General features: G+C 68.3%; 57 protein-coding genes (1 of these 57 running past the window's edge). 25 read left to right on the plus strand and 32 right to left on the minus strand.

Features of this window, described 5'->3' with window-relative positions:
• Window positions 1-302: 302 nt before the first annotated feature.
• Window positions 303-1,382 carry a hypothetical protein gene (locus NF4_RS38355; RefSeq protein ID WP_157120767.1) on the plus strand — a complete coding sequence of 360 codons (1,080 nt, stop codon included), beginning with the start codon at window positions 303-305 and terminating at the stop codon, window positions 1,380-1,382.
• Window positions 1,383-1,513: 131 nt separating this feature from the next.
• Window positions 1,514-1,717 (plus strand): hypothetical protein, encoded by a 204-nt coding sequence (locus NF4_RS38360; RefSeq protein ID WP_157120768.1) that lies wholly within the window; start codon window positions 1,514-1,516, stop codon window positions 1,715-1,717.
• Window positions 1,718-1,731: 14 nt separating this feature from the next.
• Here the strand turns inward: NF4_RS38360 and NF4_RS34920 are convergent, their stop codons facing one another.
• The 4 genes from NF4_RS34920 to NF4_RS38365 form a co-directional block, all read right to left on the minus strand.
• Window positions 1,732-2,061: a hypothetical protein gene (locus tag NF4_RS34920; RefSeq protein WP_063131671.1), complete on the minus strand. Its 330-nt coding sequence runs from the start codon at window positions 2,059-2,061 to the stop codon at window positions 1,732-1,734.
• The gene (locus tag NF4_RS34925) at window positions 2,058-2,312 is read right to left on the minus strand and encodes a hypothetical protein (protein WP_063131672.1); all 255 of its coding nucleotides are present in this window, start codon (window positions 2,310-2,312) and stop codon (window positions 2,058-2,060) included. Before NF4_RS34925 ends, NF4_RS34920 begins: the two co-directional genes overlap by 4 nt.
• Before the next feature lie 18 nt (window positions 2,313-2,330).
• Window positions 2,331-3,362, minus strand: coding sequence for a magnesium/cobalt transporter CorA (gene corA, locus NF4_RS34930; RefSeq protein ID WP_063131673.1), 1,032 nt, complete (start codon window positions 3,360-3,362; stop codon window positions 2,331-2,333).
• Between the two features lie 140 nt (window positions 3,363-3,502).
• Window positions 3,503-3,706, minus strand: a complete 204-nt coding sequence (locus tag NF4_RS38365; protein WP_157120769.1) for a hypothetical protein — start codon at window positions 3,704-3,706, stop codon at window positions 3,503-3,505.
• A gap of 255 nt (window positions 3,707-3,961) precedes the next feature.
• Here NF4_RS38365 and NF4_RS34935 point away from each other — a divergent pair, with 255 nt between their 5' ends.
• From NF4_RS34935 to NF4_RS34945, 3 genes are all read left to right on the plus strand, one after another.
• Window positions 3,962-5,899 carry a potassium transporter Kup gene (locus NF4_RS34935; RefSeq protein WP_063131674.1) on the plus strand — a complete coding sequence of 646 codons (1,938 nt, stop codon included), beginning with the start codon at window positions 3,962-3,964 and terminating at the stop codon, window positions 5,897-5,899.
• Window positions 5,900-5,972: 73 nt separating this feature from the next.
• Window positions 5,973-6,302, plus strand: a complete 330-nt coding sequence (locus NF4_RS40360) for a hypothetical protein (RefSeq protein ID WP_198165594.1) — start codon at window positions 5,973-5,975, stop codon at window positions 6,300-6,302.
• Window positions 6,303-6,503: 201 nt separating this feature from the next.
• Window positions 6,504-6,809, plus strand: coding sequence for a hypothetical protein (locus tag NF4_RS34945; protein WP_063131709.1), 306 nt, complete (start codon window positions 6,504-6,506; stop codon window positions 6,807-6,809).
• 122 nt (window positions 6,810-6,931) lie between these two features.
• Here the strand turns inward: NF4_RS34945 and NF4_RS34950 are convergent, their stop codons facing one another.
• Window positions 6,932-8,572, minus strand: a complete 1,641-nt coding sequence (locus NF4_RS34950; RefSeq protein ID WP_063131676.1) for an MDR family MFS transporter — start codon at window positions 8,570-8,572, stop codon at window positions 6,932-6,934.
• Window positions 8,565-9,122, minus strand: a complete 558-nt coding sequence (locus NF4_RS34955) for a MarR family winged helix-turn-helix transcriptional regulator (RefSeq protein ID WP_063814805.1) — start codon at window positions 9,120-9,122, stop codon at window positions 8,565-8,567. The genes NF4_RS34950 and NF4_RS34955 overlap by 8 nt, the downstream gene beginning before the upstream one ends.
• Window positions 9,123-9,491: 369 nt before the next feature.
• Here NF4_RS34955 and NF4_RS34960 point away from each other — a divergent pair, with 369 nt between their 5' ends.
• Entirely contained in the window at window positions 9,492-9,716 is a 225-nt protein-coding gene (locus NF4_RS34960) for a hypothetical protein (protein WP_063131677.1), read from the plus strand.
• Between the two features lie 17 nt (window positions 9,717-9,733).
• Here NF4_RS34960 and nuoN read toward each other — a convergent pair whose 3' ends face one another.
• From nuoN to NF4_RS35030, 14 genes are all read right to left on the minus strand, one after another.
• Window positions 9,734-11,356 carry an NADH-quinone oxidoreductase subunit NuoN gene (gene nuoN, locus NF4_RS34965; protein WP_063131710.1) on the minus strand — a complete coding sequence of 541 codons (1,623 nt, stop codon included), beginning with the start codon at window positions 11,354-11,356 and terminating at the stop codon, window positions 9,734-9,736.
• Window positions 11,346-12,968, minus strand: a complete 1,623-nt coding sequence (locus NF4_RS34970) for an NADH-quinone oxidoreductase subunit M (RefSeq protein WP_063131678.1) — start codon at window positions 12,966-12,968, stop codon at window positions 11,346-11,348. The genes nuoN and NF4_RS34970 overlap by 11 nt, the downstream gene beginning before the upstream one ends.
• Window positions 12,965-14,851 carry an NADH-quinone oxidoreductase subunit L gene (nuoL, locus tag NF4_RS34975; RefSeq protein ID WP_063131679.1) on the minus strand — a complete coding sequence of 629 codons (1,887 nt, stop codon included), beginning with the start codon at window positions 14,849-14,851 and terminating at the stop codon, window positions 12,965-12,967. The genes NF4_RS34970 and nuoL overlap by 4 nt, the downstream gene beginning before the upstream one ends.
• A gap of 1 nt (window position 14,852) precedes the next feature.
• The gene (gene nuoK / locus NF4_RS34980; protein ID WP_030519458.1) at window positions 14,853-15,152 is read right to left on the minus strand and encodes an NADH-quinone oxidoreductase subunit NuoK; all 300 of its coding nucleotides are present in this window, start codon (window positions 15,150-15,152) and stop codon (window positions 14,853-14,855) included.
• A complete protein-coding gene (locus tag NF4_RS34985; RefSeq protein ID WP_063131680.1) occupies window positions 15,149-16,000 on the minus strand; it encodes an NADH-quinone oxidoreductase subunit J in 852 nt (283 codons plus the stop codon). The genes nuoK and NF4_RS34985 overlap by 4 nt, the downstream gene beginning before the upstream one ends.
• A complete protein-coding gene (nuoH, locus tag NF4_RS34990; protein WP_063131681.1) occupies window positions 15,997-17,814 on the minus strand; it encodes an NADH-quinone oxidoreductase subunit NuoH in 1,818 nt (605 codons plus the stop codon). The genes NF4_RS34985 and nuoH overlap by 4 nt, the downstream gene beginning before the upstream one ends.
• A complete protein-coding gene (locus NF4_RS34995) occupies window positions 17,807-20,263 on the minus strand; it encodes an NADH-quinone oxidoreductase subunit G (protein ID WP_063131682.1) in 2,457 nt (818 codons plus the stop codon). Before NF4_RS34995 ends, nuoH begins: the two co-directional genes overlap by 8 nt.
• Window positions 20,260-21,588, minus strand: a complete 1,329-nt coding sequence (gene nuoF, locus NF4_RS35000) for an NADH-quinone oxidoreductase subunit NuoF (RefSeq protein ID WP_063131683.1) — start codon at window positions 21,586-21,588, stop codon at window positions 20,260-20,262. The genes NF4_RS34995 and nuoF overlap by 4 nt, the downstream gene beginning before the upstream one ends.
• Window positions 21,585-22,298 (minus strand): NADH-quinone oxidoreductase subunit NuoE, encoded by a 714-nt coding sequence (nuoE, locus tag NF4_RS35005; protein WP_063131684.1) that lies wholly within the window; start codon window positions 22,296-22,298, stop codon window positions 21,585-21,587. The genes nuoF and nuoE overlap by 4 nt, the downstream gene beginning before the upstream one ends.
• 64 nt (window positions 22,299-22,362) lie before the next feature.
• Window positions 22,363-23,748: an NADH-quinone oxidoreductase subunit D gene (locus NF4_RS35010; protein WP_084533819.1), complete on the minus strand. Its 1,386-nt coding sequence runs from the start codon at window positions 23,746-23,748 to the stop codon at window positions 22,363-22,365.
• Window positions 23,748-24,473: an NADH-quinone oxidoreductase subunit C gene (locus NF4_RS35015; RefSeq protein WP_063131685.1), complete on the minus strand. Its 726-nt coding sequence runs from the start codon at window positions 24,471-24,473 to the stop codon at window positions 23,748-23,750. The genes NF4_RS35010 and NF4_RS35015 overlap by 1 nt, the downstream gene beginning before the upstream one ends.
• The gene (locus NF4_RS35020; protein WP_030519466.1) at window positions 24,470-25,024 is read right to left on the minus strand and encodes a NuoB/complex I 20 kDa subunit family protein; all 555 of its coding nucleotides are present in this window, start codon (window positions 25,022-25,024) and stop codon (window positions 24,470-24,472) included. The genes NF4_RS35015 and NF4_RS35020 overlap by 4 nt, the downstream gene beginning before the upstream one ends.
• Before the next feature lie 64 nt (window positions 25,025-25,088).
• Window positions 25,089-25,469: an NADH-quinone oxidoreductase subunit A gene (locus NF4_RS35025; protein ID WP_063131686.1), complete on the minus strand. Its 381-nt coding sequence runs from the start codon at window positions 25,467-25,469 to the stop codon at window positions 25,089-25,091.
• A gap of 282 nt (window positions 25,470-25,751) precedes the next feature.
• Window positions 25,752-26,162: an Rv3143 family two-component system response regulator gene (locus tag NF4_RS35030; protein WP_063131687.1), complete on the minus strand. Its 411-nt coding sequence runs from the start codon at window positions 26,160-26,162 to the stop codon at window positions 25,752-25,754.
• Window positions 26,163-26,452: 290 nt separating this feature from the next.
• On the opposite strand from NF4_RS35030, the gene NF4_RS35035 reads away from it, so the two are divergent.
• The gene (locus NF4_RS35035; RefSeq protein WP_084533820.1) at window positions 26,453-26,860 is read left to right on the plus strand and encodes an NUDIX hydrolase; all 408 of its coding nucleotides are present in this window, start codon (window positions 26,453-26,455) and stop codon (window positions 26,858-26,860) included.
• A 39-nt stretch (window positions 26,861-26,899) separates the two neighbouring features.
• On the opposite strand, the gene NF4_RS35040 is transcribed toward NF4_RS35035, so the two are convergent.
• Genes NF4_RS35040 through NF4_RS35055 form a run of 4 tightly spaced genes read right to left on the minus strand, consistent with a single transcriptional unit; the run spans window position 26,900 to window position 30,732 of the window.
• Window positions 26,900-27,484: a GTP-binding protein gene (locus tag NF4_RS35040; protein ID WP_036512093.1), complete on the minus strand. Its 585-nt coding sequence runs from the start codon at window positions 27,482-27,484 to the stop codon at window positions 26,900-26,902.
• 10 nt (window positions 27,485-27,494) lie between these two features.
• Complete coding sequence (locus NF4_RS35045; protein ID WP_063131688.1) at window positions 27,495-27,869, minus strand: DUF742 domain-containing protein; 375 nt, start codon at window positions 27,867-27,869, stop codon at window positions 27,495-27,497.
• Window positions 27,870-27,909: 40 nt separating this feature from the next.
• Window positions 27,910-28,323 carry a roadblock/LC7 domain-containing protein gene (locus NF4_RS35050; protein ID WP_063131689.1) on the minus strand — a complete coding sequence of 138 codons (414 nt, stop codon included), beginning with the start codon at window positions 28,321-28,323 and terminating at the stop codon, window positions 27,910-27,912.
• Window positions 28,324-30,732: a sensor histidine kinase gene (locus tag NF4_RS35055; protein WP_063131713.1), complete on the minus strand. Its 2,409-nt coding sequence runs from the start codon at window positions 30,730-30,732 to the stop codon at window positions 28,324-28,326. It abuts the gene before it with no gap.
• A gap of 166 nt (window positions 30,733-30,898) precedes the next feature.
• On the opposite strand from NF4_RS35055, the gene NF4_RS35060 reads away from it, so the two are divergent.
• A complete protein-coding gene (locus tag NF4_RS35060) occupies window positions 30,899-32,452 on the plus strand; it encodes a succinic semialdehyde dehydrogenase (RefSeq protein ID WP_063131690.1) in 1,554 nt (517 codons plus the stop codon).
• Between the two features lie 11 nt (window positions 32,453-32,463).
• On the opposite strand, the gene NF4_RS35065 is transcribed toward NF4_RS35060, so the two are convergent.
• The 3 genes from NF4_RS35065 to NF4_RS35075 all read right to left on the minus strand — a co-directional run bounded on the left by NF4_RS35065 (window position 32,464) and on the right by NF4_RS35075 (window position 34,246).
• Window positions 32,464-32,880 (minus strand): DUF779 domain-containing protein, encoded by a 417-nt coding sequence (locus tag NF4_RS35065; RefSeq protein WP_063814807.1) that lies wholly within the window; start codon window positions 32,878-32,880, stop codon window positions 32,464-32,466.
• Window positions 32,881-33,204: 324 nt separating this feature from the next.
• Window positions 33,205-33,513: a hypothetical protein gene (locus tag NF4_RS35070; protein ID WP_063131692.1), complete on the minus strand. Its 309-nt coding sequence runs from the start codon at window positions 33,511-33,513 to the stop codon at window positions 33,205-33,207.
• A gap of 91 nt (window positions 33,514-33,604) precedes the next feature.
• Complete coding sequence (locus NF4_RS35075; RefSeq protein WP_084533822.1) at window positions 33,605-34,246, minus strand: TetR/AcrR family transcriptional regulator; 642 nt, start codon at window positions 34,244-34,246, stop codon at window positions 33,605-33,607.
• Between the two features lie 116 nt (window positions 34,247-34,362).
• Here NF4_RS35075 and NF4_RS35080 point away from each other — a divergent pair, with 116 nt between their 5' ends.
• From NF4_RS35080 to thpD, 12 genes are all read left to right on the plus strand, one after another.
• On the plus strand, window positions 34,363-35,442 hold the full coding sequence (locus tag NF4_RS35080; RefSeq protein WP_063131714.1) for an NAD-dependent epimerase/dehydratase family protein: 1,080 nt from the start codon (window positions 34,363-34,365) through the stop codon (window positions 35,440-35,442).
• 10 nt (window positions 35,443-35,452) lie between these two features.
• On the plus strand, window positions 35,453-35,644 hold the full coding sequence (locus NF4_RS35085) for a hypothetical protein (protein WP_157120770.1): 192 nt from the start codon (window positions 35,453-35,455) through the stop codon (window positions 35,642-35,644).
• Window positions 35,645-35,987: 343 nt separating this feature from the next.
• Window positions 35,988-37,529, plus strand: a complete 1,542-nt coding sequence (locus NF4_RS35090) for a flavin-containing monooxygenase (RefSeq protein WP_063131694.1) — start codon at window positions 35,988-35,990, stop codon at window positions 37,527-37,529.
• 134 nt (window positions 37,530-37,663) lie between these two features.
• Window positions 37,664-39,037: an FAD-dependent oxidoreductase gene (locus NF4_RS35095; protein WP_063131695.1), complete on the plus strand. Its 1,374-nt coding sequence runs from the start codon at window positions 37,664-37,666 to the stop codon at window positions 39,035-39,037.
• 142 nt (window positions 39,038-39,179) lie between these two features.
• Window positions 39,180-40,289 (plus strand): PP2C family protein-serine/threonine phosphatase, encoded by a 1,110-nt coding sequence (locus NF4_RS35100; protein WP_063131696.1) that lies wholly within the window; start codon window positions 39,180-39,182, stop codon window positions 40,287-40,289.
• Between the two features lie 213 nt (window positions 40,290-40,502).
• Complete coding sequence (locus NF4_RS35105) at window positions 40,503-40,808, plus strand: hypothetical protein (protein ID WP_084533823.1); 306 nt, start codon at window positions 40,503-40,505, stop codon at window positions 40,806-40,808.
• Window positions 40,809-40,968: 160 nt separating this feature from the next.
• Entirely contained in the window at window positions 40,969-41,226 is a 258-nt protein-coding gene (locus NF4_RS38935) for a response regulator transcription factor (RefSeq protein WP_198165595.1), read from the plus strand.
• 3 nt (window positions 41,227-41,229) lie between these two features.
• On the plus strand, window positions 41,230-41,697 hold the full coding sequence (locus NF4_RS35115; protein WP_063131699.1) for a hypothetical protein: 468 nt from the start codon (window positions 41,230-41,232) through the stop codon (window positions 41,695-41,697).
• A gap of 93 nt (window positions 41,698-41,790) precedes the next feature.
• Window positions 41,791-42,405 (plus strand): diaminobutyrate acetyltransferase, encoded by a 615-nt coding sequence (gene ectA, locus NF4_RS35120; protein ID WP_063131700.1) that lies wholly within the window; start codon window positions 41,791-41,793, stop codon window positions 42,403-42,405.
• On the plus strand, window positions 42,402-43,661 hold the full coding sequence (gene ectB, locus NF4_RS35125) for a diaminobutyrate--2-oxoglutarate transaminase (protein WP_063131701.1): 1,260 nt from the start codon (window positions 42,402-42,404) through the stop codon (window positions 43,659-43,661). Before ectA ends, ectB begins: the two co-directional genes overlap by 4 nt.
• 17 nt (window positions 43,662-43,678) lie before the next feature.
• Window positions 43,679-44,074, plus strand: coding sequence for an ectoine synthase (locus tag NF4_RS35130; RefSeq protein WP_063058599.1), 396 nt, complete (start codon window positions 43,679-43,681; stop codon window positions 44,072-44,074).
• Window positions 44,075-44,092: 18 nt separating this feature from the next.
• Window positions 44,093-44,962, plus strand: coding sequence for an ectoine hydroxylase (thpD, locus tag NF4_RS35135; RefSeq protein ID WP_063131702.1), 870 nt, complete (start codon window positions 44,093-44,095; stop codon window positions 44,960-44,962).
• A 67-nt stretch (window positions 44,963-45,029) separates the two neighbouring features.
• Here thpD and erm read toward each other — a convergent pair whose 3' ends face one another.
• The 3 genes from erm to NF4_RS35150 form a co-directional block, all read right to left on the minus strand.
• Window positions 45,030-45,860, minus strand: a complete 831-nt coding sequence (gene erm, locus NF4_RS35140; RefSeq protein ID WP_063131703.1) for a 23S ribosomal RNA methyltransferase Erm — start codon at window positions 45,858-45,860, stop codon at window positions 45,030-45,032.
• Window positions 45,861-46,219: 359 nt separating this feature from the next.
• Window positions 46,220-47,191 (minus strand): MFS transporter, encoded by a 972-nt coding sequence (locus NF4_RS35145; protein ID WP_269749678.1) that lies wholly within the window; start codon window positions 47,189-47,191, stop codon window positions 46,220-46,222.
• A gap of 124 nt (window positions 47,192-47,315) precedes the next feature.
• Window positions 47,316-48,977, minus strand: coding sequence for a tetratricopeptide repeat protein (locus NF4_RS35150; RefSeq protein WP_157120771.1), 1,662 nt, complete (start codon window positions 48,975-48,977; stop codon window positions 47,316-47,318).
• Between the two features lie 541 nt (window positions 48,978-49,518).
• On the opposite strand from NF4_RS35150, the gene NF4_RS35155 reads away from it, so the two are divergent.
• Entirely contained in the window at window positions 49,519-51,120 is a 1,602-nt protein-coding gene (locus NF4_RS35155; protein ID WP_063814806.1) for an alkaline phosphatase D family protein, read from the plus strand.
• 15 nt (window positions 51,121-51,135) lie between these two features.
• Here the strand turns inward: NF4_RS35155 and NF4_RS35160 are convergent, their stop codons facing one another.
• Both NF4_RS35160 and NF4_RS35165 read right to left on the minus strand, forming a co-directional pair.
• Window positions 51,136-52,392, minus strand: a complete 1,257-nt coding sequence (locus tag NF4_RS35160; RefSeq protein WP_063131705.1) for a cytochrome P450 family protein — start codon at window positions 52,390-52,392, stop codon at window positions 51,136-51,138.
• A gap of 237 nt (window positions 52,393-52,629) precedes the next feature.
• Window positions 52,630-53,949 carry a PucR family transcriptional regulator gene (locus NF4_RS35165; RefSeq protein WP_063131706.1) on the minus strand — a complete coding sequence of 440 codons (1,320 nt, stop codon included), beginning with the start codon at window positions 53,947-53,949 and terminating at the stop codon, window positions 52,630-52,632.
• 230 nt (window positions 53,950-54,179) lie between these two features.
• Between NF4_RS35165 and NF4_RS35170 the strand changes: the two genes are divergently transcribed.
• The 4 genes from NF4_RS35170 to NF4_RS35185 form a co-directional block, all read left to right on the plus strand.
• Complete coding sequence (locus NF4_RS35170; RefSeq protein ID WP_084533824.1) at window positions 54,180-54,938, plus strand: ABC transporter ATP-binding protein; 759 nt, start codon at window positions 54,180-54,182, stop codon at window positions 54,936-54,938.
• Window positions 54,935-55,666 carry an ABC transporter ATP-binding protein gene (locus NF4_RS35175; RefSeq protein ID WP_063131708.1) on the plus strand — a complete coding sequence of 244 codons (732 nt, stop codon included), beginning with the start codon at window positions 54,935-54,937 and terminating at the stop codon, window positions 55,664-55,666. Before NF4_RS35170 ends, NF4_RS35175 begins: the two co-directional genes overlap by 4 nt.
• Window positions 55,663-56,544, plus strand: coding sequence for a branched-chain amino acid ABC transporter permease (locus tag NF4_RS35180; protein WP_084533825.1), 882 nt, complete (start codon window positions 55,663-55,665; stop codon window positions 56,542-56,544). Before NF4_RS35175 ends, NF4_RS35180 begins: the two co-directional genes overlap by 4 nt.
• The coding region annotated (locus NF4_RS35185) for a branched-chain amino acid ABC transporter permease (RefSeq protein WP_232330798.1) crosses the window boundary (this coding region is incomplete at its 3' end): on the plus strand, window positions 56,541-56,594 show 54 of its 1,110 nt. Its footprint extends 1,056 nt past the window's final position. The genes NF4_RS35180 and NF4_RS35185, both read left to right, overlap by 4 nt.

The following is a 56,594-nucleotide window of genomic DNA, read 5'->3' on the forward strand; positions in this document are numbered from 1 at the left end:
GTGCGGTTCGGCGCCCAGGGTCGGACCGGGCCCGTGGCTTCGGGGTCCTGTCCTACTCCTCACACTCTGGACACCGATGGCCACCACGGACACACCTACGCCGCGGCCGTGTGCGCGGAGGGCCGTGGGCGCAAGCACGACCGCCCACGCGACCCGTGAGGCGAAGGGCGCGAGTAGCCCTGGCCGCCTCGGTTCGGCGACAACGAGCTACCGCAGTGTCGGGCCCGAAATGCGGTGACATGGCACACCGGCCGTGTGACACCCGGGGTCGCCAGAAACCTCCGAACGGTTCAATCGTCGATATGGAACAGGGCAACCCCGACTCGCACCGCACCAGTGCCGTCCTCGGCGCGGGCGCCTACCTGCTACGAGTACTGGCCGTCTCGACAGGGGTCGCTCTTGCGCTCTACACCGCGGTCTACTGGACGCTGATCATGACCGACTCGGTCTCGGACTATCTGGCGATATCTCGCGGCGGGGCAGGGCCAGCGGACACCGCGGATGCCGCGGTCGGGGCGCAAACCGCGCTGACCACGACCATCGTCACAATTCTGATTCAAAGCCTCGCCCTCGCCGGGATCGCTCTCGCGATCACACGGGTACACGGCGCCAGCCCCCTGCACCGTTTGCCGAACCCACCGGAATCCCATCCGCGGCGCTGGCTCTACGCGGCGGGAATCTTCGCCGCGGCGGCGCTGATCGCTGCCCTGGCTTTCAATGGACCCGGCGCGGCGGCACGCGCCGGAGAACCCGACTCCGATCCTGGCCGCTTGGCCGGAATCCGGATCTTGCTCGCCGGCGCCCTTGAGGAGCCGTTCTTCGCCGCGCTGCCGGTCCTGGTACTTTCCGCGCTGCCGGTGCGCTGGACCACCAACACCCGGGGCGCGGTGGCGCTAGCGCTCGCCATCACCATCTCCGCGGCCGGCCGCGGAGCGATTCACCTCTATCAGGCATCTGGCCGGCCGCAGGCGCGCTGTTCTGGGGAGCGACGGCCGTCTACGTCTACTACCGCTACCGCGCCCTCCTGGCCCTCATCGCCGTGCACACCCTGTGGAATCTGGGCGCGATCATCCAGTACGGCGGCGGTTCCGGGGCGCATCGGCTCGTTCTCATCACGCTCGCGGTCCTCGCGGGCGCCGCAATCGCTACGCTGTCCTGGCCTGGTCTACGACTACCGGTTCCCTCCTGGAGACTGCCCCAGCCCGCATCAGTCCCGCAGGCCGAATACTCGAAAACCACCCTCAACAGGCAACGAGCGCCGTAGAATCGACGGCACGGCAGCGCCCTCACGGATAACCTGCCCGACTCCCGCCGCCAGCCCGGTTGCCACCACAACACAACGGGCTGGCGGCATTCTGTTAAGGGACGGCTGCACGGCATGAGGGAAGCGCCGAGGGCTATCGCGCTCTCCGCCAGTTGCCTGAGCCCCTATAGAGGTGATGTATCGCGGCTGCGGGCCGCAGTGTTCGTCACCGGGCATCGACCGGTCGACGATAATCCACCAGGAGCATGCGTGGCTAACGCACACCGGTACAACGAGCACGACAGACAGAAGGAACCCGCCTGCGCAGCCACCGAGGCAGTGACCGAATACCCTGCCGGGCTCGGGTCCAGACTCGTCGCGGCCGCCCGCGAGTTCGGCCTCACACCAAAAGATGTCGAGGCGTTCACCGACCTACGGGAGCGAACGCCACCCCGTGAAGTCGACCTGAGCTGATGCTCACCCATACCTCACCGGTCGAGCTCCAACGGCTGGCCGAACAGGGACGGGAGCCAGTGGTGCTCATCGAATGCCGTTTCTTCGGCTCCTGCGGCGAATCCTGAAATCCCGGCCCGTAGAAATCCGGTCCCCGACATCTGCCTCGGCCCTACAGTGGCGTTGTGGCCGAAGAACATGAGGTCTGCGAACGCTCGTACGAGCCCATAACCGATGAGCACCTGGATAGGCTCGCCGAGTTCGCGCGGCGCGATCGAGAGGACATGTTCACCCGGATCCCGCGCCTGCGGATCTTCTGTGATCGGATTCTGTTGACCGCCCTCTGCCAAGGAGCCGCGCTTCACCGGATCGACGGCACCACCGGGGTCAAGGGCGGGACCGCAGCGGCTGGTCCGGTTCGGTGAGTACCGCGCGGGGGCGCGGCATCGGGATTGCGGCGCCGTTTGATCACATCGATCCCGAGTGTGACCAGTAGCGCGATACCGGCGCCGGCGGCGAGCACGGCCAGGTGACCGGCCAGCCCGTTACCACCGAAGAAGAGGATCGAATGCAGCGCTTCGCCTGTGGCCGGTGCGGGCAAGAAACCGTGCAGCACAGGGTACAGCGGGATTTACTAGAGCCAGCCGTTGCGGCGGAACATCACGACCAATCCGCTGCAGGTCAGTACCATCACCGCCAGTACGGTGGGGTAGCCCCAGACCTGTTTGAGTTCGGGCATGTGCTCGAAGTTCATGCCGTAGATCCCGGCGATCATGGTGGGGACAGCGGCGAGGGCGACCAGCGCGGAGATTTTTCGCATATCGGTGTTCTGCCGCACCGCGATACGGGCCAGGGTTGCGCTGATCAGCGCGGAGAGTGCGTCGTCGAAGTCGTGGACGCGTTCGGCGGCGGTGGTGTGGTGGTCGGTGACATCTCGCAGGTAGCGGCGTATCTCTTTGTTCAGGCCGGATTCGGGCCGGGTGAGCATCTGCAGTGGCAGGGCCAGCGGTATCACCGAGCGGCGCAGTTCCACGATTTCGCGTTTGAGCTGATAGATCGATTCGATGGTGAGGCGGGAGCGTGGGGTGAACACTTCCTGCTCCATCTCCTCGACATCGGTTTCGATTTCCTGAACGACATCGAGGTAGGTGTCGACGACGTGGTCGGCGATGGCGTGCAATACCGCGCCGGGGCCGAGCCGCAGTCGTTCGGGGTCGGATTCCAGGTCCGCTCGGACGGCCCGCAAACCGGAATGCTCGCCGTGGCGGACGGCGACGACGAAGTCGGTGCCGAGGAAGATCAGTATTTCTCCGGTGAGCACGATCTCGCTGGAGGTGTGCATATCGTGCTCGACGTAGGCCACGGTCCGCATTCCGAACACCAGGGTGTCGTCGTAGCGTTCCAGCTTCGGGCGTTGCCGCCCGGCCACGGCATCTTCCACAGCCAGTGGGTGGAGCCCGAAGACGGCGGCGACCTCACTCATCTGGTCGATATCGGGTTCGTGCAGGCCCAGCCACACGAACCCGTCTTCGCCGCTGTCGTTGTCGCGGACCTGTGCCAGGGCCTCGGCGAAACCGAACCGGCCTGCCAGCCGTTGCCCGTCACGGTAGATGCCGCAGTCCACGACCGCCCGTGCCGCCGGCACGGGGATCCGCTTCAGCGACATCTTCGACCGGCTACTGCCACTATTCGGGTCAACCAACACTCTGCGAGCCTAGAAGCAGCCCGTGGGCAGCGCACAGTCGGCGGTTGTGCGGCCGGATAGGCCGCCGGGCAACCCCGTCGCGGGGCGCGGGTGTCGGAGAGTCAGGGGTGTAGCCATAGGTCCCAGCCCAGGCACACCACGGCTGCGGCGAATGCGCCCAGAGCGAGTGGTGCCGCGATCGCCCAGCCACCACCGGCTTCCCCGACACCGGCGAGGAAGGCGGCCACCGCGAACACGAGGGTCAGTAGTGGTCCGCTGTAGCGGTACCTGGCCAGAAAAGGTCGTAACACCTGTCGTGGCGGCATGGTGATGCCTCCCAGAGTCCGAATGGATGATGGGTTCACTGTGCTCTCCGCTCGGCCCCGGGACCGGAATCCTTACGGAATCCGAACGCCGGGCTGCTGGTGTTGCGGGGCACTGTCTGGCTGAATGAGGCGACCGCCGTGTCCGCAGGGCCATGGGGACACCCGCCCGGCGTGCGTGCGGGGGATCGCCGGCGCAGGCTTGCGGTTCACCAGGGCACGATATTGCGCGTGCCCTGTCGAGGAGGAGCAGGACAGATGGTGACCGAGACACAGTCCGGTACGTCGGCGCACACCGCGGGTCGCGACCCGGTGCGTGCCGCGGTGGTGGTGGGTGCGCTGGGTGTGGTGTTCGGTGATATCGGCACCAGTCCGATCTATACCTTGCAGACGGTGTTCAATCCGGAGGATCCGCATCCGGTGCCGGTCGGCACGGCGAATGTCTACGGGGTGGTGTCGCTGATCTTCTGGTCGGTGATGGTCATAGTCACCCTTACCTACATCTCGTTGGTGATGCGCGCCGACAACGATGGTGAAGGCGGGATCATGGCATTGATCACGCTGCTGCGGCGTCTCGGCGGAACGCGGGACCGCCGTGCAGCCGCGGTGCTGGCCGGGGTCGGAATCTTCGGTGCCGCTCTGTTCTTCGGCGACAGCATGATCACGCCCGCCATCTCGGTGCTTTCCGCGGTGGAGGGACTGAAGATCGTCGAACCCGACCTGGAGAACCTGATCATCCCGATCACGGTGGTGATCATCATCGCCCTGTTCGCTGTGCAGCGCCGCGGCACCGCCGCGGTGGGGCGATTGTTCGGGCCGGTGATGATCCTGTGGTTCCTGGCAATCGGCGCCCTCGGCGTCGCGGAGATCATCCATCATCCAGAAATCCTGAAAGCTCTGTCGCCGACCTATGCGCTGGGTTTCGCCATCGGGCATTTCCACATCGCGTTCTTCGCCCTCGCTGCCATCGTCCTCGCGGTCACCGGCGCCGAGGCACTGTACGCCGATATGGGCCATTTCGGACGCAAGGCCATCACCCGGGGATGGCTGGGGCTGGTGTTGCCCGCCTGCACCCTGAGCTATTTCGGGCAAGGCGCATTGATATTGGGCGACCCTGCCACAGTCAGTGGCCCGTTCTTCCTGCTCGCACCCGGCTGGGCGCGGCTACCGCTGGTATTGCTGGCCACCGCCGCGACGGTGATCGCCTCCCAGGCGGTGATCACCGGTGCCTTCTCGGTGGCCTCCCAAGCAGTGCAGCTGGGATATCTGCCCCGGCTGCGCATCGCCCACACCTCCGAATCGACCATCGGTCAGATCTACGTTCCCTGGATCAACTGGCTGCTCATGGTGTCGGTGTTGACGCTGGTCTTCGCCTTCCAGTCGTCGGCGGCACTGGCCTACGCATTCGGTATGGCGGTGACCGCCACCATCACCATCACGACACTGCTGTTCTTCTACGTGGCCCATACGAAATGGCGCACCCCGCTGTGGCTGGTGTTGCTCGGCGCGATCCCACTGCTGGCCATCGACGCACTGTTCCTGGCGGCGAATCTGACCAAGCTGGTGCACGGTGCATGGCTACCGCTGCTGATCGGACTCACTGCGTTCACTGTGATGATCACCTGGGCCCGTGGCCGTGTCGTCGTCACCGCCGCACGGGAAAAAGCCGAGGGGCCGCTGCGTGACTTCGTCGATCGACTCCGAGATGGTGAATCACCATTGACCCGGGCCCCCGGCACCGCCGTGTTCCTCAACCGCGGCAGCCGGACCACGCCCTTGGCGATGCGCGCCAACGTCGAGCACAACCACGTACTACACGAACACGTCGTGATCCTATCGCTGGACACTCGTCCGGTTCCCCGTGTCGCCGAACCCGACCGCGTTCACATCGACGCGCTCGGATACACCGAGGACGGCATCATCCACGTCACCATCTATCACGGCTACATGGAAACCCCTCAGGTGCCGCACATCTTGCGTGGGCTGGATCCGGCCCACACGGAAGGCCCGATCTCGGTGGACGACGCCTCCTACTTCCTATCCAAGATCGAACTGAAGAAAGGCGATGCTGCCACCATGGCGGCCTGGCGTAAACGCCTGTTCATCGCCACTTCCTTCATCACCTCCGACGCCGCCGATTACTTCGGTCTGCCGCGTGAGCGGACCGTGATCATGGGCTCGCAGGTCGAGGTCTGACGCGGTAGCCACGACCCGCCGGCCGGGATCGCCGGCAGTCGCCGATGCGCGCGCCGTGCCCGACCACCCGGCGATGCGGATCTCCCACGAAGCGATCTATCCGGCACTGTTCGACCCGCGGCGCACGGCGATCGACCGCACCCCGACACAGCGGCTGCGCACCGGAGGTCCGATGCGACACCCGAAGCGGGCCCGAAGGCCTGACGGGCGCGGCGTGATCCGAGAACTCGTGCCCATCAGTGAGCGTCCGGTCGAGGTCGAAACCCGGCAGATCGCCGGCCACTGGGAAGGCGATCTGGTGACGGGCTCCCGCCCGTCGGCGATCGCCACACTGGTGGAGCGGACCAGCCGGTTCACTGTCCTGCTGGCACTGCGTCGGTTGAGGCGGCCAGGGCTTCGGTGACCCCCGGGAGTCCGGCGGATGTGTCTGTGGCGGTGACGTTGTTGCCGGGCGTCCTGCGTGACCTGCGTAGGCGCGGGCGACCGCTTCGCCGCACCGCATCGGTGCCAAAATGCCCTACAAACACCGTATTTGGCAGGATCTTGCAACGTGAACGTGTCAGAAATCGTCTACAACGTCGTGGTCGTCACCCATCTGCTCGGTATGGCAGCGGTGGTCGGCGGATATGCCGCCGGTCGGCCCACCGTGAACGAGGTGATGGTCTGGGGCGCCCGGGCGCAGATCATCACCGGGGTGGTGCTGGTCGGCATGGCGGAGTCACTGACCTCCCTGGACAAAGACCTGAACATGGTGAAGATCGGGATCAAGCTAGTGATCTCCGTGCTGGTCGCCGCCTTCGCCGAAATGGGCCGGGCCGACGCCAAGCGTGGGAAGGATCCCGCATGGATGCCGGACGCGGCGGGTGGGCTGGCGATCGTGAATGTGCTGATCGCCGTGCTCTGGAGCTGATCGGGACGGCCGCGCCCGGTGCCCGGCATCGGCCACCGGGTATCCGGCCGCCCGCGGCCGGATACCTACGGAAGACCCCGGGTATCGCAGTGATACCCGGGTCCTACGGGAGCGGTACTCGCTCAGTTCTGCAGCGCGGGTTCCCGGCGGGCGAATTCGCCGGACTCCGCCCCGCCCGTCCGGTCCGGCTCGTCATCGGAGCCCATCGGATCGAGTTCGGGGTCGATATCGATCGTGCGGCGCAGCGGGCGGTTCGGCAACAGCGTGGTCGCCAGGAGCGCGACCACCGCCGCGAACGCGGCGATCAGGAAGATCCGGCCGGTCGCGTCGCCGTAGGAGGCGCGCACGATGGTGGCGATCGGTGCGGGCAGGCTGTCCAGGTCGAGATTGCTGCCGCCACCCGAGGCGGTCTGGATACCCAGCCGGGCGAACCCCTGGGCCGACAGCTCGCCGACGCGGGTCGCCAGCACCGAACCCAGCACCGAGACCCCGATGGCGCCGCCGAAGGTGCGGAAGAAGGCGACATTGCTGGAGGCCGCGCCGATATCGCGCACACTCACCGTGTTCTGCACGGCCAGCACCAGGTTCTGCATCATCATGCCGACGCCCAGGCCCACCACCGCGATGTACGCGCTGACCAGCCACAGGTTGGTTTCGTGGTCGAGTGCGGAGAGCAGCGCGAAACCGACCACCAGCAGGGTGGCGCCACCGACGACGAATCCCTTCCACTTGCCGAACCGGGTGATCAGCTGGCCGGAGACCACCGAGGCGACGAGCATGCCCGCGACCATCGGAATGGTCAGGACGCCGGCGATCGTCGGTGAATAGCCGCGCGAGGTCTGGAAGTACTGGCCGAGGAAGGTGGTGGCGCCGAACATCCCGATACCCACCGCGACGGAGGCGATGATCGCCAGGCCGGTGGTGCGCTCGGTGACGATCCGCAGTGGCATGATCGGCGACTTCGCGCGGGCCTCCACCCATACGGTCGCCGCGAGCAGCGCCAGGCCCGCCGGCACGTACAGCAGCGATTCCCGGGAGAACCACTCGTAGTAGCCGGTCTTCCCCGCGAAGGAGACCCAGATCAGCAGAATCGAGACACCGGCGGTCATCAGGACGGCACCGAGCCAGTCGATGGACACGTCGTCCTTGCGTTCGGTGGGCAGCCGCAGCGTGCGCTGCAGTAGGAACAACGCGATCAGTGCGAGTGGTACGCAGACGAAGAAGCACCAGCGCCAGCCGAGCGGGCTGTCCACGATGACACCGCCGAGAATGGGTCCGCCCGACATGGAGACCGCCATCACCGCGCCCATATAGCCGGAGTACCGGCCCCGTTCCCGCGGCGCGACGATACTGCCGATGATGGCGACGACGAGGGCGGTCAGACCGCCCATACCGATGCCCTGGACGACGCGGGCGGTCAGCAGCAGTGTCACATCGTGGGCGAAACCGGCGAGGACCGAGCCCGCCACGAAGATGACGATGGCCGTCTGGACCAGGACCTTCTTGTTGAAGAGGTCGGCGAGTTTGCCCCAGATGGGGGTGGATGCCGCATTGGCCAGCAGCGCGGTGGTGATGACCCATGCGTAGGCGGTCTGCGAGGCCTGTAGATCGCCGATGATCGTGGGCAGCGCGGTCGCCACGATCGTGGTACTGAGCAGCGCGGTGAACAGAGCGGCCAGTAGCCCGGTGAGCGATTCGAGAACCTCACGGTGGCTCATCGCGTAAGGGTCTTGCCGCGTCACCGCCTCGACTGGACTAGACATCTATTTCCTGACTCTCTTTCGATTCCGGCTCGTGTTCTTCGGTGACGCTGCGCTGCGTGTCCGCGGACTGTGAGCTGTGCGGATGTTTCTGGTTGTCGGTCGCGGCGTGGCGACTGTCCCGGGCGATGAGTCGGCTCCGGAGTATGTGCAGGATCTGGTGGGCGTGTTCGGCGTCGTCCACGGTCCAGTCGGCCAGCACCTCCTGCAGGCCCCGGACCCGTGATTCCCGGATCCGGGCGAGTAGTTCGTGGCCGGCGGGGGAGACCTCGACGCGGATGGCGCGCCCGTCGCTGGGATCGGTATTGCGTAGGACATAACCGTCGGCGACCAGTTCGGTGATGTGCCGGCTCATGGCCGAGGCGCTGATACCTATCTGGGTGGCGAGGTCGACCTGCCGGCACGGACCGGCCGTTTCCAGGTTGACCAGGACGCTGATCCCGCCCGGCAGCAACCGGCCCTCCTCCGGTTGTGCGAGGGACCGGCGGAGGGCTCGACTGATGAGGAACAGTTCGTCGAGGATGCCCTGTGCGGTGTCGGGGGGAACTCTCATGCGTGCTCCAAATCTAGTTGCTTACGCTAATCAACTATAAATTTGTTGCTTGCGCTAATCAACAAATGTGAAGTGTGCGTATTGCCACAGTGGAGCCGGGACGGTGCGCCGACCGGACAGCGCGCGGGACACGCCGTGTTCCGCCGCCGTTCACCGCGTGCGGCTACCGTCACCCCGCGTTTCGATCGGGGTCGACTTATGTGATCACCCGGCGGGCCCTGTGCCGACCGGACGGTTCGCGGCCGCCCGTGGACGATGAATCCAGCGATGTGCATGTGGACACCAACTGCTTTTTCTGCTGCCCGGCTCGTTCCACCTGGTAGCGCATTTCGGCCTCATCCCCGCCCGCTGGCGCCGATATGCGACCGCGTGTTCTACGACATGCTGCGGCAGCGCGGACTGCGCAGCGCGGAAACCGCGACGGTGACGGTCAACTACCGCTGTCTGTGGTCGGTGATCTACCAGTCGATGGGGGAGACGCCGCCGCCGGGCGCCAAACCGAATCCGCCCTGGGCCGAGATCAACGCGTGGCCCGCCGGGCTGTCCCCGGCCGAGCACACGGCGGTCCGGAAACTGTGCGGTCTGGAAGCCTGAGTCGGCGGCACTCCCGGCTACCGCACGAATTCGCCGGCGCGGTCGGCGAGCTCCAGCAGGGGTTGCGGAACGATGCCGAAGATCAGGGTGGTCAGTGCCGCGATGCCCGCCACTGTGGTCGCGGCGGGCGGACCGACGATCTCGGGTGGGTCGGCCGGCGGATCGGTGAAGAACATCAGCACGATCACCCGGATATAGAAGAACGCGGCGATCGCGCTGGCCAGTACGCCGACGATTACCAGCAGACCGGCGTCACTACCGGCCGCGGCCTGGAAGACCGCGAACTTCGCGACGAATCCCGCGGTGATCGGGATGCCGGCGAACGACAGCAGCAGCAGCGCGAACATGGTGGCGAGCCACGGGGCGCGGCGGCCGAGCCCGGCCCAGCGCGACAGCGCTGTCGCCTCCGTCCCGTCGGCGTCGCGCACCATGCTCACGATCGCGAAGGCGCCCAGGGTGCCAAGGCCGTAGACGAACAGATAGAACAGGGTCGCGGCGATGCCGCGGTCGTCGGCGGCGGCCAGCGCGGTGAGCAGGAAGCCGGTATGCGCGATGGACGAATAGGCGAGCATCCGCTTCATATCGGTCTGTGTGATCGCCAGGATCGCGCCGACCACCATGGTGGCCACGGCGACGGCGGCCAGCACCGGCCGCCAGTCTCCGGCGATCTCCGCGACACCCACGGACAGCACGCGCAGCAGGGCACCCAGCGCGGCGATCTTGGTCGCCGCCGCCATGAACGCGGTGATCGGTGTCGGCGCGCCCTGATACACATCGGGCACCCACGCCTGGAACGGCACCGCGCCGATCTTGAACAGCAGACCCACGGCCAGCATGGCCACACCCAGCAGCGCCAGGGTGGGCGCGCCGGTCTCGGCGGCGAGCGCGTCGGCGATTCCGGCGAGGCGGACCGTTCCGGTCTGGCCGTAGAGCAGCGCGACCCCGTACAGGAAGAAAGCCGAGGAGAACGCGCCCAGCAGGAAGTACTTGAGCGCCGCCTCCTGCGAGAGCAGCCGGCGCCGCCGGGCCAGACCGCACAGCAGGTACAGCGGCAGCGAGAGCACCTCCAGCGCGACGAACATGGTGAGCAGATCGTTGGCGGCCGGGAACAGCAGCAGGCCGCCCAGCGCCAGCAGCAACAGCGGGAAGACCTCGGTGGGTGTGATGCCCGCGGTCGCGGCCGACCGCTCGGCCCCGCTGCCCGGGACGGCGGAGGCCTGCGGGGTGAACGCGTCCATCCCGTAGTCGGCGGCCGCGGCGGCGCGGCTCCAGGTACCCGGCCCGGAGCGCGGCCGGGGCAGCGGCCCGCGTTCGGCGACGAACAGCACCGACAGGATGCCGACGATCAGCAGGGTGCCCTGGAGGAAAAGGGTGACCCCGTCGACCGCGACCGCGCCGACCGCTGCCGTCGTCGCGGTCCCGGACAGCAGCAGCACGGCGACCAGCGCGGCCCCCAGGGCCACCAGGGTCAGTACCAGCTGCGCGAGATACCGCCACGGGCGCGGGAAGAACGCATCCACCAGCACGCCCACCACCGCCGCGCCGAACACGATGAGGATCGGCGCCAGCACGTGGTATTCGATACTCGGCGCCGGTACGGTCGCGGCCAGGACCGTGCCGGCGGACAACTCAGCGCTCATGACGCACACCTCCGGGGTTCGCCGCCTCCGGCCGGGCCGGGACCGGCGGTGCGGGATCGACACTGCCGACCGTGGTGAGGGTCTGGTTCACCGCGGGATCGATGAAGTCCAGTACCGGTTTCGGATAGAGACCGAAGAAGATCAGGGCGCCGAGCAGCGGCACCACGACCACGAGTTCGCGCGGCACCAGGTCCCGGATGTGTTCGCTGCCCTCGCGGACCGGCCCCGTCATCATCCGCTGGTACAGCCACAGCACATAGATCGCCGCCAGGACCAGCGCGGCGGCGGCGATCACCGCGGCTACCTGATACCTGCTGAATGTGCCGATCAGGACCAGGAATTCGCTGACGAACGGGGCGAGTCCGGGCAGGGAGAGCGTGGCCAGGCCGGCGATGAAGAACGATCCGGCCAGCACCGGCGCCACCTTCTGGACTCCGCCGTAGTCGGCGATGAGCCGGCTGCCGCGCCGCGACACCAGGAAACCGGCCACCAGGAACAGTGCCGCCGTGGACAGCCCGTGATTGACCATGTACAGAGTCGCGCCGGTCTGGGCCTGGCTGGTCATGGCGAAGATACCGAGCACGATGAAGCCGAAGTGCGAGATAGAGGTGTAGGCGATGAGTCGCATCACATCGGTCTGGCCGATGGCCAGCAGCGCACCGTAGAGGATGCCGATCACGGCCAGCGTGATCACCAGCGGCGCATAGGTGTCGACCGCGGCGGGGAACAGCAGCAGGCAGTAGCGCAGCATGCCGAAGGTGCCGACCTTGTCGACCACCGCCATCATCAGCACCGCGCTCGCCGGGGTCGCGGAGACGGCGGCGTCCGGCAGCCAGGTGTGCAGCGGCCACAGCGGCGCCTTGACCGCGAACGCGAACATGAAACCGAGGAACAGGGCGTTGAGCACCGCCGGTCCGGCGCCGAGCTGCCCGGAGTTGGCGGCCGCGACCACGGTGCGCAGGTCGAAGGTTCCGGCGCCGTCCGCGCCGAGGTCCTGCTGGACGGTGAGTACATAGAGGCCGATCACCGCGGCGAGCATGATCAGGCCGCCGAACAGGTTGTACAGCAGGAACTTCACCGCGGCGCGGGAACGCTGCTGCCGGACCTGCGCGTTGTCGGTGCGTGGCCCGAAACCGCCGATGAGGAAGTACATCGGGATCAGCATGGCCTCGAAGAACACGTAGAACAGCAGGATGTCCAGGGACAGGAAGGACACCAGCACCATCGCCTCCACCAAGAGGGTGAGCGCGATGTAGGTGTGTGCCACCCGTTTCCCGGTGCCGACCTCGCGGTCGTCGTGCCAGCCGGCGACGACGAGCAGCGGGACCAGACCGGCGGTGAGCAGTACCAGAACCAGCGCGATCCCGTCCACGCCGAGGGTGTATCCGGCACCGAACGCCGGTATCCAGGTGCGGGATTCGACGAACTGGAACTGCTCGCCACCGGGTTGGAAGGCCGCCGCCACCCCCAGCGCCACACCGAAGGTGGCCACGGTGAACAGCAGGCCGACCCAGCGGGCCAGTAGTCGCTGCGCGGCCGGCAGCAGGAGTACGACCGCCGCGCCCACCAGGGGCAACAGCCAGAGCACGGACAACCAGGGCACGGCGCTCACCAGATCCTCACGGCCAGCAGGGCTGCGGCCACCAGGGCCGCGCCGGTGAACATGGACAGGGCATACGAACGGACGAAACCGGTCTGGATCCGGCGGGCCCGCGCGGACAGACCGCCGATAACCGCGGCGGTGCCGTTGACGAGACCGTCGATACCGCGGCTGTCGAGGAAGACCAGGGCGCGGGTCAGGTGGCGGCCGGGCCGCATGAAGGCGGCCTCGTTGACGGCGTCCCCGTAGAGATCGCGCCGCGCCGCGAAGGTCAGTGCGGTCACCTCCTGCGGTGCGCTGTCGGGCACCGCGCTGCGCCCGTACTGCCGGTAGGCGACCGCGACGCCCGCCGCGACCACCGCGAGGGCGAGCCCGGTGATCACCGGGACCGGCAGGATCGGTTCACCGTGGTGCTCGCCGACGACCGGTGCCAGCCAGTTCTGTAGTGAGGACCCCCAGACGAAAACCGCTCCGGCGCCGACCGACCCGAGCGCCAGCAGGATCATCGGGCCCGTCATCACGGCAGGGGATTCGTGCGGGTGGGTATCGGGCTTCCAGCGGCGTTCGCCGAAGAAGGTCAGCAGCATCACCCGCGTCATATAGAAGGCGGTGAGGCCGGCGCCCAGCAGAGTGACGGTGCCCAGGATCGGGCCGGCGGCGCCTTCGGCGGCGAAGGCCGCTTCGATGATGCGGTCCTTGGAGAAGAACCCGGCGAACGGCGGGACACCGATGATGGCGAGATACCCGAGACCGAAGGTGAGGTAGGTGATCGGCAGCAGGGTGCGCAATCCGCCGTACCGCCGCATATCGGTTTCGTCGTCCATGGCGTGCATGACCGAACCCGCCCCGAGGAACAGGCCCGCCTTGAAGAAGCCGTGGGTCAGCAGATGCATGATGGCCACCGCGTATCCCGCGGGACCGAGGCCGACGGCCAGCACCATGTAGCCGATCTGGCTCATGGTGGAGGCGGCCAGCGCCTTCTTGATGTCGTCCTTGGCGCAACCGATGATCGCGCCGAACAGCAGGGTCACCGCGCCGACCACCACCACCGCGGTCCGGGCGGTGGGCGCGAGATCGTAGAGGGGGTTCGAGCGGGCGATCAGGTACACACCCGCGGTGACCATGGTGGCCGCGTGGATGAGCGCTGATACCGGGGTGGGGCCCTCCATGGCGTCGCCGAGCCACGATTGCAGTGGCACCTGGGCGGATTTACCGCAGGCGGCCAGCAGCAGGAACAGGCCGACGGCAGTGAGTGTCGCGTCGCTCGCCCCGGGGGCCGCGGTGAACACCGCACCGAAATCGAGGGACCCGAAGGTGGCGAACATGATCATCATGGCGATGGCCAGGCCCATATCGCCGACCCGGTTGACCACGAACGCCTTCTTGGCGGCCGTGGCCGCCGACGGTTTGTGGTACCAGAACCCGATCAGCAGATACGAGGCCAGACCGACGCCCTCCCAGCCCAGGTACAGCACCAGATAGTTGTTCGCCAGCACCAGCAGCAGCATGGCCGCGAGGAACAGGTTCAGGTAGGCGAAGAACCGGCGGCGGCCGGGATCGTGGCTCATATATCCGACGGAGTAGATGTGGATGAGCGAGCCGACGCCGGTGATGAGCAGGGCGAAACAGATCGACAGCTGGTCCAGCGCGAGCCCGAAGTCGACCTGGAGTCCGGCTATCGGTACCCAGCTGAACAGATCCAGCGCCACCGCGCGATCGGCGCCGTCCCGGCCGAGCATCCCGGCGAAGGCGATCACCGCCACCACGAAGGAGGCCAGCGCGGTCACGGTGGCGAGCAGATGACCCCATGCGTCGGAGCGACGCCCGGTGAGCAGCAGTACGGCGGCGCCGGCGAGGGGCAGGGCGGGCAGCAGCCACAGCGTTGCGGTATCCACGTCAGAACTTCAGCAGGTTGGCGTCGTCGACCGAGGTCGAGCGGCGGGCGCGGAAAATGGTGACGATGATGGCCAGACCGACCACGACCTCGGCCGCGGCGACCACCATGGTGAAGAAGGCGAAGACCTGGCCGTCGAGGTTCGCGTGCATCCGCGCGAAGGTGACGAACGCGAGGTTTACCGCGTTGAGCATGAGCTCGATGCACATGAAGACGATGATCGCGTTACGCCGCAACAGCACGCCCGCGGCGCCGATGGTGAACAGTAGCGCGGACAGGAACAGATAGTTCTCGGGATTCACCGGATACCTTCCTCGTCGGCCGGGCGGGCGGTGCGGGCGTCGTCGGATCCCGGGGCCGGCGCGGAGCCGACCGAGAGCACCGCGGCATCGGTGAGTGCCTGGGTGCGGCGGTGCCGCAGAATGGTCGAGACCGACAGCTCCTCGAACGATCCGTCCGGTAGCCGCGCCGGGATGTCCACCGCGTTGTGCCGGGCGTAGACGCCGGGGGTGGGCAGCGGGGTGGGCCGGTGCCCGGCGTCGCGGAACCGCCGGCGTGACAGTTCCCGCTGGCCGAGTTTCGGACCGAACGGCTCCCGGTGGGCCAGCAACATGGCACCGATGGTGGCGGCGATCAGCAGTGCGCCGGTGAGTTCGAAGGCCCAGACGTAGCGTACGAAGATCAGTTCGGCCAGGGCGCCGATCACGTCACGACCCGGGAAACCGGCGGCGGGGAATTCGATTCCGGAATTGCGGACCCCGTGCGCGATACCCGTGCACAGCAGGACCCCGAAGCCGACGCCGACCACCCCGGCGGCGATCCGCTGCCCGCGCAGCGTCTCCCGCAGCGATTCCGCCGAATCGACTCCGACCAGCATCAGGACGAACAGGAACAGCATCATGACCGCTCCGGTGTACACCACGATCTGCACGACGCCGAGGAAGAGCGCGTCCTGGGCGATGTAGAACACCGCCAGCGTGATCATGGTGGCGGCCAGGCAGATCGCCGAGTGCACGGCCTTGGCCGCGAAGACCATACCGAGCGCGCCGAGTACCGCCAGCGGGGCGAGGATCCAGAACTGCACCGTTTCACCGGTTCCGGCGTCGGTCAGCGGGGCCGCGGCCAGCAGGGCCGATTCGGTGCCGATCATCGGTTACCTCCCGGCGCGGTATCGGCGGTGGGCCGCTGTGCCGCGGGACCTACCCGGCCGAGGTAGTAGTCGGCTTCGGTGCTGCCCGGTTGCATCTCGTGCGGCGGGGCCTGCATCTCCGGGGCCAGCGGGGCGAGCAACCGGTCCTTCTCGTAGATGAGATCGGCGCGGTTGTCGTCGGTCATTTCGTACTCGTTGGTCATCGTCAAGGCCCGGGTCGGGCACGCCTCGATGCACAGGCCGCAGCCGATACAGCGCAGATAGTTGATCTGGTACACCCGCCCGTAGCGTTCACCGGGGGAGAAGCGCTCCTCGTCGGTGTTGTCGGCGCCTTCGACGTAGATCGCGTCGGCCGGGCAGGCCCAGGCGCACAGCTCGCAGCCGATGCACTTCTCCAGCCCGTCGGGATGCCGGTTGAGCTGGTGGCGTCCGTGATAGCGGGGCGCGGTGGGGACCTTCTCCTCGGGATAGAACTCGGTATTGGGCTTCTTGAACATGGTGAGCGCGGTGACCGCGAAACCCGCCAGCGGTTCGAGGAGTCCGGGGGAGGAGGTGATGGTCGAGGTCCGCTCCGGCAGCGGCGGGGTCGGGAATCCCAGGAAGACCTGACCCCCGCTCGGCGTGCCCGGTGGCGCGTTTCCCACCGGGAGATCGTCTTCGGGACCGAATTCCGGCGCGGTGGCCGGGGCGTTCCCGGCCCGGAGGAACAACCCGATCAGTAGCCCGGTGAGCAGCAGGCCGCCGATCACCAGGATCGGGGTGCGCACGGGATAGCCCTCGAGATCGAGGACCCGGGCGGTGGCCACCACCATCACCCAGGCCAGCGAGGTCGGGATGAGCAGTTTCCAGCCCAGGTTCATGAACTGGTCGTAGCGCAGCCGCGGCAGCGTACCGCGCAGCCAGATGAACACGAACAGGAACATCCAGACCTTGGCGGTGAACCACAGCAGCGGCCACCAGCCCGAATTCGCGCCCTCCCACAGGTTGACCGGGAACGGGGCGCGCCAGCCGCCGAGGAACATGGTGGTCGCCAGCGCCGAGACCGTGGCCATGTTCACGTATTCGGCGAGCATGAACATCGCGAACTTCAGCGAGGAGTACTCGGTGTGGAACCCGCCGACGAGTTCGCCCTCGGCCTCGGGCAGGTCGAACGGTGCCCGGTTGGTCTCCCCGACCATGGAGATGCAGTAGATGAGGAACGAGGGCAACAGCAGGAACACATACCAGGTGGGCTGCTGGGCGGCGACGATGCCGGATGTCGCCATGGTGCCGCCGAGCAGGAACACCGCCCCGAAGCAGAGCGCCATGGAGATCTCGTAGGAGATCACCTGCGCGGTGGAGCGCAGACCGCCCAGCAGCGGATAGGTGGAACCCGAGGCCCAGCCGGCCAGCACGATCCCGTACACACCGATCGAGGTGACCGCAAGGATATAGAGGACACCAACGTGTAGATCGGTGAGCTGCAGGGCGGTCCGCTGCCCCAGGATCGAGACCTCCGGCCCGAACGGGATCACGGCGAAGGCCAGCACGGCCGAGACGACCGAGATGATCGGCGCGAGCACGAAGATGGGTTTGTCCACGATCGCGGGGACGATATCTTCTTTGAACGCCATCTTCACGCCGTCGGCGGCGCTCTGCAGCAACCCCTTGGGCCCCACGCGGTTGGGCCCGACCCGCATCTGCATCCAGGCCACGACCTTGCGTTCGATCAGCACGCCGAACAGCACGGTCAGCAACAGGAATACGAAAACGGCGACGGCTTTGGCGGCGACCAGCCACAGCGCGTCGTGACCGAAGAGGGACAGATCAGTCATGGTCGGATGCCTCCGTCCGCTGGTCGGCGCGCCGTAGGGTCACGACGTCGCCCGGTCGGGCGCCGAGATCGGTGTGGATCGAGCACCCGGGTGAGTTCATGGGCAGCCATACCACCCGGTCCGGCATCTCGGTGACGGCCAGCGGCAGGGTCACCGCGCCGTAAGGGGTCGTCACGGTGACCGGAGCGCCGTCGGTGGCGCCCACTTCCGCGGCCGTGGTCGCCGACAATCTGGCCACCGGTGGGCGCGCGATACCGGCCAGATTCGGTTCGCCGTCCTGCATCCGCCCCTGGTCCAGCAGCATCCGCCAGCTCGTCAGCACCGCGGTGCCGGGTTCGGGGCGGACGGGCGGCGCGGCCGGCCGTGTGGGGGGCGCGACCGTGGCGCCGGTCCACGGGCCGAGACGGTCGAGTTCGGCCCGCGCGGCGGCGGTATCGGGGAGACCGAGCGCCACACCCACTTCCGCCGCCAGACTGTGCAGCACCCGCAGATCCGACAGCGGCGCGGCGGTGCGGCGCACGGTGCTGTCGGTGAGCGCCGCGGCGAACGGACGTGGGCGGCCCTCCCAGGTGCGGAAGGTGCCGGATTTCTCCATCGCCGTGGCCACCGGGAACACCACGTCGGCGTACGCGGTGACCTCGCTGTGCCGTTGTTCCAGCGAGATCACGAAATCGGCGGCCCGCAGGGTGGCCCGCGCCGCGGCGGGATCGGGCAGGTCGGCGAGTTCGATACCGCCGACCACCAGGGTGCCCACCGTCGCGGTGCCGTCGAGAACCGACGCGGTATCGCGGCCCGGTTGGTCGGGAAGGTCGGTGACACCCCAGATCTCGGCCACCTGCCGCCGGGCCTCGGGGTCGGTGACGGGCCGTCCACCGGGGAGCAGGCCGGGCAGCGCGCCGGCCTCCACCGCGCCGCGTTCGCCGGCCCGCCGCGGCACCCAGGCGAGTGCGGCGCCGGTATCGGCGGCGAGGCGGATCGCCGCGGAGAGCGCACCGGGGGCTGTCGCCAGTCGTTCGCCGACCAGGATCACCGCGCCGGGTTCCCGCAGCAGCCGGGCCGGGCCGGGCTCGGAGCCGGGTTCGATCAGCTCGGTGAGGATCTGGGCCTCGCTGCCGGGGACCGCCGGGACGAGGGTGCCCGCCATCCGTTCCAGGCCGCGCGACGCGTAGGCGGCGATCGAGAAGACCGGCACCCCGTGGGTCCGGGCCGCTTTGCGCAGCCGCAGATAGACGATGGGTGATTCCTCCTCCGGTTCGAACCCCGCCAGGAGCACGACCGGTGCGGCAGCCAGACTGTCATAGGTGACAGTGCCGGTGTGTCCGGCGACCCAGGCGCCCAGGAACTCCGCTTCCTCCGCGGTCTGGGCCCGGGCACGGAAGTCGATATCGTTGGTGCCCAGCACCGTCCGCGCGAATTTGGCGTACGCGTACGCCTCCTCCTCGGTGATCCGGCCGCCGGGCAGCACCGCCGCGTTACCCACACCGGCGCGCAGACCGCGCGCGGCGGCCGCGAGTGCTTCGGACCATGAGCACGGTGCCAGCGCTCCGTCGGCACCGCGCAGCAGCGGGCCGGTGATCCGATCGCGTTCACCGGTGTAGGCGAACGCCCAGCGTCCCTTGTCGCAGTTCCATTCCTCGTTGACCTCGGGATCGTCGCCGGCCAGGCGGCGCATGACCTTCCCGCGCCGGTGGTCGGTGCGCTGGGCGCAACCGGAGGCGCAGTGCTCACAGATATTAGGGCTGGAAACCAGGTCGAACGGGCGGGCCCGGAACCGGTAGCTGGTACCGGTGAGAGCGCCGACCGGGCAGATCTGCACGGTGTTACCGGAGAAGTACGAATCGAGGGGTTCGTGCGCGGCGGTCCCGACCTGCTGGAGCGCGCCGCGGTCGAGCAGTTCGATGAACGGGTCCCCGGCGATCTGCTGGGAGAAACGGGTGCAGCGTGCGCACAGCACGCACCGTTCACGATCGAGCAGGACCGCGGTCGACAGTGGAATCGGTTTCGGGTACTTGCGCTTCTCCCCGTCGAACCGGCTCTCCGACCGCCCGGTGGACATGGCCTGGTTCTGCAGCGGGCACTCCCCGCCCTTGTCGCAGACCGGGCAGTCCAGCGGATGGTTGATCAGCAGCAGTTCCATCACACCCTGCTGCGCTTTCGCCGCGACCGCGGAATCGAGTTGGGTGTGCGCCACCATGCCCTCGGTGACCGTCATGGTGCAGGACGCCACGGGTTTACGCTGGCCCTCCACCTCCACCAGGCACTGCCGGCAGGCGCCGACCGGGGCGAGCAGTGGGTGATCGCAGAACCGGGGGATCTGGATACCGATCAGTTCGGCGGCGCGGATGAGCAGGGTGCCGGCCGGGACACTGACCGTGGTGCCGTCGATCGTGACGGTGACCAGGTCGGCCGGCTGCAGATCGGCGGAATCGGTACGGACGGTGGCGGTCATCGGATCCCCTCTCCGGCCGCGGAGCCGGCCCAGGCGGTCGCGCGGGCCGGATCGAACGGGCAGCCGCCGTGCGTCATATGCGCGAGGTATTCGTCGCGGAAGTACTTCAGCGAGGACACGATGGGGCTGGCCGCACCGTCGCCGAGCGCGCAGAAGGACTTGCCGTTGATGTTGTCGGCGATATCCAGGAGTTTGTCCAGGTCGGCGGGTGTGCCCTGGCCTGATTCGAGCCGGGTGAGCAGCTGGACCAGCCAGTACGTCCCCTCCCGGCACGGGGTGCACTTACCGCAGGATTCGTGGGCGTAGAACTCGGTCCAGCGCAGCACCGCACGGACCACGCAGGTGGTGTCGTCGAAGATCTGCAGTGCTTTGGTGCCCAGCATCGAACCCTGCGCCATGACGTTCTCGTAGTCCAGTGGTACATCGAGATGTTCGGCGGTGAACAGCGGTGTCGAGGAACCGCCGGGCGTCCAGAACTTGAGGGACCGGCCCGCGCGGACCCCGCCCGCGTACCCGAGCAGCTCACGCAGGGTGATGCCGAGCGGCGCCTCGTATTGGCCGGGCCGGGCGATATGCCCGGACAGTGAGTACAGCGTGAAACCGGGTGATTTCTCGCTGCCCATGGAGCGGAACCAGGCCGGGCCGTTGCGGATGATGGGCGGCACACTGGCGATGGATTCGACATTGTTCACCACAGTCGGGCTGGCGTACAGACCCGCGACCGCCGGAAACGGCGGGCGCAACCGGGGCTGTCCGCGCCTGCCCTCCAGCGAATCCAGCAGGGCGGTCTCCTCACCGCAGATATAGGCGCCGGCGCCGGCGTGCACGGTGAGCTCCAGATCGTAGCCGGAGCCGAGGATATCGCGGCCCAGCAGCCCGGCGGCGTAGGCGTCGGCGACCGCGGCCTGCAGCCGGCGCAGTACTGGCACCACCTCACCGCGCAGATAGATGAAGGCGTGCGCGGCGCGAATGGCATAGGCGGCGATGATCACGCCTTCGATGAGCGAATGCGGTGCCGCGAGCATGAGCGGGATGTCCTTGCAGGTGCCCGGTTCGGATTCGTCCGCGTTCACCACCAGGTAGTGCGGTTTCGTCGAGCCGTCGGGTTCGGGGCCCTGCGGGATGAAACCCCATTTCATACCGGTCGGGAACCCGGCCCCGCCGCGGCCGCGCAGGCCGGCGTCCTTGACCGTGGTGATCACCTGGTCCGGCGTCATGGCGAGCGCGATCGGCAGGGCTTCGTATCCCTCGTGGGCCCGGTAGGTGTCGAGGGTCCAGGAATTCGGCAGATCCCAGTACTTGCTGAGGACGGGCGTCAGGGTCATCGGGCACCGTCCTCGTCCGGTACCTCGGGTGCCCGCATACCCTGCTCGCGCGCGGTGTCCAGACCGGTGAGCGTCGGGGCGCCGGGTTCTCCGTCGAGTACGCCGGGCCGGGTGTCCGGGAACCCGGCGAGTACCCGCGCGGTGTCCCGGAAGGTACACAGCGGCGCGCCGCGGGTCGGGGTGACGGTACGGCCGTCGCGGAGTGCGTCCACCAGTTCGCGGGCCGATTCCGGGGTCTGGTTGTCGAAGAACTCCCAGTTCACCATGATCACCGGTGCGTAATCGCAGGCCGCGTTGCATTCGATGTGCTCGAGGGTGATCGCGCCGTCGTCGGTGGTCTCCCCGTGCGCGATCCCCAGATGCTCACGCAGTTCCGCGAGGATGGCATCGCCTCCGAGGACCGCGCACAGGGTGTTGGTGCAGACGCCCACGTGGTAGTCGCCGGTGGGGGTGCGCCGGTACATGGAGTAGAAGGTGGCGACCGCGGTCACCTCGGCGCCGGTGAGCCCGAGCAACTCCGCGCAGAACTCGATCCCGGTACTGCTGACATAGCCTTCTTCCGACTGCACCAGGTGGAGCAGCGGTAGCAGCGCCGAGCGGGGCTGCGGGTACCGGGCGATGATCTCCTTCGCGTCCGGCTCGAGCCGGGCACGAACATCCGCCGGGTAGGGCTGCGGCCGAGAACTCAGCCGCAAGAGAATCTCGGTCATACAACCTCTTTCGAAGCCGGTACATGCGTCCCGCGGAGACCGCAGCGTGGGCGGAGGTATCGTCTCAACGGTCCACACCGCCCATCACCGGATCGATGCTGGCGACGGCCGCGATCACATCGGCGACCATGCCGCCTTCGCACATCGCCGCCACGGCCTGCAGGTTGGTGAAGGAGGGATCGCGATAGTGCACGCGGTAGGGTCGCGTGCCACCGTCGCTGACCATATGGACGCCGAGCTCGCCGCGCGGCGACTCCACCGCCGCGTAGACCTGCCCCGGGGGCACCCGGATACCCTCGGTGACGAGCTTGAAGTGGTGGATGAGCCCCTCCATCGAGGTCCCCATGATCTTGCCGATGTGCTGTGGTGAATTACCCAGCCCGTCGGCGCCCAGTTCCAGGTCCGCGGGCCAGGCGATCTTCTTGTCTGCCACCATCACCGGACCGGGCCGCAAACGGTCCAGGCACTGTTCCACGATCGCCAGCGACTGCTTCATCTCCTCGATCCGGATGAGGTAGCGGCCGTAGCAGTCACAGGTGTCGGTGGTGGGGACGGTGAATTCGTAGGTGTCGTACCCGCAGTAGGGCATGGCCTTGCGCAGATCGTGCGGCAGACCGGTGGAGCGCAGGACCGGCCCGGTGACGCCGAGCGCGATACAGCCGGTCAGATCGAGGTAGCCGATGTTCTGGGTGCGCGCCTTGAAGATCGGATTGTGGGTGAGCAGATGCTCCATGTCCCGCAACCGTTTCGGCATCAGCGTCAAGAGGTCGCGCATCTTGGCGACCGCGTCGCCGGGCAGGTCCTGGGCGATGCCGCCGGGCCGGATGAACGCGTGGTTCATCCGCAGGCCGGTGATGTTCTCGAAGACGTCGAGGATCAGTTCGCGTTCCCGGAAGCCGAACAGCATCGGGGTCAGCGCCCCCAGCTCCATACCCCCGGTCGCCAGCGCCACCAGATGCGAGGAGATGCGGTTGAGCTCCATCAGCAGCACCCGGATCACGGTGGCGCGTTCGGGGATGTCGTCGGTGATGCCCAGCAGCCGCTCCACCCCGAGGCAGAAGGCGGTCTCGTTGAAGAACGGGGACAGATAGTCCATCCGGGTGACGAAGGTGACGCCCTGGGCCCAGGTGCGGAACTCGAGGTTCTTCTCGATACCGGTGTGCAGGTAGCCGATACCGCACCGGGCCTCGACCACGGTTTCGCCCTCGATCTCGAGGATGAGCCGCAGCACCCCGTGCGTGGACGGATGCTGCGGGCCCATATTGACGACGATGCGTTCCTCGCCCGCGCCGCGCAGGGCGTCGGCGACCTCGTCCCAGTCCTGCCCGGCGACCGTCAGTACGTGTTCGGTGGGGTCCGCACCGCTGTGGCCGGGCGCAGTGTGGGCGGCCCGGGAGTCGTCGCTGTCCGGCCCACCGGAGACTCCGGGCCGGTAATCGATCTCGCTCATCAGCTGTATGCCCTCCGCTCATCGGGCGGCGGTATCCGCGCGCCCTTGTACTCGACCGGTATCCCGCCCAGCGGGTAGTCCTTGCGCTGCGGGTGACCGCGCCAGTCGTCGGGCATGGTGATGCGGGTCAGTGAGGGATGCCCGTCGAACAGGATTCCGAAGAAGTCGTAGGTCTCCCGTTCGTGCCAGTCGCAGGTCGGATACACGCGGTACAGCGACGGGATGTGCGGGTCGGTGTCCGGGGCGGACACCTCGAGCCGTAGCCGGCGTCCGTGCGTGATCGAGTTCAGGTGATAGACCGCGCGCAACTCCCGGTCGGATTCGTCCGGGTAGTGCACGCCGCTCACCCCGAGGCACAGCTCGAACCGCAGCGCGGGATCGTCGCGCAGCGCCCGCGCCACCGCGACCAGGTGGTCGCGCTCCACGTGCAGGGTCAATTCGCCGCGGTCCACCACGACCTTCTCGATCGCGGCATCGAACCCGGCACCGGATGCCAGGGCCGCGCGCAGCAGGTCGACGACGGTGTCGAAATAGCTCCCATAGGGCGGCGCGCTGCCGCCGGGGAGCGCGACCCGATGGACCAGGCCGCCGTAGCCGGAGGTGTCGCCGCTGCCGGAGATCCCGAACATACCCCGGCGCATCCCGATGACCTCGTCCTCGGGACCGATCGGCTGTTCGGGTTCCACGGCGCGGCTGTCGGTGGAGCCGGGGTCCTCGGTGCTCATCGCAGCAGACCTTCCATCCGGATGGTCGGGGTGGCCGCCAGCGCCGCCGCTTCGGCGGCGCGGATCGCCTCGGTCCGGTTCACACCCATCGGGGTCGCCTGGATCTTCTCGTGCAGTGCGAGGATGGCGTTGAGCAGCATCTCCGGGCGTGGCGGACAACCCGGTAGGTAGATATCGACGGGGACCACATGGTCCACGCCCTGCACGATGGCGTAGTTGTTGAACATGCCGCCGGAGGAGGCGCACACCCCCATCGCCAGCACCCATTTCGGTTCGGTCATCTGGTCGTAGACCTGGCGGAGCACGGGCGCCATCTTCTGGCTGACCCGGCCGGCCACGATCATCAGATCGGCCTGCCGCGGTGAGGCACGGAAGACCTCCATGCCGAAACGCGCCGAATCGAATCTGCCACCGCCGGTGGCCATCATCTCGATCGCGCAGCAGGCCAGACCGAAGGTGGCCGGCCACACCGAGCCCTTGCGCATGTACCCCGCCATGGCTTCGACCGTGCTGAGCACGAAACCACTGGGCAGTTTCTCTTCCAAACCCATGTCCGACTACTCCCTGGATATCGGCCCGCGCCGGGCGCGGTGCGGCTGATCGGAGGTTCGCGGCTCAGTCCCAGCCGAGGCCGCCGCGCCGCCATTCGTAGGCGTAGGCGACCGAGACATTGACGATGAACAGTGCCATCGCGGCCAGTCCGAACACCCCGAGCGCATCGATATGGACCGCCCACGGGTAGAGGAACACGATCTCGATATCGAAGATGATGAACAGCATCGCGGTGAGGTAGTACTTCACCGGAAACCGTTGTCCGGTAATGCTTCCCGCGCCTCCGGCCGTCGCGTGCGGGGTGGGTTCGATACCGCACTCGTAGGCCTGTAGTTTCGCGCGGTTGTAGCGTTTGGGGCCGATGAGGCCGGCGATCAGGATCGAGATCACCGCGAACGCGGCGGCGACCGCGCCGAGGACCAGTATCGGCAGTTCGGTGTTCACGACTGCGCTTCCCCTCCTTGCGAACTGGAACCCCGCGGTTGTGCCACCGGGTTCCGCGAACGGGGTCGGGCGGTGGATGCGTATGCCCCGCGCCGCCGGATCGTCCCCGGATTCGACACAGGGCTGGGGGAGGATCAGTCGACGCGGGTTATAGGTCATCTCCCGCGCTCATGTGAGCTAAAGCACAGCCTACAACTGTCGTGGCAGGACGAACGCGGATTCGTAGAGGGCTTTGATCGAATTCGCGACTGAGATTTATGAGCGAATGAACCTAATCATCGCTCAGGCAGCCGGGCGCCGGCGCAGCAGATCGACCACGATCTCGGTGAGTCGCAACGGGTCGATCGGATGGGTGGCGACGGCTTCGGCCCGCGACCAGTTCGCCAGCCAGGCATCGTCGGCGCGCCCGGTGAGCACGACCAGCGGCGGGCACCCGCGGATCTCGTCCTTGAGCTGTTTGGCCAGACCCATCCCGCCCACCGGCGCGGATTCGCCGTCCAGTACGGCCAGATCGGCCGCGCCGGCATCCATCCGCTCCAACACCACCGGGGCCGTGGCCACCTCGAGGTACTCCAGCGGCGGTAGGTCCGGATGCGGCCGGCGGCCGAGCGCCAGCATCACCTGACCCCGGGTGTCGGCGTCGTTGCTGTAGACCAGGACCCGCAGCGCGGCGGGAGTATTCGCATCGGCCACGTTCGCATGGTACGTCCGCGACCACGGGTTTCGTGGCAGCTTGGCCCAGATCGGCGGTGTGGACGGAGGGTCGGCATATGGACGCGCACGGCCGGAGCGGATGCGGAGGTTTCGCCGAGGTGGTTGGGGGGATGGTGGTGTGGACGGGGGGTCGGCATGTGGACGCGCATGGCCGGAGCGGATGCGGAGGTTTCGCCGAGGTGGTTGGGGGGATGGTGGTGTGGACGGGGGGTCGGCATATTGACGCGCACGGCCGGAGCGAATGCGGAGGTTTCGCATAAGATGCCACGGTGACGGACGAGCTGGTCGGGGAACTCATCGATACGGTCGCCTGGGTCCTCGTCGTGGACGGGCGGATCCTGTGTGCGCGTCCGCGCGGCAAGGACGTCTTCTATATCCCGGGCGGGAAACGGGAGGCCGGCGAATCCGACGAGCAGACGCTGCGGCGCGAGATCACCGAGGAACTGACCGTCGCGCTGGTACCGGAGACGGTCGAGCCGGTGGGGGTCTACGAAGCGGTCGACGGCGGCGCGCGGGTCCGGATGAGCTGCTACCGCGCGGACTATCGCGGAACGCTGGCCGCGAGCAGTGAGATCGCCGAACTCGCGTGGTTCGGCTTCGGCGATCGGCCCCTGGTGCCGCCGGTGGACCAGTTGCTGTTCGACGAACTCCACGCGGCGGGCCACCTGGCACGCTGACCCGGCGGGCGGAACCGGTGCGGTCCCGCCCGTGCCGGCCTACTTGGTGGTGAGATTCGGGCGGGTGGCCCGTTCGATGAGATGCTCGATCAGACTGAGCAGCACATTCTTCGCCGACACCCGGTCGCGCGCGTCGCACAGCATGACCGGGATGGACGGGTCGAGGTCGAGCGCGTCGCGGACCTCGTCGATCGTGTACCGCGGCGCACCGTCGAAACAGTTCACCGCGATCAGGAAGGGCAGGCCGCGCCGCTCGAAATAGTCGATGGCGGCGAAGGAATTCCCCAACCGGCGGGTATCGGCCAGGACCACCGCGCCGAGCGCGCCCCGGGCGAGTTCGTCCCACAGGAACCAGAAGCGATCCTGGCCGGGGGTGCCGAACAGGTACAGCACCAGGTCCTTGTCGATGGTGATCCGGCCGAAGTCCAGCGCCACCGTTGTGGTGGTCTTGGACTCGACACCGGACAGATCATCGATGCCGGTGCTGAGTTCGGTGATCATCTCCTCGGTGCGTAGCGGCGGGATCTCGCTGATCGAGGCCACCATGGTGGTCTTGCCGACGCCGAAACCACCGGCGATGAGGACCTTCACCGACGCAGCAAGAGCCGGAGCCCCGGGGTCCATCCGGGCAGGGTCAAATTTTTCGGATTCCATCCAGTACCGCTCGCAATACGTTGAAGTCGCCGGGACCGGACTCCATCTGCACGGGAGCCCGGAAGATCAGATGGCCGTCACCGATCAGATCTCCGACGAGAATCTTGGTCACCGCCAGCGGCAGTTTCAAGGCGGCTGCCACCTCCGCCACTGTTTGTGCTTCCGTGCACAGGTGCACGATATCGGTGTACTCGGGTTCGATCCGGCGCAACGGCGGGGCACCACGAGCTTTGACCACGACAGTGAGCATATCCAGGTCGTGGCCCGCGCCCACAGTGCGACCCTTGGTGATGGCGTACGGCCGCACCAGAGGTCCGGCGTCGTCGTCGAACCAGGGTTCCCGTGGCCCGGTCATACCCGCATACCCGTCATGGCACCGTTGCTGTTTTCCGCGGTTACTGGGGGTCGGCCCCGGTCCCGCCGCGGGAACCGGTCGACAGATGGCTGCCGACCCGCTGGACGGTGAGGTTCATCTCGTAGGCCACCATGCCGAGATTGGCGTCCGCGGCGGCCTGTACAGCGATGCACGCGTTGTCACCGGCCGAGGTGACGAACAGTACGGCGCGATCGAGTTCGATCACCGCCTGCCGTACGGCACCGCCTTCGAACCGCGCGCCGGCGCTCCGGGCCAGGCCGTGCAGGGTGGACGACATCGCGGCGAAATGCTCGGCCTCGGTGCGATCCATTTTCGAGGAGTGGCCCAGCAGCATTCCGTCGGTGGACAGTACGACCGCGAGGCGGACTCCCGCGAGTCGCTCGACCAGGTCGTCGAGCAGCCAGTTCAGGTCACCTTGTGTGGAAGTGGACACTTAGCCTTCCTGTTCATCCGGGGATGCGCCATCCGCCGCCGGGTTCCCGGCGCCGGCTTCTGCGGCGGGCAATGGCTTGCGGCCCTGCCGGGTGCCGTTCTCGATCGCCGACATCAGATCCCTCGCCTGTTCGGCCGAGCGTGGCCGCGCCGTTGCGGCGGTCTGGGCGGCGTCCGAAACTTCCGGTCGCGGTGCGACTTTAGCCTGCCTGCTACGGCGGGGTAAAGCCGGACGACCGTCGGGCAGCAGGGTCGGTTCGGCGGTGGTCTCCGTGGCCTCGGGCCGGGCGACCGGAACGGTGTCGGATGTACCGGTCACCGCGGCGCCGGCCTGCTCGGCCCGATCGCCGGTGGACTCGGCGTCGTGGGGCCGGTCGGCGAGCAGCGTCGCGATGGCGGAGCTCTCGGGGAGGGGGTCGGTAGGGTTCTCCGTGCCGCCCTCCGGCCCTGGACCCGGGGTCCGGGGCAGCCCGGTCAGCGGTGTGGTCTCCTCGGCGGGATCGGTCAGCAGGGTCGCGGGCACGATGACCACCGCCCGGACACCGCCGTATTCCGATTCCCACAGCCGCACCGCGACACCGTGGCGGGCCGCCAGCTGCGCGACGACGAAGATGCCCAGCCGCGAATCCTTCTGCAGGGCCGCGACCTCGAAGTTCGGCGGGTTCTCCAGAAGTTCGTTGAGACGCTCGCGGTCCTCCTCCGAGATGCCCATGCCCTGATCGGTGATCTCCACGGCCACGCCCTTGCCGATCACCGAACCGGTGACCTGGACCCGTGACTGCGGCGGGGAGAACGACGTGGCGTTGTCGACGAGTTCGGCGAGCAGATGGATGAGGTCGCCGACGGCGTTGCCGGCGATACGGAGTTCGGGCAGGCGGGCCAGCCGCACCCGGGTGTAGTCCTGGGTTTCCCCCACCGCACTGCGTACCAGGTCGACCAGCGGTACGGGGGCGCGCCACTGGCGGCCGGGTTTTCCACCACCGAGGATGGTGAGGTTCTCGGCGTTGCGGCGTTCGCGGGTGGCCAGATGGTCGAGTTTGAACAGGGTGTCCAGCATGGCCGGGTCTTCTTCGCGCCGTTCGGCGTCGTCGAGGATCTCCAGTTGTTTGTGGACCACGATCTGGCTGCGGTGGGCGATATTGAGGAAGATCGCCTTCACGCCCTCCTGGGTGCGTGCCTCGGTGATCGCGGCATTGACCGCCACGGCGTGCGCGTGTTCGAAGGCGGTGGCCACCGCCCCGAGTTCGTCCCGGCCGAAGTCGAGCTTCGCGGCGGCCGCGGTTTCGTCGATGTCCTCCCCGGCACGTAGGCGTTCGAGCATATCGGGCAGGCGTTCGTCGGCGAGGGCCAGCGTATGGTCGCGCAACCGCACCAGGCGGTGGATGAACCGGTTGGCCAGGACCAGCGATACCCCGAACACGGCCGCGGAGATCACCAGGACCGCCAGGCCGATCAGCAGCGACTGATTGGTGGTGCGGGCCGCCGCGTCCAGCGACAGCTCCTGCATGAGCTGGCTCTGGTCGTCCCAGAGGTTCAGCATCTCCTGGTTGACGTGGTCGGCTGCGGCCTGCCACGCCGTCAGCTGACTCGGCGAGAGAGCGGGCGCGGTGTGCTCGGCGTCGGCCGCGCCGACGCTGCGGGCGATGAGCGTGTTCTCGGTGCGGGCCAGCAGCCGCCATTCCGGGCTGTCGACCAGGGCGCGCACCCGCTCGCCGAGCTCCGGATCCAGCTGAGTGGCCAGCAGGGCGGTTTCGGTGTGGTAGAAGCCGGTCTGCTGGATGAATTCGTCGGGCAGTGCGACCGGGTTGCCGGTGCGCAGCGCCGCGCCGGCGAGGGCGTGACTACGCGAAGCCGCTTCCAGCGCGTGCATGATGCGCGACACCAGGCCCAGCTGGCCGACCGCCTCCGGGTCCTGTTCGAAGGTGTGCGACAGCTGGGCGCCGGTGCTGAAGGCATCGAGCACCCGGACGTAGAAGGTATAGGCGTCACCGGTCGGCACCGCGCGGGTGTCGACCGCGGTACGGATATTGCCGAGCTGCTGGGTGAGGGTGGTGAACGAGCCGACGTCGTCGGTGATCTCCGCCGGCTGCAGTTCCCGGATCCGCTGTGCTCCGGTGACCAGGTCGCGGAGGGCTTGGTCGGTGTTGGGCCGGACGGCGGCGAGAGCGGCGGCCGCGGTGGGATCACCGGCCAGATGGGCGAGCGTGAGGCGGCGCTCGTTCTGGACCACCTCGTACACATCGCGAGTGGGACCCGAGACCTCGCGTAACGCCTCGGTCACCTGCCGGTTGTGTTGTCCCTGGTCGATCAGATAGCCCGTCGCACCCACACCGGCCACCAACAGGGTCAGACTCGGGATGAGTGCGATGGCCAGGATCCGGGCGCGGACACCGAGCCTCGCTCTGAACATCGGCACAAGTTAACCGTTGGACCGGTTTCCTGCACATCGAATCCCATTGAACAGGACTCACTTTGACACCGGATCCGGCATATGCGGCGTGGCGGCGCCGCCGCCGGCCGGTGCGCCGTGGGTAGATTTGTCCTCACCTCGCGAATACCGACAGGTAGGAGGCGTGATGCCTGTACCGGAAACCGAAGTCTTCGACCGGTTGCGCACTCTGGTCGCGATCGACGATGCCGCTGCCCGCCCACCTCGTAGGATCGACGAGGTCTTCACCGGCAAACCGCTGGGTACGGTGCCGGTCGGCACGGCCGAGGATGTCGCCGCGGCCGTCGCCCGCGCCCGCGTGGCGCAGTCCCACTGGGCGGCCCGCCCGGCGCGGGAACGCGCCCGGGTGTTCCACCGCTACCGGTCCCTGGTCGTGGCACAGCGGGCCGCGCTGATGGATGTGATCCAGGCGGAGACGGGTAAGGCGCGCTGGGCGGCCCAGGAAGAGGTCATGGGGCTGATGTTCGCCGCGCGGTATTTCGCGCGCGTGGCGCCCACGCTGCTGGACGAGCGGCGGGTGCCCGGGGCCTTCCCGGTGCTGAACCGCGCGTTCGTCGACGTCCGGCCCAAGGGGGTCGTCGCGGTGATCGCGCCCTGGAACTATCCGCTGGTGCTGTCCCTGGGCGATGCGATTCCCGCACTGCTGGCGGGCAACGCGGTAATCCTCAAACCCGACAGCTCGACGCCGTTCTCCGCGCTCGCCGGCGCCGAACTGCTCTACCGTGCCGGGCTGCCCCGGGATCTGCTGGCGGTGGTCACCGGTCCCGGCCCGGTGGTCGGCGCGGCGATGGTGGACTGCTGTGACTATCTGATGTTCACCGGTTCCTCGGCCACCGGCCGGACGCTCGCCCAGCGGTGCGGCGCGCGGCTCATCGGGTTCTCCGCCGAGCTGGGCGGTAAGAATCCGATGATCGTCACCGACGACGCCGATATCGGCCGTGCGGCGCGGGCGGCCGTCCGCGCGTGTTTCTCCAATGCCGGCCAGTTGTGCATCTCCATCGAACGGATCTATGTGCACCGAGCGGTGGCCGAGGAGTTCACCGAGAAGTTCACGGCCGCCGTATCGGCCGCAAGACTCGGTGCCGCATACGACAACTCGGTCGATATCGGCTCGCTCATCTCCGCGGCACAGCTGCGTATCGTCACCGACCATCTCGCCGATGCCGTCGCCAAGGGCGCGCAGGTACGCGCCGGAGGTGCGGCGCGACCCGATATCGGTCCGCTGTTCTTCGAACCGACGGTGCTCACCGGGGTCACCGAGGAGATGGTCTGCGCGCGTGAGGAAACCTTCGGGCCGTTGGTCTCGATCTATCCGGTCGATTCCGTGGCCGAGGCGGTGGCAGCGGCCAACGACACCGAATACGGATTGAACGCGAGCGTCTGGGCGGGCGGTCTCGCCGAAGGCGAACGGATCGCGCGGCTGCTGAAGACCGGTACCGTCTGCGTGAACGAGGGATACGCACCGGCCTGGGGCACGACCGCGGCGCCGATGGGCGGGACCGGGATCTCCGGTGTGGGCCGCCGGCACGGGCCCGAGGGGTTGCTCAAATACACCGAACCGCAATCGGTGGTCTCGACCCGTTTCCTGAACCTGGACCCGCCCCCACTGATCCCCCGGGACCTGTGGCAGCGGGTGCTGATGACGATCGCCCGGTCGCTGCGGTTACTGCCCGGTCGCTGAGACCGGCCGGGTCAGGTCGCGGTACCGTGGCCGCCGCGTTTGCGGCTGTCGAGCGCGGCGGCTTCCGCGGCACTGAGCCGGCGGGCGCGGAGCAGGAAGATCGCGGCCTCTTCGGGCGGCGATCCGCCGTTCGAATCACCGCCGGGTGCCGGACCGGCATCGGCGGGCACGTCCACGGTGAGATGTTCGCGCTCGAAACGGGCGTAGGCCTGCGCGCTCATCCACAGTTCGGTATGCCAGGCGAGGCGGCCGAACAGAGTATCTCCCTCGGCCGCGCGGAAATCGCGGATCGGGAGCCAGTCCGGTTGCGGGTCGGCGGAATCGCGGTGCGCGAGGTACAGCAGGATGGGCCCGTGCTGTTCGATCAACTCGCGTAACGCGTTGCGGGCCCGATCCGTTACCGCGACCCGGTCGCTGCGATACGCCATCAGCAGCTCCGCGCCGTGCTGTGGCACCGCGGTGGCGTTGCCGAATCGATCCGATGAAACATCTCGCTCCCTTGTGCATCGTCGCCGGCCCCGTATCGGACGGTCCGGGGATTCGATACACCCGCCGTCCGGGATACCGGCTCGTGGCGGCCGGCACTTTTGCGAACACATTCTTGCGTATTGCCGTCGCCGGAGCGAGCGGGTGTCCGCGATCGGCCGAAAACGCTTGTGCTATAACCCTGTGCGCTCGTGGGCTCGGGACGAGTGTGCGGCCGGGCCGCCCGGACGGGCGCTACGGCGCCTCGGAAACCGGTGTGCGCCGGCTCATTTGCGGATGAAGATGCCCGCGACGTCGGCCCGCTCGATCGGAGTGTCGGCGTTGGCCTGCACACTGCACAGCGCGTTGACCGCCGCGATGGACAGGTCCACGTTCGTACCGCTCGGTTCCGCGCCCTGCTGTTCTTCCAGGAACTTGGTGATGGTGACGCGCTGGGTCTTCTGATCCTGCTCCACATACTCACGGCACGGGGTGTCGCCGCCCTTGTTCATGGCCCGTTCGATTTCGGTACAGCCGGCCAGTGTGAGCACGGCGGCCGCGATCAACAGGCCCGCGCGGGCTTTCGTGGCATTCATCGACAACAATCCTCCTGGTCGGCTCGGGTCGCGCGGTGCGGACCCGAGTCCAGTTCACTCTATGTCGGGCATACCCACCACGGCGGTCGGCTCACCCCGGCGGCCGGACGGGCGGTGATCCGGTGCCGGCGCCGAGAAATCCGGGAATGCCGTCGACCACCGAATCGACCAGGGCTGCCGCGGTCGTACCGAACAGGGTGCCGCGTTTGTCCAACTGGCCGTCGAGCCACAACGACGCCAGACCGTGGCCGAGCGCCCAGAGCGTGAGGGTGGTCGGTTCGGCGCGCTCCGGTGGCAGTTCGCCGGCGGTCACGCAGGCGTCGACCGCGGCGGCCAGTACGCCGAAGGCGGCTTCGCCGGCGGCGCGGGTATCGGGATGTTTCTCCGGCTGTGACAGTTCGGGACGGAACATCAGCCGGAAGTATCCGGGCTGCTCCCGGGCGAACCGGATATAACACTGTTCCAGTGCGAGGAGTGCCGCGGTGGGGGAGCCGGCGGTGGCGCGGGCGACGGAGAGCTGGTCGGTGAGCAGGCGGAAGCCCTGGGTGGCGAGATCGGCCAGTAGCGCCGCGCGATCGGCGAAATGGTGGTACGGGGCGCCGGAACTGACGCCGGCCTCGCGGGCGACCCGGCGCAGGCTCACCGCCGCGATGCCCTCGGTTTCGATGAGCCGCAGACAGGCGGCCAGCAGGGCATCGCGTAGGGCGCCGTGGTGGTAGGAGGTCCGGGTCACCTTCTGAGGGTAAGCGCCGGGTGTTCCATGCCCGGAGGGGGTCTGGACAGGAGATCTATGCGGTGCTTAGATTATCTGAGCAGCGTTTAGATCTACACCCTCGAGGACGGATGGAAATGAGCACACGAGTACTGGTGACCGGCGCCACGGGATTCGTCGCCGGGCATGTCATCGCCGAACTACTCGATCACGGCTACGCGGTCCGCGGCACGGTACGCGATCTCGCCGGCACCGGCAGGCGGGCGCATCTCGTCGACTACGCCGCCCGCGTGGGTGGTGACCTGGAGTTCGCCGCGACCGACCTCGATCACGACGCCGGTTGGGCCGAAGCCGTCGCGGGCTGCGCGCAGGTGCTGCATGTGGCCTCGCCCTTCCCGGCGACCCCGCCCGACGACGACAACGAACTGATCCGCACCGCAGTGGATGGAACGCTGCGGGTGCTGCGGGCCGCGGCCGCCGCACCCGGCGTACGGCGTGTGGTGCTGACCTCCTCGATCGCGGCGATCGCGCACGGGCATCGTGACGAGGTGGTGCGCACCGAGGCGGATTGGACCGTCGTGGAGCGCAGTCCGGCGTATCAGCGCAGTAAAACGCTGGCCGAGCGGGCGGCGTGGGAATTCGCCGAGTCCCTGCCCGCGGCGCGTGGTCTCGAGCTGGTCGTGCTGAACCCGGGAATGGTTCTCGGGCCGGTGCTGTCTCCGGAGACGAGCACCTCGCACGAACCGGTCCGCCGGCTACTGGCCGGCGCTGTTCCGGGTGTACCGCGTGTGGGGTGGTCGGTGGTCGATGTCCGCGATCTGGCGGTGGCGCACCGGTTGGCCATGGAGACCGCGCACGCGGCCGGGAACCGCTACATCTGCGCCGGTGACCATGTGTGGATGCGGGATATGGCGCAGATCCTGGCCGCGGCGTACGGGCCGCGCGGGTTCCGCGTCGCCACTCGTGCGCTGCCCGATCCACTCGTGCGCCTGGCGGCGCTGTTCGACCGTGGGCTGCGGCTGACGGTTCCGGTGCTGGGCAAGGCCGAGAGAGTGAGCGCCGCGCGCGCCCGGCGTGACCTGGGGTGGACGATGCGCCCGGTGGACGACACGGTGCGTGATACGGCGGAGAGTCTGCTGCGTACGGGGGTGGTGCCGTCGCCCGGCCGGGCCGGATCCGGTCCGAGTGCTCGCCCGGTGCCGGCGGCCGGGGTGTGAGGGGTCCGAGATGCTGATAGCGACACTGCTGATCACCCTGGGCGCGCTCGGGCGCCGATGGCGCAACGGCCGCCCGCCGGGGGAGAGTGCATCGGACCGGCCGGCGGAGGGAATCCGATGGCGGGGCGCGCGGGTCGTGGTGCCGATCGGGCTCGCCTCGTTGGGTGGTCTCACGGCTACTGTGACGGTGGTCTGCTGCTGAGGGTTCTGCCGACGGCCGAGCCATCCGGGCGGCAACACGATTCGGCCGCTCGAGGCGTTCGCCGTGCAGTGTTCGGCGATCGGCGCGGGCGCGGAACTCGTCTCCGGGCGTGCGGTCATGCCGGTGTGGAAGAAATATGTTTTAGATCACAGTCGGCCGAGCGGGTGGCGCGCGGAGATCCAGAGCCCCGTTCCTCGGGGATCCGCCGGGCGTCGAGAACTCATCGGATCGGCGTGCGCCACCCGGCGTGCAACCGGGAACTTATCAAGTACTCTCGGTTACAGGTAAAAGGTGTGTCTGTCATGATGGCGACGACCCCGGGCACGAGCAGACGAGGAACGCAATGACGCGGCATGTCGACGTACTGATCATCGGAGCCGGTCTGTCCGGTATCGATGTGGCCTGTCACCTGGAGAAGGAGAACACCGGGCGCAGCTACGCGATCCTGGAGCGCCGCACCGCCGTCGGCGGCACCTGGGACCTCTTCCGCTATCCGGGGATCCGTTCCGACTCCGATATGTACTCGTTCGGCTACGGCTTCCGGCCGTGGCGCGGTACCCGCATGCTCGCCGACGGCGCCGGTATCCGCCGCTATATCGCCGAGACCGCCGACGAATACGGTGTGACGCCGAAGATCCGTTTCGGCCGCAAGGTGGTTTCGGCGAGCTGGTCCGGCCCGGACAACCGCTGGACGGTGCGGGTACTCGAGGAGGCGACCGGTGCCGAGGAGATCTGGACCAGTACCTTCCTGGTAGGGGCCACCGGTTACTACGACTACGACAACGGCCACCGGCCGTCGTTCCCCGGCGAGGACGTGTTCACCGGGCGGATCGTGCATCCCCAGCACTGGCCCGAAGACCTGGACTACCGGGACAAGAAGGTGGTCGTGATCGGCAGTGGAGCCACCGCGATCACGCTGGTGCCGTCCATGGTGGGCGAGGCTGCCCATGTGACCATGCTGCAGCGATCGCCCACCTATATCGCCTCGATTCCGGGTGAGGACCCGGTGGCGCTGGGAATGACGAAGGTCGGGTCCCCCGCCGGGCTCACCTATCAGGTCGGGCGCGCCCGCAATATCGCGGTGCAGCAGGCCAGCTACCAGTTGTCGCGGCGGCAGCCCAAGCTGGCCCGGCAGATGTTCCTGAAGTGGGTCCGGCTGGCGGTCGGCCCCGGGGTGGATATGCGTCATTTCACCCCGGAGTACGCGCCCTGGGATCAGCGCCTGTGCGTGGTCCCCGACGGCGACCTGTTCAAGGCCCTGCGCCGCGGCGACGCCTCGGTGGTCACCGACACCATCGAGACCTTCACCGAAACGGGTATCCGGGTCTCCTCGGGTGCGGAGATCGAAGCCGATATCGTCGTCACCGCCACCGGGCTGACGATTCAGATCCTGGGCGGCGTAGCGCTCGAGGTGGACGGTGAACCGGTGGTCACCCGGGACCGGGTCATGTACAAGGGTTCACTGCTCGACGGCGTGCCGAACGCCCTGATGGTGCTCGGGTACACGAATGCCTCCTGGACCCTGAAGGCCGATCTGGCCGCCGAGTACTTCTGCCGGGTGCTGAACCGGATGCGCGACAAGGGATACGCCCGGTTCGTGGTCCGGGCGCAGGATTCCGACCGCTCCGAGGTCTCGGTGATGGGCGGGGCGCTCAGTTCCGGGTATATCCAGCGCGGGGACGCGGTGATGCCGCGGCAGGGGACCGGCGGCCCGTGGAAGGTGGTCAACAGCTACTTCCGCGACCGCTCCTACCTGCGCAAGAGCCCGATCGAGGACGGCATCCTGACCTTCACCGACCGCGCCGGGGCCGAGACCACAAGTTCCGGGGGCCGGGCGCGCGGCGCGGCGAGCCGCCTGCCGCTCATCGGTACCCGGTCCGCTTGAGGCGGTTCGCCGGCCGGGCGCCGGAAGGCTCCGGCCGGGAGAGGGAGACGCCACGCCCCCACTAACCGGGTGGAAGACGAGCCGGTGGGCAGTGGTCCGGGTGGAATCGGGCGCCGGCTGGGTAGTTTGATCTCATGACACAGCGGTTGGTGGTCGTCGGCGGTGACGCGACCGGAATGTCGGCGGCCGCCCAGGCCCGGCGTCACCGGGACGTCTCGGACCTCGAGATCGTGGTGTTCGAACGGGGGCACTTCACCTCGTACTCCGCCTGCGGTATTCCGTACTGGGTGGGCGGGCATGTGCGGGAGCGCGATCACCTCATCGCCCGGACCCCGGAGGAGCACCGGGCGCTTGGTATCGACGTGCGCCTGCGCCACGAAGTCGTCGAACTCGATGTGGCCGGGGGCCGGTTGCGTAGCAGGGAGCTGGCCACCGGCACCGAAACCTGGACCGGCTACGACCACCTGGTCCTGGCCACCGGGGCGCGTCCGATCCGGCCGGCGCTGCCCGGAATCGACGCGCCCGGAGTCCACGGCGTACAGACCCTGGACGACGGCGAGGCGCTCATCGCGGCATTGGCCGCCGGTACCGGCCGCCGGGCGGTGGTGGTCGGGGCCGGATATATCGGGGTCGAGATGGCCGAGGCCCTGATCCGGCGCGGTTACGAGGTCACCATCGTGCACAGCGGCGCCCAGCCGATGTCCACCCTGGACCCGGATATGGGTGTGCTGGTACGCGAGGCCCTGCAGGGTCTGGACGTGAATGTGGTCGGGGACAGCGAGGTCACCGAGATCCGTACCGGGGACGACGGCCGCATCCGGGCGGTGTTCGCCGCCGGTCGCGAACACCCGGCGGATGTGGTGGTTCTCGGGATCGGGGTGGCCCCCGAAACGACGCTGGCCGCCGCGGCCGGGCTACCGATCGGGAACCACGGCGGGCTGCTCACCGATTCGGCCATGCGCGTGACGGGGTACGACAACATCTGGGCCGGCGGAGATTGTGTCGAGGTGCTGGACCTGGTCTCGGGTATGCGCCGGCATATCGCGCTGGGTACGCACGCGAACAAGCACGGCCAGATCATCGGCGCCAATATCGGCGGCGGTTACGCGACCTTCCCCGGTGTCGTCGGCACCGCCGTCAGCAAGGTCTGCGACCTCGAGGTGGCGCGAACGGGCCTGCGGGAGAAAGATGCTCGGGCGGTGGGTCTGCAGTACGTCACCGCGACCATCGAATCCACCAGCCGCGCCGGATATCTACCGGACGCGCCCGTGATGACGGTGAAGATGCTGGCGGAAAGACTCAGCGGCCGACTGCTCGGAGTGCAGATCGTGGGCCGGGAAGGTGCGGGCAAACGGGTCGATATCGCGGCCGTGGCGCTGACCGCGGGAATGACGGTGGCGCAGATGACCACACTCGATCTCGGCTATGCGCCACCTTTCTCGCCGGTATGGGATCCGGTGCTGGTGGCGGCGCGCAAAGCGGTCCGAGCGGTGCGGGAGCGCGGGTGAACTCACTCCTCGGCGTACCGCGTAATATCGTCGATCGTCAATACGGAACGGGTCGATCGAAGGGGGGCGGTGTGCGGACCCGAGGTATCCGGTTCGTCCGGATCGGCGAGCACCGGAAACTACTCATGAATGTGGCGGCCGGATGAACCCTGACGCGAACGCCGGAGGCGCCGACCCGGCGGATATTCTCGACGCGGTGACCGAGCCGGTACCGCGAGTGCGGGAAACATTCGATACCCGGCGCCGTGCCGCCGCCGCGGAAGCGACCGTGCCGCGGCAGTCGCTGGGCTCGGGCGTCCACCGCATCGCCCTGCCGGACGACGAGCTCGCCGAAGTGGTGTGCGTGAACTGCGGGACGCAGAGCCGGGGCCCGCGCTGTCCCACCTGTGAGCACCCACATCGCGTCCAGGACCGGTTCGAGGCCGATCTGGGTGTCGCCGGTCTGGTCACCGATCGCGGAATCCTGCACGCGCGCAACGAGGATGCCGTGGCCGCCGCGGTGGTGCCGGACGAGAACGGGGAGCCGGGCACCATCGTGCTGGTGGTCTGCGACGGAGTCTCCTCCTCGCCGGATCCGCAGGCCGCCTCGGGCACTGCCGTGCGCACCGGGGTCGATGCGTGTGTGGCGGCGCTGGCCGGTGATCGTACGGCCGAGGAGGCGACCGCCGCGGGCATGGCGGCGGCCTCGGAGGCGGTGCGCAATCTGGTCGGCCCCGATGGCGACGCACCGTCGTGCACCTATGTCTCGGCGATCGTGCGCACCGAAACCGGGGGGCGTATCTCGATCACCGTCTCGAATATCGGCGACAGCCGTGCCTACTGGCTGGCGGCCGGCGAGCCCGCGGCCCAGCAACCGGCTCGACCGGGCCATCCGGAGCTGCTGGCCGGGTCGCAGAAGCTCACCCTGGACGATTCGTGGGCGCAGACGCTGGTGGAAGCCGGCGCCATGGACGAGAAAGCCGCCATGGCCGACCCCCGGGCGCACACCCTGATGCGCTGGCTGGGGGCCGACGCCGGTCAGCAGCCGTGGTCAGGGGACAGTATCCGTACCTATTACGTGGATACACCCGGATTGCTCCTGCTGTGCACCGACGGGCTGTGGAACTATCTGCCCGGCGCGGCCGATCTGGCGCGGCGGGTGCTCGGCGTGCCGATCGCCGAGGGCGCGCGGGCGCTCGTAGACTACGCCGTCGTCTGTGGTGGCAGCGATAACATCACAGTCGCGCTGACCCCGATTCCCGCCGCCGGATGATCCGATAGCCGTCCTCGGCAAACCTCGGGCAACGCGGTGAACCGGTCGCTGCGGCGGCGGCCCCGGGTGAGGACGGGGCGGCGGACACGGCGGACATCTCGGTGTCCGCCGTGTTTGCAAGAGTGCGAAGTCGGGTACAAGACGGGAAAGCCGGTGCGGCTACCGAGGCCGTGCCGGGAGAGCACGTACGCACCTACCGCAAGGAGGTTCGTCATGAAGGGTGGCCTGTCCGCCGCTCCCGGAACAACCATGGTCACCACGAATCATGAGGTCATCCGCCAATGGGCTCAGCGGCGTGGTGCGAACCCGGCGACGACACCCGGCAGTCAGTACGACGGCGAGGTGGGCGTTCTGCGCTTGGATTTTCCGCACTACGGCGGTGCGGTACTGCAGCCGGTCAGCTGGGCGGACTGGTTCGCCACCTTCGACGCCCGGAAACTGAACTTCCGGTACCAGGAGATGCGTCCGGACGGCACGCCCAGCAATTTCTTCCGCTTGGAACGCGTCGGCGATATCTGAACGTGAGGCATTTCACTCTGGGGGTTTACCCGGTAGGCCTTCTGGCTATTCGTATAACCGAAAGGTTGCTCGAGTAAGCTGAGTAGCGGGCTGTCGCGTCGGTACGGGGATGCGAAACCCGCGCCGCGGCACGCCACGTGCGTCTGCAAGGGATTGAATATTGAGCGCGAACCTGATGATCGTGGAAGACGGCGAGCGGGTCCGGGGTGCTGTGCGCCCGGCCGTGGAGAACGAGGGCTACGACGTCGCGGTGGCCGAGGAAGCCGAGGACGCGCTCACCTATCTGTGTGCGATCGGCGTTCCGGCCGTGACGATCGCCGACCGCAGACCCGGCGGCAGGGCCGAGCGGGATCTCTCCGGCCCGCGAACCGCGGCGGCCGTCCCCGGTCTCGGTCACCGGCTGGACGCCCAGCGCTAGCTCATGGGCAGCGCGACGAGCGCGACTCGTATCGGACTCGATACGGGTGGCCGGAAGCTGCGCAACCAGGTGGGCGCCGCTGCCGGGGGGCCCGCCGAAGCGGCGACGGCCACCCGTGCTCGCGTCCGCCGGTTACTGCGGCCCTCCGGTGACCTGCGTCACGAACTCCGCACCCCCCTGAGCGCGCCGCCCACTGCTGTGGATCTACTGGACCGGCGTCGCGAGGATGGGTCGCGGCAGGTGCAGCGGGTGGCCGCGGCGGCCGCCGACCCGGGCCCGTTGTTCACCGATTCGCCGGTGTCGCGTGGAGCGGTGACCGCGGGCCGCCGTTGCCCCCATCCCGGCACGGGCCCGTCTCCGGCTGCCGGGGCAGCGGCCGCAGGCCCCGGTGGGGTGGATTGTGAGGAGCGCCGCGCCGAATCGGGCGTTTCGATCTCCGAATTCCGGTTATTCAAGGAAGGGACCATTTAACACGCCTGTAACACGATCGTAATGAGCTCGACCAGTCGCCTCGCAGTTAATTCGTGAGCCTGGGAAAGTACTGCACGCAGACATCGGAGTTGTATGTCTTTACAAACTGAGTCCACGCAGACCGCTGGCACTGCCGGCAACGGCTCGGCCACTTCATCCACCGCGACCGATGCGGAGCCCGCCAGTAGCGGCGTGGTCCTGCGGGCACCGCGGATCACCGACGCCGCGCGACTGTGGCAGATCGCCGACGAGTCGCAAGTTCTGGATGTCAATTCGAGCTACGCCTATCTGCTGTGGTGTCGCGATTTCGCCGCCACATCGGTAGTCGTCGAGAGCGAAAGCCGAGTGGTCGGATTCGTGACCGGCTATGTGAGACCCGAAGCGCCCGGCACCCTGTTCGTCTGGCAGGTCGCCGTGGACGCCGACCAGCGTGGCCGCGGCCTGGGGGTCGCCATGCTGGACTGGCTGGTTTCCACCGTCACCGCGCCCGGTCATCCGGCCGGCGGCGCCGTCGAGGCGCTGGAGACCACCGTTTCCCCCGATAATCCCGCCTCCATCGCCATGTTCGCGTCGCTGGCCCGCCGCCGTGGCGCCGACATGGTGCGCAGCGCGCTGTTCGAGCCGGATATTTTTCCGGACAGCCATGCCGCCGAGGACCTCTACCACATTTCCCCGATCGCCCGTAAAACCGAAAGGGAACACTCATGATTGCCGCCGAAACGACGATCTTCGACGAAATCGAATCGAATGTCCGAGGTTACTGCCGTTCCTGGCCGACGGTCTTCGAGACCGCGCAGGGCGCCTGGCTGCGCGATGAGTCCGGTAAAGATTTTCTCGATTTCTTCGCGGGGGCGGGTGCGCTCAACTACGGACACAACAACCCGGTGCTGAAATCGGCACTGATCGACTACATCGCCGGGGATGGAATCACGCACGGCCTGGATATGTCGACGGTTGCCAAGCGCAAACTACTCGAGACCGTCCGCGACACCCTGCTGGCGCCCCGCGGCCTGGACTACAAGGTGCAGTTTCCCGGACCGACCGGGGCGAACGCGGTCGAGGCCGCCCTCAAACTGGCCCGTAAGGTGACCGGCCGGCAGACCATCATGAGCTTCACCAACGCCTTCCACGGGATGACGCTGGGCGCACTGTCGGTGACCGGTAATGCCATGAAGCGGGCGGGCGCCGGCGTCCCGCTCAACCACGCCACCCCGATGCCGTACGACGGCTACTTCGACGGCGCCACCGCCGATTTCCTGTGGATGGAACGGGTGCTCGACGATTCGTCCTCCGGTATGGACCGCCCGGCGGCCGTCATCGTGGAAACCGTGCAGGGTGAGGGCGGGGTGAACCTGGCGCGCGACGAATGGCTGCGGCATCTGGCCTCGTTGTGCGCCGCCCGTGGCATCCTGCTCATCGTCGACGACGTCCAGATGGGTTGCGGCCGGACCGGCCCGTTCTTCTCCTTCGAATCGGCCGGTATCACCCCCGATATCGTGACGCTGTCCAAGTCTGTCGGTGGTTACGGCCTGCCGATGGCGCTGGTGCTGTTCAAGCCGGAGCACGATGTGTGGTCACCCGGTGAGCACAACGGCACTTTCCGCGGTAACAATCCGTCTTTCACCACCGCGCAGGTAGCGCTCGAGCACTTCTGGTCCGATGATGTACTGGAGAAGTCCACCCTCGCCAAGGGCAAGCGGGTGGCCACGGCGCTCGAGGAGATCGCCGGGGCCGTTCCGGGGGTGTCCACTCGGGGCCGTGGCCTGGTGCACGGGCTGGTCTTCGACGACGCCTCGCAGGCCGGAAAGGTCTGCCAGGTCGCGTTCGAACGTGGCCTGCTGGCCGAGACCTCGGGTGCGTCCGACGAAGTGGTCAAACTGCTCCCGCCGCTGACGATCGCCGACGACGAACTCGACCAGGGCCTGCACATTCTGAGCGACGCCGTCGAAACCATCTGCAGCTGAAAGGAAAAAGACCACCGATGATCGTGCGCACCACCGAGGAGATCACCGGCACCCACCGCGATGTCGGCGCCGAGAACTGGCGGAGCAAGCGGATCGTGCTGGGCGGTGATGGAGTCGGGTTCTCGTTTCACGAGACGACCATCGAAGCCGGCACCTCTCACGTCTTCCACTATCAGAACCATGTGGAAGCGGTCTGGCTGGTCGAGGGTGAGGGCACCCTCCACGACCTGACCAACGACCGCACCTATGACCTCGCCCCGGGCACCATGTACCTGCTCGACGGGCACGAGAAGCACGAGGTGCGGACCCGGACACGGATGCGGATGCTGTGCGTGTTCAATCCTCCTGTCACGGGGCAGGAGGTGCACGACGAGAACGGCGTTTATCCGTTGATCGCCGTTCCGGCCGACTGAGAGGAAGGACGAACGACGTTGGTAGACAATCGGATCGATCGCTATCCGACCAGAACCGCCGAGCGTCTGCCGCTGCAGGAGCGGCACGACGCGACTGTGTGGGGCCGGATCGGCAACGCGGAGCTGGCTGCGTTCGATACCGACGGTTTCGCGATCATGGATCGCTTGCTGACCCCCGAGGAGGTGGCCGAGTACGCCGCCGAGATCGACCGGCTGGCAAGCGATCCGGATCTGCGGGGTGACGACCGGCTCATCGTGGAGAAATCGTCGCAGCAGGTGCGCTCGGTATTCGAGGTGCACAAACTGAGTCCGGCGGTGGCGGAGCTGGTGCGGGAACCTCGGGTCGTGGACCTGGCCCGGCAGGTACTGGGATCGGATGTGTACATCCACCAGAGCCGGGTCAACTATCTGCCCGGATTCGGCACCGGTTTCTATTGGCATTCCGATTTCGAGACCTGGCATGCCGAGGACGGGATGCCAGTGCCTCGGGCGGTGAGCCTGTCCATCGCGTTGACCGACAACTACCCGTACAACGGCAGCCTGATGGTGATGCCGGGGTCGCACCGGACATTCGTGCCCTGCCAGGGTGCGACGCCGGCGGACCACTATCGGGAGTCGTTGCGTGAGCAGGAGATCGGAGTGCCGACCAAGGCCGATATCACCGACCTGGCCCATAAGTACGGGATAACCCAGTTCACCGGTGCGGCCGGTTCGGCGCTGCTGTTCGACTCGAACATCATGCACGCGTCGGGCAACAACATCACGCCGTTCCCGCGGTCGAATATCTTCCTGGTGTTCAACAGTGTCGAGAACACGCTGGAGGAACCGTTCGCCGCGCCGGCCCGGCGGCCGACGTATATCGCCGACCGCGAGTTCACGCCGGTGTAGACGGGACAGTTGCCCAGGGCGACGGGGACGAATCCATTCGGGGTTCGTCCCCGTCGTCGTGTCCGGGTCAGTGGCGCGCGGTGCCCGGGCCGGGATCGCGCGTGTCGTGCAGCCGTCGATAGAGCGTGAGCCACGCGTCCGGCGGCACCAGGCCCACCGGCGCATCGGTCGGTATCGCGGCGGCGGCACACGCGGCGGCCACCACGCGGGCGGGGTGGACGCGACGCAACGAGGCGGCGAGCGACCCGCCGACGCCGGAGAAACCGAGTTCGACCAGGCGCCGGTACTGCGCGTGGGACGCGGCGGGCAGAAGCGGAGTGGGACGCCGCACGATGTGCAGCACCGCGCCGTCCACCCGCGGAATCGGGAAGAACTCCCGGCGGTCGATCCGTTCGCCCAGCGTCAGTTCCGACTCCGGCCAGTGGGTGACGGTCAATTTGGTCCATCGGCCGTAGTCGCCGCTGTGCTTGCGTGCGAATTCGTATTGGGTGAGCAGTGTCGCCGAGGTCAGCCGCGGCGCGGCCAGGCACCAGCGCACGATATCGGTGCTCACCGCGAACGGGATGTTGGCGACCACGGCGAACGGTTCGCGCGGCGCGACGACCGAGCGGAAATCCTGGTTCCGCACCTGGATACGGCGGTCACCGCCGTACCGGATGCCGAGCCGGCGGGCATAGTGCGGATCCTTCTCGTAGGCCACCACTCGGGCCGCGGCGGACAGTAGATGGCGGGTGAGCATACCGTCACCGGGACCGATCTCGAGGACGAGATCGTCGCGGCCGATACCGGAGGCCCGCACGATACGGCGAGCGATCCGGGGGTCGGTGAGAAAATTCTGGGACAGCCGCTTGCGGGTCGCGGACATGCGGGCACGCGGACCCGGGGCAGGGCGGGACATGGGGTCCTCCGAAGAGTGGGCCGAATCGACAGACGCTGATTCGCCCGGACCCATGCCGGGGCAGGAGGTGGCGCGCAATGGCGCCGAACGATCGCGCGGCGCCGGTCCGAGTGAACCGGCGCCGTTTACCGCCGAGCGGTCCCGCGGTGGAGACTGCCCGGATCGGTCAGCGGAGTGTGGGGTGCACCGGCAGAGTCCGAGCTGCCGTGCGCTGCCGGATGTAGTACGCGCCGACCGCGCACACTCCGTTGCTGCCCAAAGATCCCATGGGGCCATACCCTAGGCAGGCCCGGGAGACCGGTCCACCGAATTTCCGGTGGCGCCGGCCGCCGAGCCGGCAGGCTCGTCACCGCGAGAGATCAGACGGTGCCCGCGCGCTGCGGGCACGGTATGTCGTGCCGCCGGTCGGGCAGGGCGCCCAGTTCCGCGAGTCCGGGGTCGACCGGGGTGGCCGGGCCCGCCGCGCCGGCCGTCGCCGCGGCATCCGCACCGGCGCGGAAGCTACGGCTCAGCCGCCGGTAGTGCCGGCTGCCCAGCGCGTAGCCGGTGAAGAGCAGACCGAGCAGACCCAGCAGTACGAAGACCAGTGCCATACCGCGGGCCTCACCGGTGCCGAACCAGCCGCCGATCGAGCGGGCGCCCGGCCCGGCGGTCATGAACGGGATGAAGAAGAACTGGGTCAGTGGGCTGACCAGGAAGGCGGTGAGCGGCGAGGCGGCCTGTTCGACGCTCTGCGCGAAGCCGAAGACCCGGCCCTGGCGCTGATAGGGCACGACCTTCTGCAGCACGGTTTGCTCGGCCGCCTCCGCGAACGGCATGAGCACCATGAACACGGCCATTCCGCCGATCAGCAGCAGGACGGAATCCTGGATCGGGAAGATCAGCATGACCGTCCACAGGGCCAGATTGACGAGCAGGATCAACCGCACCGGGTTCGACGACGTCCCGGTGCGGGCCACCAGCAGACCGCCGATGATCATCACCGCGCTGAGTGCCCCCCAGATGACGCCCCACGCCTGGACCGACATCATCGACAGCGCGTACGGGTCCATCAGGGCCATGAGCCCGCCGAACAGCAGATTGTTCAACGCCGAGAACACGATCAGCGGGACCATACCGGGGATCCCGCGGATGACGCGGACGGTCCCGCGCAGATCGACCCGTTGCGGTTCGCCCGCGGCGGCGGCGTGGGCCAGCGATTCCGGCAGTGTCACACCGCGCAGGTGCACCACCGCGACGGTGAGCACGATGACGGCCAGTATCAGCACGCCCAGCATGCCGTTCCAGCCGACCAGCAGCGCACTGGCCACCGAGGTGACCAGATGGGAGATACCGGTCGTCGTCCCGTCGACATTGGTTCAGGTCAAGGGGTGACCTGCCGGAAGTATCACCACCTCTGACCGCCGCGGCCGCCGAAAATGATCGGTGCCCGTGGAAATGCCCGCTCGCCGTCGTTCACCGGCCCGCGGTCGGTACCGCGAAGGAGTCTGTGGTCTGGGCGGCATTGGCGATGACCTCTTCGGCGACGGCCTGGGTCCGCCACATCCGGGCCTCGGGGACGGCGCCGCGTTGCTCGAGCAGATCGGCGAGGCACGCCATGGACCGGATGTGCCGGCGCCCGGCCGCGACCCGCCACCAGCGTTGCGCGGCATCGAATTCGTCGTGCCGGTAATAGAGTGCGCCCAGATCGTAGGCGGCGCCCAGATGCCCGGCGTCGGCGGCTTCGGCCCACCACCGCGCGGCCTGCTCGTCGTCTCCCGCCGCGCACCGGGCCGCGCCGAGATCGTAGAGCCGGTCCGGGCTGCCGGTGGCGGCTGCGCTGTCGTCGGCCGGAAACGGGGCGAGTGAACCGTCGGCGATGGTATCGGCCGCCGAGGACTCGTCACCGGCGGCCGTCGGTTCGTCCTCCTGGATGCCGTGGGCTGCTCGTGGCGCGGTGAAATAGGCAGCGGGCAGCGGGAATACGGACGGTTCGCCGCCGGTGCGTGGCTCCCGGACCGGTTCCGGGCCGTAATCCGGCAGGTGCTCCCCGCTGATCACCGGGACCAGGCCGGTCTGGTCCGGAGAGTCGGCCCAGCCGTGGGTGGCGGCCGGATCGGCGTTCGTATTGCCCTCGAAGTTCCGCAGATACCACTGTTCGGGGCCGGTGAGCAGCGTCGCCGGACCGGAAAACGTGAGCGCGGGCAGGGGATCGGGGACCGGTTCGTCGAAGAGCGACGAGTAGTCGAAGAATTCGTCGGTGCCGTCCAGGGGCTCGATGAGAATATCGACACCGCCGACGTCCGGAGAGTGCAGGACCAGATCCGCGAGACTGCACGGGTAGCCTTCCGGTTCGCCGCTGTCCGCGACGGGGCGACCGAAGCTCGCGGCGCGATGCCCCGGGACGGCGGGGACCGTGGTCGTACCGACGGTGGCCGGGCGCGGAATCCTTCCCCCGCCGGACGCGTCGCGCGTGGCGGGCACGGATACCGACGGCACGACGCCTGTCCCCCGGGTGAACAGCCGCGGATGCGAATCCAGCGGAGTACTGCGGACCTCGACCACCAGATCCGCGAAATGCGGTGGTCCTTCGCCCATACTGCACCACAGCACGGTGCGGCCGTTATCGGTGCGTTCGACCACGATGCCGTAATTTCCCGACCAGGACTGCGGTTCCCCGGTGGCATCGGCCCAGACCGGGGTCAGCACGAAGAGCGCGCCGGGGGAGTTCGCGGTCAGATCGAAGGTGATCCCCCGCTCCAGGGCGTCGCGCCAGATGTCGACACCGGCCAGCCGGCGACCGTCGATATCGATGTACCCGTCCACCATGGACAGGCCGATGCCGACGCCGGTCAGTCCGGCGGGCGGCGTGGCCGACAGCAGGGTGACCGTGAGTGCCGCTGTCGCGGTGGACAACTGCTCGCTGTAGAGCGGGTGGACCGTCGTGCCCTCCCAGTCGATCGGTTCGGCGCTGCGATAGCGGAACGCCAGGGCCGGATCGTCGGTGAGTGGGTCCGTCGGGGCCCCTGTGGCGGTCGGCGTGTCGAGCGTGTCGCCCGTCAGCAACGGTGTGGCATCGAGGCGCACCCGGCGCAGATACCTCGGTAGTTGTCCGGCACGCGGTGCCGAAGCGGGCATATCAGCCTGCGATGGAACAACTCCGGTCGACGACGATACCGGATCGAACATATCCTGCCCCGCCTTTCCCACCGCTCCCGTTGACCCCGCAGCAATGCGGTGGCTATACCGTACTAGCCGGATCCCTCGCGCGGGGGCCGATTCGGTGGGCGACAACACGTTCGCCTGCCCGATGGCGAGTTCCGGCGTTCGGTACGGGCCGTCGACCGGCGTGGAGGGCGGCGGAACGGCCCGGAGGTGGCGGTCGTCATGTGGACCGGTGGCTCCGGGTGGTGTGAGAGAACATGTCCCTGGCCCGGTAGCGACGACACCCGATTTATGTGTAACCGTCGGTTACACATAAATCGAGGAATACTCGATCGGGAGGAATTGAGGCCGGGAACCGGCGAACACCGACACTTTACACCAGGCGAAGCTCCGTGTCGTCCTATCGTCCGTCCGGGGCCCGCCGCGCGACAGGTCCGGCAACGCTCGTCCGATGGTCACCGCGTCGTCATCCGGGCGCCACGGGGTGGTCAGCCGGATGCGGGATCCATAAAACATGGACACCACACGCAGGCGCTTCCTCGCCGGGGGCGCCGCGGCGTCCTTGCTGCTCGCCGGAACGACGGCGGCGGGCAGCGCTCGGTTCCGGGCGCCCCGGGACCTGGGTGATCCGTTCACGCTGGGGGTCGCCTCCGGTGATCCCACCCCCGACGGGGTGGTCCTGTGGACACGGCTGGCTCCCGACCCCGGCGCCCCGGATGGGTCGGGCGGGATGAGCCGCGCGCCGGTAACCGTCGATTACGAGGTCGCCCACGACGACCGGTTCCGGCAGGTCGTGCACCGCGGTGCCGTCGTCGCCGACCGCGCCCTGGGACATTCGGTGCATCCGGAGGTCCGCGGCCTCGAACCGGCCCGCTGGTACTACTACCGCTTCCGGGCCGGGCCGGTGATCTCCCCGATCGGCCGCACCCGGACCGCGCCCGCCTCCGGGCATCCGGTCCACCGGTTGCGCTTCGCGTTCGCCTCCTGCCAGGCATGGAACGACGGGCACTACACAGCCTACGACCATATGGCCGCGGAAGACCTGGATCTCGTCGTGCACCTCGGTGATTACCTCTACGAGTATGCGATCACACGTGGCCGCCCGGGCGCCCCGATCGAACCCGGGCTGCGCCACGAGCCACGCGACCTCGCCGGCTATCGAATGCACTACGCCTGGTACAAAGCCGATCCCGCGCTGCGGCGCGCGCACGCCGCGTTCCCGTGGCTGATCACCATGGACGATCACGAACTGGCCGACGACTGGGCGGGCGAGGCGGCACGCGTATCGGTGGATCGCGATCGGCTGGCGCCGATCTTCCGGGCCCGCCGGTCAGCGGCGTTCCAGGCGATGTACGAACATCAGCCGCTGCGCCTGGCGCAGATGCCTTCCGGTCCGCGGATCCGGATTCACCGGCGCTACCGATTCGGCGATCTGGCCGAGTTCACGATGCTGGACACCCGCCAGTTCCGCCGCGGTGACTCGATACTCGGAGCGCGCCAACGGAATTGGTTGGTGGCCGGTTTGGCGAACTCCGCCGCGCGCTGGCAGGTCCTGGGTAATCAGGTGGTGCTCGGTCGCACCGATCACGAGGCCGGGCCGGCCGCGGTGCTGTCCGCCGACGCCTGGGACGGCTATCCCGCCGAACGTGCCGCCGTACTGGCCGCCGCCGCGCGGTCGGTGCGCAACCTGGTGGTGATCACCGGAGACCGGCACGAGAACTACGCCGCCGACCTACGGGCCGACCCCGCCGACCCACGCACCCCGGTGGTGGCGGCGGAATTCACCGGGACCTCGATCACCAGCGGCGGCGACGGTATCGATATCGGCGGCCGCGGCACCGAACTGCTCGCCGCCAACCCCGATCTGAAGTTCTGCAACGGGCAGCGCGGTTACGCCCGGGTCGAGGTGGACGCGCAGGCGTGGCGCACCGATTTCCGGGTGCTGCCCTATGTGAGCCGTCCGGGTGCGCCGATCTCGACCCGCGCCTCCTATGTGGTCGAGGACGCGGTGCCGGGGGTGCGTCCGACCTGGGATCACCGACCGCTGTCCAGGCCGGCGGCGCGGCGGGGGCCGGCCGGCTCAGCGGCCGGCGGGCAGCCGGAGGACGCGCGATGACCAGCGGCCACCGGGTCAGCAGACGGTCATGCCCGGGGCAGGCGGGAAGGTGACCGGGAGGGCGGTGAGCGCACGCTGAAACGGTCCCGGCCGCCAGACCGGTTCGTCCGGGCCGAATGCCGGGCGTAGGTCCGGCAGAGCGTCCAGCAACTGGTCGACGGCCTCTTCGGCGAGCAGGTAGGTGAGGGACCGGGCCTGCGCCGGGCAGGCGTGCGCGCCGGCGCCCCAGGCCAGATCCGTGCCATGAGCCGAATGATGGGCGGCCGTGCGTTCGGGATCGTCGTGGCAGGCCGCCGGACTGACGAGCACCGGCTGATCGGCGGGCAGCCACACATCCTCGATCAGCACCGGAAGCGGGGGATAGACGATGCTGTGATGTGCCAGCGGCGGGTCGGTCGCCAGCACCTCCTCCAGCGCCGCCCGGGTCGGCGGTGCGAACCCCACCTGGTTGGTGGTGAACCGCGGGTCGAGAAGTATCAGCAGCAGCGTATTGGCGATGAGATCCCGGGTCGGCTCGACCCCCGCCTGATAGACGGCGAGCAACTGGTCGACCAGTTCGGCGTCCGACAGTTGTGCCGGATGCTCGAGGAGGCGGGTCGTGATGTCGTCACCGGGTTCGGCGCGTTTGGCCGCGACGAGTTCGGCGAGGGCGGCCTCGGTTTCGGCCGCGGCATCCTCGTCGGTACGCATATCGAATACGGCGGTGAGCGCCGGCGTCAGCCGGTCGGCGAGAGCGGGCGGGCAACCGACCGATTCGCCGAGCACCCGGAACACCAGCGGTGTGACGTACCGGTCGAGGAGATCGGCGCTGCCGTCGGCGCAGAACTCGTTGATCAGGCCGACCGCTGCGCGCGCGATCATCGCGCGCAGCGCGTGCGGATCGACACCGGCGAGTGCGTCGACCGTCACCGAACGATAGCGCTCGTGCTCGGTATCGTCGGTGCGCAGCGTATTCGGGCGATGGCGCATCATCGCGACGATGGGCAGGCCGGCGGGTACCTTCTGCTGCCAGGCGCGCGGATCGGCCGGGAAATGAGTGGGATCGGTGAGGATGCGCAGGGCGGTGCGATAGCCGAGGACCAGGGTGGCGGGCACCCCGGGCGCGAGGTCCACCGGAGCCAGCGATCCGTACCGGGCGCGCATCCGCCGGTAGCAACCGTGTGGATCGGCGGCGAACTCGGCGGTGTAGATGGGGATCCGGGACTCGCTGGTCTCGGTGGCGGCATGCCTACCGCCTCTGTGCGCCGGCTGCAACCGGGTCGGCCCTGTCATTAGAGGTACCCCCTGAGGTCGTGCGCCCGATATCCGGGCGCGACTGTAGATCGGCCGTAGCGGGTTCCCCTGCTCGAAAGCGCTCGGCCGGTGCGCCTTTCGCGTCTGGCGAGAGATGATACCCAGGCCGTCGCGGAAGTTGTATGCGAACCGCCCAGCGTTTCGGCCTCGTCTGCCCGGTCCTGCCGCGGGGGCGCCGGCGATCAGTTCTCCCTCGCGTCCGGTGTGTGGCGCGGCTCAGAGACCGCGGGCGGCCGGCCGGGGAGTGGCCCGGAGTTCGAGGGCGACCAGCAGGTCCACCAGATCGGTGACACTGCGGATATTGCGGCCGGTGAGTTGCTGGATGCGCCGCAGCCGGTATTTGGCGGTGTTGTGGTGGATGCGCAGGGCCTCGGCCGCCTCGCGCAGGTTCATATCGGCGTCGGCGAACGCGCGGATGGTGTCCGCGAGGACCGCGCCCTTGGCCTGATCCTCGGTGAGCGTCCGAGTGATCCGTGGATCGACCAGATTGCGTGCGGTCTCGTCGGAGCGCAGCATCAGGTACCGGAACGGGCTCAGCTCCGGTAGTGCCATCACTCCGCCGTCGTCCGGGAGCAGGTCGAGCGCGGCGCGGGCCTCCTGCCGGGCGCGGGGCAGGTACTCGACCCTGGAGCTGACGGTGCTGACGCCGACGGCGGTCGTGATCCCCTCACCGGCAAGGGTCGCGTGGGTGCGTTTCAGCCGGGCGCACAGCTCCTCGGCGGTCCCGGTGGGGCCGAGGGCGGCGACGGCGACGATCTCGGGGTCGCGCGTGCCGGCGTCGCGGACCACCGCCAGCGTGCGGTGTCCGTTGACCGCGGTACGGGCGAGTGCGGTGGAGACGCGGTGCGCGGCCTCGGTGCCGGTGGTGTCGGCACGGTGTTCCCGGATAGCGCACACCGCCGCGGTGACGACGACGAGGCGGTCGGGGTGGGCCACCCCGATCCCGTGCGCGGCCGCGGTGGCCGGAAGTGGCCCGCGATCGGGCAGCGTGCCGCCGAGCAGGCATTCCAGTAGTTCGCGGCCGTCGCGGCCCGCGTCGGCCGAGCGGTGCTGCTGGAACTCCAGATACGCCTGGGTGGCGTGGGTGCTCACCAGATCGCAGTACCGGGTCAGCGGCAGGACCATCGACAGGGTCGCCTCCCGGGCGTCCGGTGAGTTGCCGGCGTGGGCGACCAGCGACTTCCAGAACGCCTGCTGGCCGAGGCGGAACGCGGCGATGTAGTCGGTCAGCGGTAATCCGGACCGGGCCCGGCGCACGGCCGCGCGCCGGGTGGCGGCGAGATCGGCGGCGGTGACGCGGCGGGTGTCCAGCAGCGCGCCCAGCCCGGTACGGCACAGCCGGGCGACCTGCTCGTGCACATCGGCGTGGAATTCGGCGTCGCGGCCGGTATATCCGGGGAGGTGCGCGAGTATCGCGGAGAGGCCCAGGTCGGCGATTTCGTCGGCGTGTTCGTAGATACCGCCGGCGATCCGGGTGCGCTCGATGCGCACCCGCTCGGGAAGTGGGCTGTCGACCGTCTGTGATCCAGCTGACATAGAGGGATGGTCCACGGCCGCGCGACGAAAGTCAACACGAGTGGGTGTTTGTATCAAATTATGCCCAGGCCGTTTGTCCCCGGTGGACAACTCCGCCGTCGATAATTGGGACGCGGAGGCTGATGTGTTTCATTCTGGCCACTCTTACGCTGGCCTGACCCATAGCCGGTCCGACGGACTGTGCTCTGTCACACAGGATTTCGCTCACGCTCACATCATCCGGAGGAACTGTGCTCGACATATCCGGCCTCACCGTCCGATTCGGCGGTATCACAGCCCTCGACGATGTCGGATTCGCCGTGGACACCGGGGCGATGCTCGGCCTCATCGGCCCCAACGGCGCCGGGAAGACCACCCTGTTCAACTGCCTGACCAGACGTTGCGCCCCCACCTCCGGAACCGTGAGCTATCGGGGCACCGATCTGCGGACCGTGCGCCCCGACCTCCTGGCCGGGCTCGGCATCGCCCGCACCTTCCAGAACCTGGGGCTGTTCACCCGTATGTCCGTGCGGGACAACGTGCTCGTCGGTGCGCATCACCGTGCCCGCGCGGGTTTCCTCGGCGCCGGACTCTTCCTCCCGGCCGTCCGATCCGAGGAACGCCGACTACGTGCCCAGGTGGACGGTCTGCTCGAACGCCTCGAGCTGCGCGAGGTCGCCGACCATCCCGCGGCCGGACTGCCCTTCGGCACGCTCAAACGCATCGAACTGGCCCGGGCGCTGGCCGCCGGACCCCGCCTGCTGCTGCTCGACGAACCCGTCAACGGGCTGAGCCACGGGGAGGTCGGCGCGTTCGCCGAGCTGCTCGCCGGCCTGCGCGTCGATTTCGATCTCACCGTGCTCGTGGTCGAACACCATATGGGATTCGTGATGGGGCTCTGTGAGCGCGTCGTCTGCCTGGATTTCGGCCGGGTCATCGCCGACGGCGCGCCGGCGGCGGTCCAGCGCGACCCCGCCGTCGTCGCGGCCTACCTGGGGACGGCCGCATGAACGCCGAACCCCTGCTCACGGTCACCGATCTCACCGCGGGGTACGGCGCGGCCCGGGTACTGCACGGAATCGGGCTGTCGGTCGCCGAGGGGGAGGTGTGTGCCGTACTCGGGCCCAACGGCGCCGGGAAGACGACCCTGCTCCGTGCGCTCAGTGGAATGATCGCGGTCCGCGGATCGGTGACCCTGGCGGGTACCGAGGTCGCGGGCCGGGCGCCGGAGAAACTGGCGCGGATGGGGGTCGCGCATGTCCCGGAAGGGCGCGGCACCTTCGCCCCGCTCACCGTGGCGGAAAACCTGCGCCTGGGCGGCTACGCCCGGCGCGGCCGCGCCGGTATCGAAGCCGATCTGGACCGGGTCCTCGGCTACTTCCCGGTCCTGCGCGAGAGGTTGCGTGATACAGCGGGTCAGCTGTCCGGTGGCCAGCAGCAGATGCTCGCCCTCGCCCGCGCCCTCCTGTCCAGACCCCGGCTGCTGCTCCTGGACGAACCCTCGCTGGGCCTCGCGCCGCTGGTGACCCAGGAGCTCTTCCGCATCGTGGGGGATATCAACGCGGCGGAACACACCACCGTGATCGTGGTCGAGCAGAACGCCGCGCTGGCCCTGCGTACCGCGCACCGGGCGTGTGTCCTGGAGAGCGGGCGGATCGTGCTGGCCGGCAGCGCCGCCGAGATCGCGGCGAACGACCAGGTCGCACAGTCCTACCTGGGATATCGGGTGGGGCCGTGACCGGATTCGCGCAACAGATCGTCGAAGGACTCAGCGCCGGCGCCCTCTACGCCGGAATGGCGCTGGCGCTCGTCCTCATCTACCGGTTCACCGGCATCGTCAACTTCGCGCAGGGCGAACTGGCCATGTTCTCGGCATTCCTGGCCTGGCAGCTGGTCGAGAGCGGGATGCCGTTCTGGGCGGCGCTGCCCATCACCGTCGCCGTATCCTTCGCCGGCGGCATGCTCATCGAGCGGATCGTCATCCGGCCGGTCGAGGGGGCCCCGGAACTCACCCTCGTGATCGTCACCGTCGGACTGTTCTTCTTCGTGAACGCGGCCGCGGGCTGGATCTGGTCGTATCAGCTGAAATCCTTTCCCAACCCGTTCCCGGACGGTTCGCTGCGGCTGGGCGGTATCACCGCCGGCTACGGCAGCCTCGGCGTTCTGGTTGTGGTTTCGGCGGTGATGACACTGCTGTACCTGCTGTTCCGGTGCACCCGGACCGGCCTGGCGATGCGGGCGGTGGCCGCGAACCCGCAATCGGCGCGGCTGGTGGGTATCGGGGTCGGCACCGTACTTGCGCTCGGCTGGGGGCTGGCCGCCGCCGTCGGCGCGGTCTCGGGCGTGCTCTCGGCGCCACTGCTGTTCCTGGAACCCAACATGATGGGCGGGGTCCTCATCTATGCCTTCGCGGCGGCCACCCTCGGTGGATTCGACAGTCCCGGCGGGGCGGTGGCCGGCGGACTGATCGTCGGTGTCGCGGAGACCCTGGCCGGCGCCTATCTCGACGTGATCGGCACCGAACTGAAGATCGGCGTCCCGCTGGTGATCATCCTCGGCGTGCTGCTGCTGCGGCCGCAGGGGCTGTTCGGCACCGCGACGGTGGAAAGGGTATGAGCGATATGGGATCTCGTCACTCCACCCTGGGAGCGGATCGGGTGGCTCCG

This window comes from Nocardia fusca NBRC 14340, from assembly GCF_001618425.1.
Classification (GTDB): Bacteria; Actinomycetota; Actinomycetes; order Mycobacteriales; family Mycobacteriaceae; genus Nocardia; species Nocardia fusca.

Excerpts from the sequence above, each read along its gene's own strand:
- NF4_RS38355 (WP_157120767.1), top strand. The coding sequence starts at position 303 with ATGGAACAGGGCAACCCCGACTCGCACCGCACCAGTGCCGTCCTCGGC.
- corA (WP_063131673.1), bottom strand. The coding sequence starts at position 3,362 with ATGTCGCTGAAGCGGATCCCCGTGCCGGCGGCACGGGCGGTCGTGGAC.
- NF4_RS38365 (WP_157120769.1), bottom strand. The coding sequence starts at position 3,706 with ATGCCGCCACGACAGGTGTTACGACCTTTTCTGGCCAGGTACCGCTAC.
- NF4_RS34935 (WP_063131674.1), top strand. The coding sequence starts at position 3,962 with ATGGTGACCGAGACACAGTCCGGTACGTCGGCGCACACCGCGGGTCGC.
- NF4_RS40360 (WP_198165594.1), top strand. The coding sequence starts at position 5,973 with ATGCGGATCTCCCACGAAGCGATCTATCCGGCACTGTTCGACCCGCGG.
- NF4_RS34945 (WP_063131709.1), top strand. The coding sequence starts at position 6,504 with ATGGCAGCGGTGGTCGGCGGATATGCCGCCGGTCGGCCCACCGTGAAC.
- NF4_RS34950 (WP_063131676.1), bottom strand. The coding sequence starts at position 8,572 with ATGTCTAGTCCAGTCGAGGCGGTGACGCGGCAAGACCCTTACGCGATG.
- NF4_RS34955 (WP_063814805.1), bottom strand. The coding sequence starts at position 9,122 with ATGAGAGTTCCCCCCGACACCGCACAGGGCATCCTCGACGAACTGTTC.
- nuoN (WP_063131710.1), bottom strand. The coding sequence starts at position 11,356 with ATGAGCGCTGAGTTGTCCGCCGGCACGGTCCTGGCCGCGACCGTACCG.
- NF4_RS34985 (WP_063131680.1), bottom strand. The coding sequence starts at position 16,000 with ATGATCGGCACCGAATCGGCCCTGCTGGCCGCGGCCCCGCTGACCGAC.
- nuoH (WP_063131681.1), bottom strand. The coding sequence starts at position 17,814 with ATGACTGATCTGTCCCTCTTCGGTCACGACGCGCTGTGGCTGGTCGCC.
- NF4_RS34995 (WP_063131682.1), bottom strand. The coding sequence starts at position 20,263 with ATGACCGCCACCGTCCGTACCGATTCCGCCGATCTGCAGCCGGCCGAC.
- nuoF (WP_063131683.1), bottom strand. The coding sequence starts at position 21,588 with ATGACCCTGACGCCCGTCCTCAGCAAGTACTGGGATCTGCCGAATTCC.
- nuoE (WP_063131684.1), bottom strand. The coding sequence starts at position 22,298 with ATGACCGAGATTCTCTTGCGGCTGAGTTCTCGGCCGCAGCCCTACCCG.
- NF4_RS35010 (WP_084533819.1), bottom strand. The coding sequence starts at position 23,748 with ATGAGCGAGATCGATTACCGGCCCGGAGTCTCCGGTGGGCCGGACAGC.
- NF4_RS35015 (WP_063131685.1), bottom strand. The coding sequence starts at position 24,473 with ATGAGCACCGAGGACCCCGGCTCCACCGACAGCCGCGCCGTGGAACCC.
- NF4_RS35020 (WP_030519466.1), bottom strand. The coding sequence starts at position 25,024 with ATGGGTTTGGAAGAGAAACTGCCCAGTGGTTTCGTGCTCAGCACGGTC.
- NF4_RS35040 (WP_036512093.1), bottom strand. The coding sequence starts at position 27,484 with ATGGACCCCGGGGCTCCGGCTCTTGCTGCGTCGGTGAAGGTCCTCATC.
- NF4_RS35045 (WP_063131688.1), bottom strand. The coding sequence starts at position 27,869 with ATGACCGGGCCACGGGAACCCTGGTTCGACGACGACGCCGGACCTCTG.
- NF4_RS35055 (WP_063131713.1), bottom strand. The coding sequence starts at position 30,732 with ATGTTCAGAGCGAGGCTCGGTGTCCGCGCCCGGATCCTGGCCATCGCA.
- NF4_RS35060 (WP_063131690.1), top strand. The coding sequence starts at position 30,899 with ATGCCTGTACCGGAAACCGAAGTCTTCGACCGGTTGCGCACTCTGGTC.
- NF4_RS35065 (WP_063814807.1), bottom strand. The coding sequence starts at position 32,880 with ATGGCGTATCGCAGCGACCGGGTCGCGGTAACGGATCGGGCCCGCAAC.
- NF4_RS35070 (WP_063131692.1), bottom strand. The coding sequence starts at position 33,513 with ATGAATGCCACGAAAGCCCGCGCGGGCCTGTTGATCGCGGCCGCCGTG.
- NF4_RS35080 (WP_063131714.1), top strand. The coding sequence starts at position 34,363 with ATGAGCACACGAGTACTGGTGACCGGCGCCACGGGATTCGTCGCCGGG.
- NF4_RS35085 (WP_157120770.1), top strand. The coding sequence starts at position 35,453 with ATGCTGATAGCGACACTGCTGATCACCCTGGGCGCGCTCGGGCGCCGA.
- NF4_RS35090 (WP_063131694.1), top strand. The coding sequence starts at position 35,988 with ATGACGCGGCATGTCGACGTACTGATCATCGGAGCCGGTCTGTCCGGT.
- NF4_RS35095 (WP_063131695.1), top strand. The coding sequence starts at position 37,664 with ATGACACAGCGGTTGGTGGTCGTCGGCGGTGACGCGACCGGAATGTCG.
- NF4_RS35100 (WP_063131696.1), top strand. The coding sequence starts at position 39,180 with ATGAACCCTGACGCGAACGCCGGAGGCGCCGACCCGGCGGATATTCTC.
- NF4_RS35105 (WP_084533823.1), top strand. The coding sequence starts at position 40,503 with ATGAAGGGTGGCCTGTCCGCCGCTCCCGGAACAACCATGGTCACCACG.
- NF4_RS35115 (WP_063131699.1), top strand. The coding sequence starts at position 41,230 with ATGGGCAGCGCGACGAGCGCGACTCGTATCGGACTCGATACGGGTGGC.
- ectA (WP_063131700.1), top strand. The coding sequence starts at position 41,791 with ATGTCTTTACAAACTGAGTCCACGCAGACCGCTGGCACTGCCGGCAAC.
- ectB (WP_063131701.1), top strand. The coding sequence starts at position 42,402 with ATGATTGCCGCCGAAACGACGATCTTCGACGAAATCGAATCGAATGTC.
- NF4_RS35130 (WP_063058599.1), top strand. The coding sequence starts at position 43,679 with ATGATCGTGCGCACCACCGAGGAGATCACCGGCACCCACCGCGATGTC.
- erm (WP_063131703.1), bottom strand. The coding sequence starts at position 45,860 with ATGTCCCGCCCTGCCCCGGGTCCGCGTGCCCGCATGTCCGCGACCCGC.
- NF4_RS35150 (WP_157120771.1), bottom strand. The coding sequence starts at position 48,977 with ATGCCCGCTTCGGCACCGCGTGCCGGACAACTACCGAGGTATCTGCGC.
- NF4_RS35155 (WP_063814806.1), top strand. The coding sequence starts at position 49,519 with ATGGACACCACACGCAGGCGCTTCCTCGCCGGGGGCGCCGCGGCGTCC.
- NF4_RS35160 (WP_063131705.1), bottom strand. The coding sequence starts at position 52,392 with ATGACAGGGCCGACCCGGTTGCAGCCGGCGCACAGAGGCGGTAGGCAT.
- NF4_RS35165 (WP_063131706.1), bottom strand. The coding sequence starts at position 53,949 with ATGTCAGCTGGATCACAGACGGTCGACAGCCCACTTCCCGAGCGGGTG.
- NF4_RS35175 (WP_063131708.1), top strand. The coding sequence starts at position 54,935 with ATGAACGCCGAACCCCTGCTCACGGTCACCGATCTCACCGCGGGGTAC.